This is a genomic window from Snodgrassella sp. W8135, assembly GCF_016101225.1.
In the GTDB taxonomy this organism is placed as follows: domain Bacteria; phylum Pseudomonadota; class Gammaproteobacteria; order Burkholderiales; family Neisseriaceae; genus Snodgrassella; species Snodgrassella alvi.
This window is the reverse complement of the sequence record NZ_JACFQX010000004.1, coordinates 115,051-172,721: the sequence shown is the minus strand read 5'-3', so window position 1 is coordinate 172,721 and position 57,671 is coordinate 115,051. Positions and strand designations below refer to the sequence as shown.

Below are 57,671 nucleotides of genomic sequence, written 5' to 3'. Positions count from 1 at the left end.
GTCTGAGTTTCGGTTATGCATGATGAATGCTTTAGGTAACTGTATTGATGATGAGTAAACATCTATGTAAAATTATTGCATTATTTTATCGATATGCAGGGGAAAATAGTGACAGAATCAAGTCTTCCGTTAGTTGTGGATTTAGATGGAACATTAATTCTGACTGATTCATTACATGAAACCCTGATCAGTATGCTTAAATTATATCCGTTTAAGCTTTTCAAATTAATAAAAATATATTTCCAAGGTAAGGCAGAATTTAAAAAATTTGTCTATGAACATAGTGATTTTAATGCTGATAAAATACCTTATCGTCATGAATTAGTTAACTACATACAAAAGCAACGACAACAAGGAAGAAAAGTCATACTTGCTACTGCTGCCTATAAAGATATTGCATATAAAGTAGCGGATTTTTTGAATTGTTTTGATGATGTTATTGCTACGGATTCACAAAAAAATTTAAAAGGAATAAACAAATTTAATGCGATAGAACAGAAAATCGGACGAAAATTTATATATGCAGGGGATGATAGTGCTGATTTGCCAATTTGGAAAGAGGCTAGCGGAGCTATTGTTACAGGAAATAAAACTGATAAACTTATAAAAATAATAAAGCAAAGCGGAACGCCGGTATTAAAACAGTTCAGCAATAAAGATGAAAAAATGATGTCATGGCTGAAAGCCATACGTTTACATCAATGTTTAAAAAATCTACTTCTCTTTGTTCCACTCCTTACTTCTTTTCAGTTTTATGATTTTCAAAAATTTTTAATAGTATCTACTGCTTTTATTGCTTTTTCTTTAGGTGCATCAGCAACATATATTTTAAATGATTTATGGGATCTGGAAAATGACCGTCAGCATTTGAATAAAAGACATCGACCGTTTGCTTCTGGAAATTTATCGATTGCTCAGGGTTGTAGAGTAAGTTTATTGCTTTTAATGAGTGCAGGATTAATTTCTATTTTGATATCAAGATATTTTTTTGGTATATTTTTATTATATTTATTAATAACAACATTATATAGTTTAAGATTAAAACAGATTATTTTATTAGATATAATAGTTTTATCCGTTTTATATACCGTCAGAATATTAGCAGGCGGAGTAGTTGCTAATATAGAATTAAGTTACTCTTTACTGGCATTTTCTGTCTTAATATTCTTAAGTTTGGCTACTGTGAAACGTTGTGCCGAGTTAGTTTCAAAGTCTGATGAAAATAACTCCATTGCCGGTAGGGGGTATATAAAATCCGATTTAGATATTCTCTGGCCATTAGGTATCAGTACATATATTGGTGCCATTATTGTTTTTGGTCTTTATATTAATGCTCCGGAAACCATTGTTTATTATAGAACTCCTGCTTTATTATGGTTGGCACAATTATTGATGGTCTATCTGATTGGTAATTTATGGATGATGACTAAAAGAGGTTTAATGTACGATGACCCGATTGTATTTTTTATTCAAGATAAAAAAAGTCTGATTTTACTGGCTTTAATAATATATATCATATTGTTAGCCAGATATATTTAGTTTTCTGATTTGGAAGAGTTAGAGTGAATTTATTAACATTTATGCTTGCAGTTATCAGCGTTACACTAAATGCTCTGGCGCAAATTGCATTACGTAAAACTATGCAGACACTTGGGACGTTTCCCCAAAGTGCTTCTGATTATTTTTACTTTGGATATCACCTAATATTGAATGCATGGTTTATTACTGGTATGTGCTTTTATGCAATTAGTATTGGCTTATGGATGGCTGTATTGGGCAAAACTGAAGTGAGTCTGGCTTATCCGCTTTTATCAATTGGTTATATCATTACTGCTTTTATCGGGTATTTCTTCTTACATGAAAATGTTAATCTGCTTCGTATTATAGGTTTGATTACTATTTGTATAGGAATCATAATTATTTCCAGGAGTGCGTAAATTGCGTCATATTATTACCGGAGGTAGTGGGTTCACAGGACAGATTCTCATAAGAAAATTATTACAGAATGGCAATGAAGTAGTTAATTTTGACATAAAAAACTATACTGATTGCACTCTGGAAAAACAGAGTCAGTTTGTTTATGGTGATATACGTTCAGTTCAGGATATAAGAAAATTAAATCTTCAACCGGATGATATTGTTTATCATTTGGCTGCACGACAGTTTGCTGATAATGTACCCAGATCAAATCGTCAGGCTTGGTTTTTTGAGGTGAATGTTGCTGGTACTCAAAATATTTTGCAGGCAATGTCAGCAGCAGGTACAACCAGAATGGTATTTTTTTCTACTGATATGACCTATGGTATGGTGAATTCATGTCCGGTATCAGAGGAGCATCCCCAAAATCCTTTGGGACCTTATGGAAGCAGTAAAGTTGAAGCAGAAAAATTAATTCGAAGTTATGAAAAATTAAATGCTACTATTTTTCGTCCAAGACTGATTACTGGTGCTGGGCGTTTAGGTATATTAGGTAAATTATTCAGGCTGATATCTTTAAATTTACCTGTGCCGATGATAGGAAATGGTACTAATCGTTATCAAATGGTAAGTGTTGATGATTGTGTTACTGCCGCTTTGCAGGCCTGTAAAAATAACTTTCCCAGAGAAAATTTTAATTTGGGTTCATTAAATCCTCCGACAACCAGAGAGCTGTTAGAGGCAATCATCAAACATGCTAATTCAAAATCTTTTTTAATACCGGTTCCTGCAAGATTGATTAAACCGGTACTGTCCGGACTGGATAAAATAGGTATGACACTATTATATCCTGAGCAGTATGCCATTGCTGATCAGAATACTTTGCTTGATATTACAAAAGTTAATCAGTTGCTAGGCTGGTCACCTTCATGTTCAGATATAACTGCTATGTGTGCTGCATATGATAATTATATTAATATAAAGAAAACCCAATAATGAGTAATGAAAACGTAAATGTTAAAGAGGCATTGTTATTTTCAATATTTTATGCAATTTCAATAATTATTATATGTAGTCTGTTTCAGAGTGATTTTTTTTGTATTGATGATGCTTCTTATGAAATGCTTGGTTTTTTCAGACAGATTGGCCATATTTGGTCAGAAGGGAGAATACCTTTTATAGTTGACTCTATGTATATCGGTGGTAATGAGATGATTGATTTAGGTAAAGGTATATTTTTACCTCAGAATATTCTGGTTTCTCTTATTACTTCTCGTTTTCATCATATTCTGTTATCTGGCTGGATACTGGCTTTTATAAATATCGTATTGGTTTCGCTATCTTCTTTGGTTATTGCCAGAGTATTCAGATTACATAAATGTTATGCTTATACACTGGCCGCATTTACAGTTATTCAGCCGGTCTTTCTTTATCAGTATCTGGGTGCCTGGTGGAATGCGGCAAACGGACAGGCTTGGGCAATGGTGTCTATTGCCACATTTTTATTACTTAAAAAAAATTACTCTAAAATCAATATTATTCTAAACTTTATATCAGTTATTTTTTTGCTTTCTTCCGGCTGGCCACATGGAGTAATAGGTTATGCTGTGTTTGTCGGAATAACTCTGGTTTTTGAATTTAAACAATCAGGTAAATTAAATAAAGTTGTTTACTTGAGTATTCCGGCTATTCTGGCACTTATTTTTTCTTTCCCAATTTATTCCGAATATATTTTTTCGCATGATTTAACTAATCGCGTAAGTGGATTTGATAGTTCACTCAGAACTTTTATTCCTTCATGGTCTACTATTATTCTGGGTTTTTTTCCTACTTTTTATGATTATATGACTTATATCAGCTATAGGCTGGTGTTAGTACCTTTGGGTTTTTCTACTTTATTTTTACCTATGGTATTTTTTTACCGAAATATCAAAGAACTTTGGCAACGAGATAATATTCTGAAATGGTTTTCTACATTAATTATAATATTTTTTCTTTTATCACAAATGCCATCCCAGTTTGGCCCTTTGCGCTGGCCATTTCGATTTTTACCCTTTATTTCTTTTTTTATCTGTCTGGCTGTATTCTATATTTTACAGTATGCACATATTATCCAAGGTAAAAAGATAATATTAAATAAAAAAATTTATATTTCTTTATATATTATCTTAGGTGGATTTTTTTTATTTTTACCAGCTTATGCGGGCTTTGATACATTAACATTGATTCTGAGTTTAGTGTTGATGCTGTTTTTACTTGAACATGATTTATTTAATTTTAAAAAAAGTATATTAGTTAATTTTAATAAAAAATATTTTTTAGTTATTCTATTTGTATTTTGTCTGGTGTTTTTTAATTCTTGGAATCTTCATCCGTTTTATATTGTATTGCAAATTTTTTCTGTCTGGCTGCTTATATTGAGCCCGAAAATAATAGAGAGAAAAAGTTCATACGGGATGATAGGCTTAACTTTATTAATTTTATTATTGTTCCTTAACGGATTACCTACATTAGGCGGTTCTTATCAGCGTCAGACTGAATTAGCTGAACGTATTCAGTTACCAGATAATGTTAATTTACAAGGTTATGTTTTGTCTCTTCCATTAAATATTTATTTAAAACAAACCCGGCAATTAAATGATATTGCTTCAGCTCAGTTCGGTTTTTATGATATTAAATCAATAAATGGTTATTCTCCTGTAGGTAGTAAAAGACTCGAGAAAATATTACCGGTTAATCAGTCTGCACATGGTATTTTTACATCTAAACAGGCATTGGAGAATATTTTACAGAGTGCAAAAGGATTCAATGTTTGTCAGGCAGTGTTGATGCGGATTAGCACTATTATCGTTAATAAGGATGATTATGCTGCCTTTAGTCATCAGTTTAAGCAGTGCGGATATAGTGAAGTTCAGTCAGCAGATAGCCGTAGTGATTTGTATGTATCGTTACCATTTACTCTGACAAAAGGGTGGGAAAATAATTCTCCCTTTGTTTATCCTGATATAGCTGGTGTCAGAATTGTGAAACACGAAAATAATACAGATTGGGTTCAGATTCCAGAGCATAAAGATAATATTACTCTGATATTCCCGCGTTTATGGTGGTATGGTTATTCTGCTAAGATTGATGATCATATATTATCTGTTACTGCAGATAGTTCAGGTTCATTGGTACAGGTTTCCGTACCGTCTGATTTTAATGGAGTGTTACGTCTGAGTTATTTTCCGGTAACTTGGCGATATTTATGGTTTTTACCTATATTGGCAATAATGGGGTTGATAACTTTATTGTTTTTTAATGGTAAAGTTAAAGAAAGATTAAAACTTGAGTTAAAAATATTTTAAATCAGGGTTTAATTAAATAACTTTTCTAAATATAAAAATGCACTTTAAATTTCTAAAAGTGCATTTTTTTTGTTCTGTCATCAGACGAGTGTTTAGATTTTTTAATGTAAAAGAGACAAAACAGATTAATATTGAAAACTTTTTTTGGGCTATATAAATAACTGGTTTTTATTATTCCTATTTTGTTTTAAATATACTTAAAAAATTAATCTTATAAGACAATGTATTAAATTATTTTGTTTTGTCAATAATAATTTTGTTTGTTAAGCTATAGTCTTCTTAATTCATTAAAAATGTAAAGGTATGTTTATGAAAGAGATTCATGAGCTGATTGAAGCTGAGTTAAGTACTTTTGTTCAGCTGCGTCATGATATTCATCAACACCCTGAATTGGCTTTTGCAGAAAATCGAACCAGCGATAAAGTTGCCGGTTTGCTGGAGCAGTGGGGATATAAAGTTGAACGGGGTATTGGTGGTACTGGTCTGGTAGCGCAACTTCAAGCTGGAAATGGTGACAGACGGATTGGTATCCGGGCTGATATGGATGCATTGCCGATTACTGAAGAAAGCGGTGTTGCGCATACAAGCCAGCATACAGGCAAAATGCATGCATGTGGCCATGATGGACATACTGTAATGCTATTGGCTGCGGCTAAAGTATTAGCCAGCAGAAAATCGTTTAATGGTACATTGAATCTGATTTTTCAGCCGGCGGAGGAATATGGCAAATCTGGTAGTGGTGCTATGCGGATGATTGCTGATGGTCTGTTTGAAAAATATCCGTGTGATGCCGTATATGGTATGCATAATATGCCGGGTTATCCGCAGGGACAGTTACATTTTTATGATGGCTGGATGATGGCTTCATCTGATGTGGCCACTATTACAGTAAAAGGTGTGGGCGGGCATGGCGCGAAACCGCACAATACGCATGATCCGATTGTGGCTGCATCTTCTATCGTAATGGCTTTACAGACAATTGTGTCACGTAATGTCAGTCCGCTGGATTCGGCTGTGGTTACAGTAGGTATGTTTCATGCCGGTGTGGCGAATAACGTAATTCCTGAACAAGCTGAGCTAAAGTTGACTGTGCGTTGCTTCAAGCCTGAAGTACGTAAGCTGTTACAGCAACGTATTGTGGCAATCGCTCAGGCTCAGGCACAAAGCTTTAATGTTGTGGCTGAAGTGGATTATCAGCATGGATATGCTCCTGTATTTAATACCAGTAAAGAAACTCAGTTTGCACGTCAGGTGGCACGTGAAGTGGTAGTGGAAGAAAATATTGTCGATCAGACTGAACCAATGGCCGGAAGTGAAGATTTTGCATTTATGCTGGAAAAATGTCCGGGAAGTTATTTGTTTATTGGTAATGGTCTGAAAGAAGTGGATGCTGCTTCGGGTTTTGATTTGCATAATCCTTATTATGATTTCAATGATAAAAATATAGCTATTGGTGCGACATACTGGGTAGCACTGGCTGAGCGCTTTTTAAAATAAATCAGATTTGAATATTTTATAAAATAATTGGAGTAATGATATGAATACAGGACAAGTAGCTATAGAGCATAATAAGCCACCGGCGAAAGCGATTGCGGCGGCGGTGGCAGGGAATGCACTGGAATTTTATGATTTTATTATTTATTCATTTTTTGCAGTGTATATTGCGCAATCGTTTTTTCCCTCAACCAATAATGATAAATACACCAGTTTGCTTGCTGCAGTAGCTGTATATGGTGTCGGTTTTTTTACGCGACCGTTGGGTGGTTTACTTATTGGTGCCTATGCAGACAAGAAAGGTCGCCGGGCAGCGATGATGCTGACAGTGGCATTAATCACGCTGGGAACGCTGGGACTGGCTGTTACACCCAGCTATGAGGTGATCGGGATTGCAGCTCCTGTTATTGTGGTTATTGCACGTATGGTTCAGGGGCTGGCTTTAGGTGGAGAAGTAGGTCCGGCTTCAGCAATGCTGATTGAATCTGCTCCGCCAGATAAACGTGCTTTTTATGCCAGCTGGCAAATGGCCAGTCAGGGAATTGCGGTAGTGGTTGGTGGTTTGGTTGGTTTTACTGTTTCCAGTATTCTGACTCTGGAACAGTTGAATGCATGGGGCTGGCGCATCCCTTTTCTGATAAGTCTGGTATTAATTCCGATTGCTCTGTATATTCGCCGAGCCTTACCGGAAACACTGGAAGAACCGACTCATCACAGTGGTACTCAGATGATAAAAATCATATTTTCCCGTTATAGGAACGAGGTGATACTGGGAGTTATGGTGCTGATGTCGACGGCTATTACCGCTCAGGTAGGTAATTATATGACTACTTTTGCTATCGATACGTTTAAACTTAAGCCAAATATTGCGCAAATCTGCACTACTTCGGGTGGGTTGATGATGTTTGTGTTTTCATTACTGGCAGGTATGCTGGCTGATAAATATGGTCGTAAAAGTATTATATTATGGCCACGGGTGGCTTTAATGTTGCTGATTGTGCCGATGTTTTATCTGTTGGTAAAAACTGAAAGTGTGGCGATGCTGTTGCTGGTAACAATGATGGTAACGTTGTTAACAGGGATGAGCGGCGCCAGTAGTTTAGTGGCTATTCCGGAAATGATACCGTTTAAACTACGCGCAACCGCTGTATCACTAATTTATGCTATTAGTATAACTTTGTTTGGTGGTACGGCACAATTTGTGATTACCTGGCTGATCAAGCATTTTGGTGCAGTATCGCCGGCTTATTATGTAGCAGGTACCAGTTTATTATCTGTAATAGCTATTCTGATGATGCCGGAAACACGTCATATAAATGTAAAAGATTAAATCTATCATAATGATATAAAAATGCCGGCAAACAATGCCGGCGTTTTTTTTATATGCTCATTTAAATGATATTTTTCACTACTTCAACAACCTGTTCGATAGTGAAACCAAATTCCTGAAAGAGTTTCTCAGCTGGTGCGGATTCACCAAAACGATTAATACCAATAATGGCACCATTCGTACCCACGTATTTATACCATGAATCACTGACACCGGCTTCAATGGCAATACGAGGCAGATGAGCAGGTAAGACGCTGTCACGGTAGGCTTGATCCTGCTGATCAAAAATATGGGTATTAGGCATAGATACAACTGTTGTGGCAATACCTTGTTCAGCTAATTTGCTCTGAGCATTGATAGCCAGCTCCACTTCAGATCCTGTGGCAATAAGTACCGCCTGTGCAGCCTTTGTATCGGGTGCTTTCAGTACATAACCGCCACGACGGATATTGGCTAGCTGCTGGTTATCCCGTGGCATAAATGGTAACCCCTGACGGCTGAATATCAGGCAACTGGGGTGATTGGTTGCAGCGGCGGCATCTGCCCACGCTATCAGTGATTCGGCACTGTCACACGGTCGCCATACACTCATGTTCGGAATCAGACGCAGGGTGGCAATTTGTTCAACCGGCTGGTGTGTCGGACCATCTTCTCCCAAGCCGATAGAATCATGTGTGAATACAAATATCGGGTTGATTTTCATTAGTGCAGCCATGCGCAAAGCATTACGGGCGTATTCACTGAACATCAGGAAAGTAGCTCCGAATGGTTTGATACCACCGTGCAGGCTCAAACCATTCATAATGGCTGCCATACCAAATTCTCGTACGCCATAATGGATGTAATTGCCGCCACTGGTGGCTGTCACGGCAGTACTGCCAGACCAGTCGGTCAGGTTTGAGGGGGTAAGATCTGCAGATCCGCCTACAAATTCAGGTAGAATTTGTGCCAGAATTTCGATGCTGTTCTGACTGGCTTTGCGGGTGGCCACTTTTTCAGCTTTGCTGCATACTTCATTTAATGCATTTTGAACGTGTTCTTCAAAATTTTCCGGCAGTTTACCGTCCATGCGGCGGATAAATTCAGCTGCTTCAACAGGGTATTGTTGCTGATACCGATTAAACAGATTTTGCCACTGCTGTTCCAGTTGAGTACCGGCTTTAACTGCACTCCAGTCGTCATAGATTTTCTGCGGAATGGTAAATGGTTCATGTGTCCAGTTCAGAGCAGCGCGGGTAGCGGCAATTTCTTCGGCACCTAATGGTGCGCCATGGGTTTTATGGCTACCTTCTTTGTTAGCGGCACCTTTGCCGATTCTAGTTTTACAGCAGATAATCGATGGTTTCTCGGTTTCGGCTTTTGCTGCGGTAATGGCTGCGCGGATAGCGGTTTCATCATGGCCGTCTACATTGGCAACTGTGTGCCAGCCGTAAGAGGTAAAGCGTTCAGGAATGTTTTCGCTGAACCAATTGTCTACTTTGCCATCAATTGAGATGTTGTTGTCATCATACAGAACAATGAGTTTGCCCAATTTAAGCGTGCCGGCCAGTGAACATACTTCATGGGATATTCCTTCCATCAGACAGCCATCGCCGACAAATACGTAAGTATGGTGATCAACAATATTCAAGCCCGGTTTATTAAATCGGGCAGCCAGAATTTTTTCTGCTAGTGCCATACCAACGGCATTACCAATTCCTTGTCCAAGTGGTCCGGTTGTGGTTTCTACACCATCAGTGTAGCCATATTCCGGATGTCCCGGGGTCTTACTGTGCAGCTGGCGAAAGTTTTTCAGATCTTCAATACTGAGATTGTAACCGCTCAGATGCAGCAGACTATACAGCAGCATGGATGCGTGTCCGTTCGAAAGGATGAAACGGTCGCGGTTGTAAAACTTGGGGTTAGCTGGGTTGTGTTGCAGGAATTCGCGCCACACTACAGTAGCCATTTCGGCCATACCCATTGGTGCGCCCGGATGCCCTGAGTTAGCCTGTTCAATTGCGTCCATTGCCAGGAAGCGAATAGCATTAGCGAGATGTGAAGCCATGAAGTTGCCTTTTGATGAGGGGATTGCTGGTTGCAATAGCGATGTGAGTTAATGGACTGTACTCCGCCGCAAGAGACAAAGGTATCCAGTGCGAATTATCCTGAATCTGCACAAACCTTTCAAGGAAAGACTGTTTTTTGTCTGATTCTGATGGTTTGAAACGGTTGATTAATTAAGCTGAGGTATATGCTGGAAATGATTAAAAATATCGTATTTTCAGTAAATAAAATAATGATTGCATAAATTAATCTTATATTTTATGCTATTGTCAATTCATAGGTATGATTTGATCAGGTAACTTTATCAATCAAAGGAGAATACAGAGTGCAAAAGATTTGTATGATTCTGGTACTGTTGTTTGCTATGGCCTCGTTATGGGCCGCTGTTAATATTAATACTGCTTCTTCACAGCAGTTACAATCTTTACCGAATATTGGTGCAGTTAAAGCGCAGGCAATTATTGATTATCGCAATGCCCATGGACCTTTTCATTCCACGGAAGATATTATGCGTGTAAAAGGCATTGGTAAAGCAACTTATGAAAAATTGCAAAATGATATTAGTGTCAGGGGTGTAACGATTAATTCGAACCCAACTTCTAAATATCGTCGTGCTGTACCTGCTACCGCTGCATCCAGATAGTATTAGCTATCTGCATATACTTTTAGTCTCTGAATATGTTGGCTTTAATGTGATGATAAAAATTCTCAGCCTGCGGTGATAGTTTGCGCTCTTTATGTTTAATCAGATAAATGGAACGTTCCAGATTCATGTCTCTGACATCTCTGACTACGAGATTTTTATGTTCAAATTGAAATAATGTTAGTCTCGGTACTATGCCAATGCCATAATTAGCCGCTACCAATCCCATCATGGTGGTGAGCTGGCTAACTTCTACTACATAATTTATTCCAAATAAATCTACAATTTTATCAACGAAATGGCGAATGCTGGTACCTTTAGTAAATCCAATCATGCCATATTCAAGTAAATCTTTTAATTCAATATCTGCTTTGCTGGCCAGTGGATGATTGATATGACATATAAGATGAAATTTGTCAGAAAAAAGGAACTCAGCAGAAATTTCAGTTAAAGAGGGAGATTTTGCGGTTAATGCCAGTTCTGCATGTCCTTGTAACAGGGCTTGCAGGCACAAATCCCATTGTGTATCGAGTAATTCAACTTGGACATTGGCATGCTGATGATGAAAAGTAGCCAGTAGCTGTGAAACCCATTGTACGACGATAGACGGCATAACTGCCAGTACCAGTTTTTCCTTATGATTATTGGCATGTGAGCGGATTTCTTTGGTAGTGCGCTCATAGGCAAACATGAGTTCACGTGCCAGTTTGATGAAGTGGATTCCGTCTTCATTAAGCTGAACTTTACGGGTATCTCTGTCAAACAGGCGATAGCCGATTTCCTGTTCCAAATTGGCAATCAGACTACTAAATGCAGGCTGAGACAAATGGATCTTCTGAGCTGCACGGGTGAAGTTATCTTCTTCTACCAGCGCCAGAAAGGCTTTTATCTGCTTGATTGATATATTCATATAGCATTATTTGCCGTATTTAAATCCATATTGCTATCTACAATAGCATATTTAGCGTTAATACATATTGAGTTTTATCAAATTTTTCATATGCTGCCGGATTTATCGAATTTGTTTATTAATCGATTTTTATTATCGATTAGACAGGGTGTGTCGTTATGGTGAGAATGCAAAGGCTTTCTTAAATATTTATTCATTTATTCTTTTTTAATAATAACCCAAAAAGGGGATTCTTATGCTGGCTTTAGTAGGCATATTAACTATTGCAACTTTGCTATTTTGCATTATGAGCAAGCGGTTATCGCCAATAGTCGCTTTGATTATTATTCCTATTCTAGGGGCTGTAATCGCACTATATATCGTACCGTTGTTTCAGGGTAGTCTGGATGTAGTACCTCATTACACCGTTATACCAAAAATGGTGGTGACAGGAATATCCAAACTGGCACCTATGGCAGCGATGTTTGTGTTTGCCATTATTTTCTTCGGTGTGGTAAGTGATGCCGGGATGTTTGATCCGATTATTGCCAAGATTCTGAAGGTGGTAGGTACTAATCCCAAGAGAATTATTATTGGTACTGGTGTTCTGGCACTGATTGCGCATCTGGATGGTAATGGAGCAGTGACATTTCTGATTACAGTACCGGCCATGCTGCCTTTATATAACAAACTTGGTATTGATAAGCGAATTCTTGCCGGGATTACAGCACTGAGTGCCGGTGTAAATTTCCTGCCATGGACCGGACCGATGATTCGTGCTTCCGCAGCACTGGAGGTATCTACACATGATCTGTTTACGCCACTGATTCCGGCGCAAATTTGCGGGCTGGCATTTATGGTGTTTATGGGCTGGTACTGGGGACGCAAAGAAGAAAAACGCTTAGGTCTGGCCGGAGCCGGTGCTGGTGCAGTAATCGGTGGTGAAAATGAAGAAACAGCAACACATTTTGCGCCAAAAGAATTAACCGAAGAAGAGCAAAAGCTGCGTCGGCCGCATTTATTCTGGGCGAATATTACTCTGGTGATTCTGGTAATTACGGGTATGGTAGCCACAAAAATATCACCAGTGGTTATTTTTATGGTGGCCTGCTGTATTGCGCTGACATTAAATTACCGCAAACCTGCTGAACAATCTGCACGGATTAATGCTCATGCTAAGGGCGCGCTGATGATGGCATCCATTTTGTTTGCTGCCGGTGTGTTCACAGGCATTATGGGTGAATCCGGTATGCTCAAAGCTATGGCAAATTCAGCCGGTCATTTTGTACCTGACAGTTTGTCTTCTCATATTCCGTTTATTGTCAGTCTGGTAGCAATGCCGCTGAGTCTGGTGTTTGACCCTGATTCCTATTATTTCGGCATTATGCCGGTGGTGGCCAATATTGGTGGTTTCCCGCCTATTCAGGTAGCTCAGGCTTCTTTACTTGGGCAAATGACTACTGGTTTCCCGGTTAGTCCGCTGACTCCGGCTACCTTCCTGTTGTGCAGTCTGTCCGGCGTGGATTTGGCTGACCATCAGAAATTCTCTATTCCGATACTTTGGCTGGCTTCTATCGTGATGGCTGTAGGTGCGATGTTATTCGGAGTATTCCCGATATAAACAGGTTGTTTTTAAGTTGTTGAATGTAAAAAGGATATGACATATGAAAAAAATCAGAATTGGTTGTGGTGCCGGATATGGTGGCGACCGGATTGAACCGGCTGTAGAGCTGGCGGAAAAAGGGGATATTCAGTATCTGGTATTTGAATGTCTGGCTGAACGCACGATTGCTATCGGTCAGCGCCAGAAAAAGCATAATCCGGAAACCGGTTTTAATGAATTACTGGCAGCGCGTATGCAGGCAGTATTACCGGCCTGTCTGGAAAAGGGAATCAAGATTGTTACTAATATGGGTTCTGCCAATCCGCGTGCAGCAGCCAAAGTAACTGCCGAAATCGCACGTTCTCTGGGCGCAAAAAATCTGAAAATTGCCATTATTGAAGGCGATGATGTTTACGAACAGGTTATGCAGCAGGATCTGCCACTGGATGAGCTGCAAAAACCGGTTTCACAATGCGGTAAGAAAATTGTTTCAGCCAATGCGTATATCGGTGCTGAACCAATGTTACAGGCGCTGGACAACGGTGCTGATATTGTTATTGCCGGCCGTGTTTCTGACCCGTCTCTGTTCCTGTCAATCATGATGCATGAGTTTAAATGGGGTGCAGAAGATTGGGAGCATCTGGGTAAGGGCACTATTCTGGGACACTTGCTTGAGTGTGCCGGCCAGATCACTGGTGGTTATTTTGCTGATCCGGGTTACCGCGATGTACCTGATCTGGCACGTCTGGGCTTTCCGATTGCCGAAATCAGTGCCGATGGTGATGCAGTAATTACTAAAGTTGAAGGCTCTGGCGGCATGGTTACTCCTGATACCTGTAAGGAACAGATGCTGTATGAAATTCATCGCCCGGATGAATATAAAACACCGGATGTCACCGCAGATTTCACGCAGGTAACCTTTACACAAGTAGGTAAAGACCGTGTTGCTGTTACTGGCGGTACAGGTCGTGCCCGTCCTGAGACGCTGAAGGTATCTGTAGGTTATGAAGATGGTTTTATTGGTGAAGGTGAGATGAGCTATGCCGGTCCGGGAGCGGTAGAGCGCGGTCGTCTGGCACTGGCCATCGTAAAAGAGCGGTTTGAAATTGCACATGCAGAACCACAAGAGGTGCGTTTTGATCTGATTGGTATTGATTCTCTGCACGGTGCAACTTTGTCACAGAGCAGCCAGCCGTATGAAGTTCGTGTGCGTGTAGCCGGACGTTTCGCAACTAAAGCTGCGGCAGCAGTTGTGGGTAATGAAGTTGAAGCTTTATATACCAATGGTCCGGCCGGCGGTGGCGGTGCTATGAAATCTGTAAAAGAAATTGTGGCTATGGATTCAACATTTATTCCCCGTAATCTGGTGACAACCAGTATTGACTATCTGGAGGTTTGATAATGAAGTTACGTGAAATTGCACACTCTCGTACTGGTGATAAAGGTAATACTTCAAATATTTCGGTAATTGCTTATCGGCCTGAAGATTATGAACGTATTAAAACAGCAGTGACTGCGGAAAAGGTTAAAGCGTTTTTTGCAGATATCGTGACTGGTGATGTTGTGCGCTATGAATTACCGAATATTGGTGCACTGAATTTTGTTATGTATGGTGCTTTGGGTGGCGGTGTTACCCGTACGCTGGCACATGATATGCATGGTAAAGGTTTGAGTGCAGCAATTCTGGATATGGACATTGAGTAATTAATCACTTGCCGGCGGTGCTTTTCAGGGTATCGCCGGCAAATCAAATATTGTCATGGATCTATAACAAAATCAGTTGTTATGTATTTGTCCGGTCTTTGGTTTATCTCAGGTTAGAAGAGTATGAAAACAAAACAGCTCAGTTTAGCGGATGTGAAAAATCATCTGTGGGATGGAATGACCATTATGTTTGGCGGTTTTATGGGAATCGGTACGCCCGCCAGACTGGTACAGGCTATTCTGGATTCAGGGGTTAAGGATTTAACTATTATTGGAAATGATACTGCGTTTGTAGAAACCGGTGTCGGCCCGCTGATTACGAATAATCGTGTCAAAAAAGTGATTACTTCGCATATCGGTACTAATCCGGAAACCGGTAAGAAAATGATTGCCGGTGAGATTGAAGTTGAACTGGTACCGCAGGGTACGCTGGCAGAGCGGATTCGTGCTGCCGGCGCAGGTTTGGGTGGTGTGCTGACACCTACCGGATTGGGAACAATTGTCGAAGAAGGCAAACAGAAAATCGCGGTAAACGGACAGGAATACCTGCTTGAATTGCCATTACAGGCTGATCTGGCCATTGTGGAAGCAAAAACGGCAGATAAGCTGGGTAATCTGGTGTATGAACTGTCTGCTCAGAATTTTAATCCGCTGGTTGCTCTGGCTGCGAAAAAGGTAATTGTTGAAGCAGGTAATGTGGTTGAAGTGGGTGAGATTTCACCTGATGCGGCGACTACACCGGCAGCGCTGGTTGATTATATTGTTTATCCGGAATAAAGGAAGAGTCACCATGAATGCAAAAGAATTAATTGCACGCAGAATTGCGTTGGAATTCAATGACGGGGATGTGGTGAATCTGGGTATCGGTCTGCCGACTCAGGTAGCCAATTATGTACCGGAAGATATTCATATTACTTTGCAGTCTGAAAACGGTTTTCTCGGTCTGGCTGCACTGGATCCTGAAAAAGCCAATCCTAATCTGGTGAATGCAGGTGGTCAGCCATGTGGTATCGCTGCCGGCGGTTGTACTTTTGACAGTGCATTTTCATTTGCACTGATTCGCGGCGGCCATGTTGATGCTTGTGTACTGGGTGGTCTGGAAGTCGATCAGCAGGCAAATCTGGCAAACTGGATGGTGCCGGGAAAAATGGTACCGGGCATGGGTGGTGCAATGGATCTGGTAACTGGTTCGCGCCGGGTTATTATTGGTATGGAGCATTGTACTAAAAATGGTGAATCCAAAATTCTGAAAGAATGTACTTTACCGCTAACAGCAAAAAACAAAGTTAATCTGATTGTTACTGAATTAGCTGTGTTTGGTTTTAAAGACGGACAACTGGTTTTACTGGAACATGCCCCAGGCGTTGATCTGGAAACAATTAAGGCTAAAACTCAGGCTGAATTTACTGTGGCTGAAGATTTCCGTGAAATGGCAATCAGCCAGCGTGGTTTATAGGCTGGTAACAGTCAGATTTAGGAGTTAAATATGGAAAATGCAGTTATTGTCAGTGCAGCGCGTACGCCTGTAGGCAGCTTTAATGGTTCGCTGGCCAGTGTAGGTACGGTAGATTTGGGTAAGCTGGTTATTGCTGAAGCTTTAAACCGTGCCGGTGTTGAAAGCGGGCTGGTTGATGAAGTAGTGATGGGTAATGTGCTGCAGGCCGGGCTGGGACAGAATCCGGCACGACAGGCAGCCCTGGCAGCCGGACTGGCTGATAGTGTACCGGCGTATACTGTTAATAAAGTATGCGGTTCGGGATTAAAAACGGTAGCACTGGCCGCTCAGTCTATTGCTGCGCAGAATGCAGAGGTAGTGATAGCTGGCGGCATGGAAAATATGACGCGGGCACCATATCTGCTGGATAGCCGTGCACGCTGGGGCTATCGTATGGGTAATCAGCAGGTAATTGATACTATGGTACACGACGGGCTGACCTGTGCTACCAATCATTATCATATGGGGATTACTGCTGAAAATATTGCACAGAAATATCAGATCAGCCGGCTGGAACAGGATGAGCTGGCTTTACGTTCTCAGCAGCTGGCTGCGCAGGCGGTTGCAGCCGGTGTATTTGATGCAGAAATTGTGCCCGTAACAATTAAGTCACGTAAAGGTGATACTGTATTTGCACGTGATGAATATCCGCGGGCTGAGGCAACTGCTGAAGCACTGGCTAAATTGAAACCGGCATTCAGTGCCGATGGAACGGTGACTGCCGGCAACTCATCAGGAATTAATGATGGTGCTGCTGCTGTGTTGGTGATGGCGGAAAGCAAAGCAAAAGAACTCGGATTACAGCCTCTGGCACGTATTCGCAGTTATGCCAGTGCTGGTGTAAGCCCTGCACTGATGGGGCTGGGACCTGTACCAGCGACACAGAAAGCTTTGCAGAAGGCCGGTCTGGCACTGACTGATATTGATCTGGTTGAGGCAAATGAAGCTTTTGCTGCACAATTCCTCGGAGTAGGCCGCGAATTGCATTTTGATATGGATAAAACCAATATCCATGGTGGTGCGATTGCGATTGGTCATCCGATTGGAGCCAGTGGTACCCGCATTCTGGTAAGTCTGTTATATGGTATGCAGGCAAAAGATGTTCAGTTCGGGCTGGCTACGCTGTGTATCGGCGGCGGTCAGGGTATTGCAATGATTGTTGAGCGTATGTAATACAGTTTAATTTCACTGAATATCCAATTGAAAACAGACTATATATTAAACATATATAGTCTGTTTTTGCTTGAACGAAGAAAGCGCCGTTAAGGCGCTTATAAGTTATCGGATCAATCATTAAAACATCGTATTATTATTTTCTGCCTGTTCTGGTACATTTTGGATCACATCCCAATGCTCAACTATTTTTCCATCTTTAACTCGGAATATATCAACTACTGCTTTACCAAGATCATCTTTATTGATTTTAGAATGGACATGTAACCATACAATATCGCCCTCCACAGATGAACGAATTATGATGGCACTTGATTGCGGATTTTGTTTAAAGAAATCTTCGAAATAAGTAATCGCAGGTGTTCTACCATTAGCGACATAAGGATTATGTTGTTTATAATCTTCAGCCAGTGTTTTAGTTGCCTCAGCAAGTTGATGTTTATTAAAGAAGTTATTATAAAAATTGATAACCAGTGTTCGATTTTCTTCTTCTCGAGCGATATTTCTATGCTTTAAATCTTTTGCAGCGGCAACACTTGTGAAACTCAACAAACAAATACCAATTAAAAAGCTTTTTTTAATTACATTCATACCAACTCCAATTCCTATTTTTATTTTAATTTAGATAAACTCTATCTATAATGCGTTATTAATCTATAATGCAGACCGCTTGAATGGTCGCAATTAAACTAAATAAAACAATATAGTTATTTATTCGGATAAGAACTGTTGGATAGACTAATCCGGCCGTGATTATTTCTGCTGCTCTGCTATCATTTGCTGAATATCAGCCTCTGTCAGGTTATGTGTCTGATTGGCGAAAGAATAGCATTCCGGTTTGTTATCAATATAAACCTGAAGATTGAAATCCAGGGCGTCAGGCTGGTTAAGTGTCCATGCGGCTATATTGGTCGCTATTTTTTAAGTGATAATACAGATGAGTACCGCATTCTGAACAAAATCCGCGTTCCGCCCATTCTGATGAATTGTAATTTTTGATGAATTCTGTATTTTCAAACTGAATCTTACCATTATGCATAATTGTCATCAGCGGACCTGCACTCCATTTGCGGCAGGTACTGCAATGGCAGGCACTCAGTGAGTGGTTATCTGTTTCCAGAGAAAATTTAACTTTGCCGCAAAGACATGAACCTGATTGTTTGCTCATATACTCCCCCTTTATTGCAGATTAAATTATCAAAATTACTTGCCAGTATTGTATTCAGATTGCAGCTATGTAAAGTGCAATGATACAGATAACGCCCACTCCCCAGATACATGAACGGGCAAAAGATTTATCTTTAATGTAACAATAAAAATAACCAAGACGACTGAGAATAAACAATACGCTCCAGAAGTTAATGGTGAACTGGGCAGCGTTATCAGTTGCATGGGCAATAATGACCGCAGCAGCGAAAGGTGCAAATATTTCGTAACCATTTTGCTGTGCAGCATTAGCACGTGCAGCTTTACCCTGAGCTTTAGCCATAAATTCACGGGGCTGATGATTATCATTAGCTTTAAATCCACCACTTTTTTTAGCATAAGATGCTGCAATCCATGGCAGAAGCATGGCTATTAAAACACACCAGTAAGCAAGAGTCATAATGTTATACCTCGGTAGTATGTGTGTACTGCAATTAAATAAATTATGTGATGAGGCTGGTTAAGTACCGGCAGTTTTATCCTGTCTGTGACTTTACCCTATGGGTAAATTATAAGATAATTCAAAGTTTTTCAAGCTTTTTGTGATTTATAACTATTTTATCTGTTTGTGATGCGCTGATGTTGTCATTCTTTGGGAGGTACGGAGTGATATAGCAAATTTATCAGCGTTTTTTATTGTGGGAACTCAACCATGTTGTTTAAAAAGTTAGCTGATCAGGATGTGTCTGGCAAGACCGTTGTGATTCGGGTAGACATGAATGTGCCTATTAAAGATGGTGTTATTGTTGATGATACGCGTATTCGTGCTTCTTTAGCTTCGATTCGTTTTTGTTTGCAGCAGGGTGCAGCAGTTGTGGTGCTGACACATCTGGGACGACCGAAAGCCGGCGCTCCAAAACCGGAAGACAGTGTTGCTCCGGTGGCGCAACGATTAGGAGAATTATTAGGTCAGAATGTCAGTGTGGCAGAAGACTGGCGTGAACACAAACCACAGTTGCAGGCCGGACATGTAATCATGCTGCCTAATGTTCGTCTGAATATCGGCGAGAAGGAAAATGACCAAGCTCTGGCTGCAGCTTATGCTGCGCTTGGTGATATCTATGTTAATGATGCTTTTGGTACTGCACATCGTGCAGAAGCTTCTACAGCCGCAGTGGCAGAATTTGCACCGCTGGCCTGTGCCGGTATGCTGCTGACAGCTGAACTGGAAGCATTAACTCATGCAGTACAGAATCCGCAGGCTCCGGTAGTGGCTATTGTGGGCGGAAGTAAAGTATCAACTAAACTGACGATTCTGGAAAGTCTGGCCGATAAGGTGGATCATTTAATTGTAGGTGGCGGAATTGCCAATACATTTTTACTGGCAAAGGGACTGCCTGTAGGGCAATCGCTGGCTGAAGCTGATCTGGTTGATAGTGCACGGCAGATTATGGCCAAGATAGCTGCTAAGGGCGGTGATATTCCTTTGCCTGTTGATGTGGTGGCAGCCAAGCGTTTTGCTACTGATGCAGCTGCTGAAATTAAAAACGTAGCTGATGTGGCCGAAGACGATATGATTCTGGATATTGGTCCGCAATCAGCACAGAGACTGGCTGAGATGATGAAAGAGGCAAAAACGATTGTCTGGAATGGTCCTGTAGGTGTATTCGAATTTGCTGCATTTGCTCATGGTACTAAGGTGCTGGCAAAGGCAATTGCTGATAGTGATGCTTATTCAATTGCCGGTGGCGGTGATACGCTGGCTGCAATTGCTCAGTTTGGTATTACTGATGATATCAGTTATATCAGTACCGGTGGCGGGGCATTTCTGGAGTTTCTTGAAGGTAAGACTTTACCGGCCGTTGCCGCGCTGACTGCACGAGCCTGATTGCTAATTTTATTTATCGGCATCGTTACGGATGCTTTTTTAGGCGAAATTGCTTAATACGGCAATTTCGCTTTTTTCATGTCTGTTGTTTTTATGATGATTCAATGACATAAGAAGTTAACTTCTTTCCGGCAGAAACATATTTTGTTGTATGTGAATAAAACTCGGATTGTACTGAGATAAGTACATTATTCGAGTATCCCTCCTGTATTAAAAAACTGAGTGTTAATTTTTTGACAATGGCTTATTTAAAGGTTAATAATTTAGTTACTTTGTAAATTTTAATTTATTTATGTTTATTTAAAGTATCTTTTTGTATTTATTAATTTATAAATAACTAATTTTAAATAATTTAAAAATATTGCTGCCTGATAAGTAAAGTTTTATGTACTTTGCATGTTGGTTAGCAATATTTATTCACACATTCAGGTTAGGAGTAGTTGATGTCTGGTTCTTCAGGAAGTTGCTGGCGTAATCTGCCACGCTGGCTGCTTGTATTGATATTGCTGGCTGGCGGTCTGGCGCTAGGCTATGGCGGAATTAAGCTATTGATACTGGGCGGTTCCGGCTATTATTTACTGGCTGGTATTGCTTATCTGGTACTTTCGATAATGGTTGGTTTGCGTAAGTCTTATACTGCCTTGTTTTCGCTGGCAGTGTTTGTGGCAACGCTAATTTGGGCATTAACAGATGCAACGGAGTTAACTTATTGGGCTCTGATGCCGCGTCTGGTTATACCTGCACTGTTTCTTATGATGACTTTGTGGTCGGGCAGTGGCTATCAGGGTGTTTCAGCTTCCGGGTGCCGTTTTTATAATTTTAGCGGTGTTGTTATATTTCTGGCTTTACTGGCTACGCTGATTGCGTCGTTTTATCCGCATGGTCAGATTCGTAATCAGATTAATATCAGTGAGAATGCTGATGCGGCACATGAAAATGCTCAAAATCCGTCTGACTGGGCATTTTTTGGCAGAAATCAGCGCGGTACCCGCTTTGCGCCGTATACCCAGATAAATCCGGATAATGTGCGTAATCTGCAGGTAGCATGGACATTTCATACTGGCCGCCGTACTTCTGGTAAAGCAATCGGTGTAGACGAAAATACACCATTGCAGATTGGTGACAAGCTGTATTCATGCACACCGGAAAATTTGGTATCTGCAATTGATGCGGATACCGGTAAGCTAATCTGGCGCTTTGATCCTAAAGCACGTACTGCCGAGCATGTAACCTGCCGCGGGGTAGGCTATTATGATATGGATAAGGATGATAGCCTGACCAATGCTGAAAAAGCCGCTTATACACAGTCTGCATGCCGGCGCAGAATTGTTGTATCTACAGTGGATGCACGTCTGTTTACTCTGGATGCAGATAAAGGGACGTTATGTCCGGGTTTTGGTGACAATGGTTATGTGAATCTCAAGGCTTATATGGGGCCGACTGAAAACAGTAAGCGCTATCATCCGACTTCTCTGCCGGTAATGATGGGACATTTAACTGTTGTAGGCGGCTGGGTTCGCGATATTGTTCACGGTGAACCATCTGGTGCGGTACGGGCATTTGATGTACGTGACGGTAAGCTGGTGTGGACATGGGATATTGGTAAACCTGAGGGGCTGGCTAAGCCCGGTCAGAATTACACACTTGAAACACCTAATGTCTGGACTATTCCTACTTATGATAAAGAACTGAATCTGGTTTATTTACCAACCGGCAATGGACCGCCGGATTACTGGGGTGGTGACCGCAATCATATTAAGGAAAAATTCGGGGCAGCAGTGGTTGCTCTGGATGCCAGCACCGGTAAATTACGCTGGGTACGTCAGCTGGTTCACCATGATGTATGGGATTATGATTTGCCTTCTCAGCCTGTACTGTATGATGTTACCAATGATAAAGGCCAGAAAATTCCTGCTCTGATTCAAACTACTAAAACCGGGCAGATTTTTGTAATTGACCGGCGAAACGGGGAATTTGTCACTAAAGTTGTGGAAAGCCCTGTACCTACAGTTCCGGCAGCCGAAGGTGAACATTTGTCTGCTACGCAGCCTGATTCTGTGGGTATGCCCAATATTGGTAATGAGCCGCTGACTGAACGCAGTATGTGGGGTATCACACCGTTTGACCAGTTATATTGCCGTATTCTGTTTAAGAATTCTGTATACAAAGGCCGGTTTACGCCACCGGGTGCACAGCCGTATATTGAATGGCCAAGTCTGCTTGGCGGCATGAACTGGGGTGGTATCTCAATTGATGAATCACGGAATCTGATGTTTGTGAACGATATGCGCATGGCACTGCGTATGCAGTTGGTTACCCGTGAGGAGGCAAAACAGTTCAAGGTTTCTACTGATGAAGTACCGGGATTTATGGGTACGATTCGGCCGCAGGTTGCCGGTATTTATGGCGGTGTGAAAATCGACATTCTGCAATCTCCGCTGGGTGTACCATGTCAGCAGCCGCCATTTGGTACGCTGAGTGCCATTGATTTGAACACCAAGCAGCTAGTATGGCAGGTGCCAATGGGCACGGTTCAGGATACCGGACCTCTGAATATTAAGACAAAACAGCCAATGCCGATTGGTATGCCTACACTGGGTGGTCCGACAGCCACTGCCTCAGGTCTGGTATTTTTTGCCGGTACGCAGGATTATTATCTGCGTGCAATAGATGCCAAAACTGGTAAGGAAGTTTGGAAAGCACGCCTGCCAGTGGGTTCGGTTGCTGCTCCGCTGATTTATGTCTCTCCGAAAACCGGTAAGGAGTATGTGGTTATTTCAGCCGGCGGTACCAGCCATTCAAATGATGTTGGTGACTATGTAATTGCTTATGCGTTGCCGGATAAAAAGTAAATCTGACCAGCACTAAAAAACAGCACCTGGGACGGGTGCTGTTTTTTAAAGAATTAATAAAATTGTTTACTAATTAATTTCAATTATATTCATGATTTTACATACTACTATGAAATACTGTTTGTTAAATATGAATGTATTCTTAACTCAAATAACAAGGAGTTGTGTTATGAAAACTTTTATCCGTGTAGTAACGCTTGCTGCTTTGTCTTCAATGAGTATGGGTGCTTTTGCTGCTGCTGGAACAGAACAGCCGCCGACAGCAGTAGTCACTGAAACTGAAACAGTGGTTGTGCATGAGCAGAAACCGGTTTTGGGTCCGGTAAATCCACATTCAATTTTGCCTCAGTTGAATTTAAGTAATCAGCAAAGGGCACTGGTACAGAAAATTGATCATCAGTATGCCAGCCAGCGTCCGCTTATGAGCAATGAAAATCGTCAGATTCTGGCTAATTTGCAACAGGAGCGTAAAAATCTAGTATTAAATAAGCAATTTGATGATGTTAAAGCTAAAAATATGATTGCACAGGAACAGCGTCTTTGGGCTGAACAGCAACAGGCACGTGCTGATTATGATTTTTTACAGTTAAAACGCGAACATGATATCTATCAGATTCTAACTCCGAAACAGCAACAGCAATATTGGCGTTTGCGTCAGCAACAGAAGTTGCTGCACTCCAAAGCGCGATAATTTATTGTTACTGTAGTTCGGTTTTGTGATTTAAAACCCCGCATTGCGGGGTTTTTATTTTTCTTTGGTAAGAAATATTTATCAGAATTTAATCTGTGCTCGTGCCCACAGTGTGCGTCCTGGCTCGTTAACTCGGTATTGTTGTACGGAATAGGTATCAAAATCATAAGCAGATTTATTTACTGCTTCGGCATAGGTTTTGTTAAAAACATTGTCGATACCGATTTGTACCAGCATATTTTTACCGGGTTTCCAGCCGGCATTTAATGCCAGTGTCCCAAAGCCGCTGCTCTGACCTAAGTCCATGCCAACAATGTTGCCCTGATTTCTGGCATAGCGGTGCTGACTGGTAGCAACACGCCACAAGGCACCGGCGCTGAAATGCTCGTTTTCCCAGTTGAGGTAAGTACGCCATTCCAGTGGCGGGGTTTGTGCCAGTGGTCGTTTATCACTGCGGTTACTGGCATAGGTATAGGCGAGGCTGCCGCCAAGATTCCAGTGTGGTGCGAACTGCCAGTTGGTTCTGGCTTCGAAGCCATAGCGGCGCGCATCTATCTGGCGGGCTGAATTTTTGCTGTTAATGCTTTCAATCAGAATAAAATCATTGATTTGTCCTGCAAAAATATCAATTGAGCTGCTGATACTGTTACCTTGATAACTTAAACCGGCATCGATTTCATGGTTGGTTTCCTTACGCAATTTTTCGCCGTTGGCTTTACTGCGTTCCCAGTAATCAGGAGCACGCTCGGCAATACCATAGCCGAGATAGCTGGTTAGTTTATTGTTGCGGTGTTCCAGACGGATAAAACCGGCATTCAGTCCCTGATGCTGGCGCAAATACTTTGAGGCAATGGCATTTTTCTGCGGATTAAATAGGGTACTGGTCCAGTCATGACGAAAACCGCCAAAGAGACTATTATTATCATTTATATTCCATTCACTCTGAATATAGGCACCGTGCCGTTTATAAGTCTGGTTCCAGATAAAGGGCAGTTTGTAATAATTTTCTGCCTGCTGTTTATTGGTACTCATTACCATCGGCCGGGTACTGACTTCATCATTCTGCCAGTCTGCACCGATTTCACTGTGTGTATTTCCCAACTCTATCTGTGCTGACAATTTAGCTGATTTTATTTCACGCGAAGGATTCATTACTGAATACATGCGGCGTACCGGCATGGTGGTATGCATACCATTCATATTTGGCATATCCGATGCCATTTTGCTCATACCGGAAGCCATCTTCATTGGTGCAGGAGTACGCAGACTGAAATTATCCATCACATGGTCGATTTTGCTGCGACCATATTCAAACTGTAGCTGACTCAGCCAGTTGGTGATATTTTGCTGGCGCAATTTCATTGACCAGCCATGGCGGTCGAACTGGGTGCCGTCCATGCTGCGGTCGGCATAGCGGGCATGGCCGGTGCTGTGTTCATATTGTACAGCCAGCAGGGTGTCAGTAAATGGGGTGAGAGCTGCCTGAGCCATCTGATTATTGCGTTTGAATGCAGAATGAATGGTGTCTCCATTACCGTCTTTGTAATCTTTAGACTCATTGTGACTGGCATTGAGCCGCAGCCAGCCATACTGATTACCCAGTGTACCGTCGATATAAGCATCACTGCGCCCGAATGATCCTTTTGTAAAGGCACTGTCTAATTTGGCAGTAGGCTGAGATAGTGGTTTTTCATCACGGATAAAACGTACAGAACCGCTAATCATTCCCGGCCCCTGATTAACTGCTTGTGGTCCCTTGGTAATAATGACTCTGTCGTAGCTGGCCGGAAACAGATAGGAGGTGGGCGGGTCCATGCGTCCGGGACAGCCGCCCAGTACAAACTGGTCGTCAGCACTGATCAGCAGGCGTGAACCGCCCAAACCGCGTAGCAGAGGATCACCTGAGCTACCGCCTTTACGCGTGACACTCATTCCTGCAATTGATTTAAGTAAATCAGCACCGTCCTGTGCGGGTAAAGGCTGAAGGGCTGTTTTGGGGTTGATTACTTCAACTCCCGAGGTACTTTGTTTGGAAGCGACCACCACTACCGGACTTAATTCTGCTGTATGCGGTTCTGTATTTTCTGGTTGTGGCTGGGCACGAACTGTAGAAATAAGACAGGACAGGGCTAAGAAGAAAAGAGATTTGTCACGATAATGCATGGGAGTGCCTGAATGGCTGAAATAATGTAATTTATTATATCTTAAAAAATATAAATGAATCTTTGAATAAATTTAATTTTTTAACTCAATGTAATTTTATGTATGTTCAGGCGGCTATCCATTGAGATGCAATATAAATAAGCAGACCGATGCAACCGCCAACAAGCGTGCCATTGATACGAATGAACTGTAAATCACGCCCGACACTCAATTCGAGTTTATCAACCATTTGTTTACTGTCCCAGCTTTTGACTTTATCGGCAATGAACTGACTGACGCGATTTTTATACTGGCGAGTGATGAGTTTTGCACACAATGTAATTCGGGTATCCAGACGCTGCATAAATCGCGGGTTTTGCATGGCTTGCTGCTGTATATGGGTAGATAACCGGCCAAGCTGCTGCTGCCACCATGAATTACTCTGGCTGGTATCGTGTTCACTCCATGCCACAAAACTATCCCATAAATCCATTATGCTTTGTTGCAATGCTGTAGAGCGCAGCAGTTGCTGCCGTCCGGCCGCAAGCCATCTGTGCCAGCTCCGGCTGCGACGTAATTTGCGTTCGGTAACGAGAAGCTGTTTTCGGCAGGCGCGCCAGAAAGAATGCTTTGGGTTCGCCAATACCGCATCTATATAGGAGTCTGCCCAATCGAGTGCTTTGCCGGCGACCCAGTCATCAATACGTGCAGTCAGTGTCGTTTTCAGCGAAGCCTTAAATTTATCCCAAGTACTGGGATCGCTTTTTTCAATTTTACTTACCCAAGATAACAGACTTTTTTCAAGTTGTGCCCGTGTCTGTTCGTTTTGCAGCCATTGGCGTATTTGTTGCAGTAAAGATCGTATCAGTAGTGTATCAATACCTTGTTTATGGATTAAATGAAGAAAGTTTGCCAGTGTTTTGCCCAGACGGGCACCGCTGTACTGGGTGTTTAGTAGCTGACTGCAAAATCCGGCTACTTCACGGGCACTGGCGGTATTTAACAGCAGCGGAATCTGGCTGGTCAGAACAGGCAGCCATTTTTGCTGATTTTGCGGAGCACATAGCCATTGCAGGGTTCTTCTGGCCGGATGCATACGATAGATGCGTCCGGCAATTGCTTTATCCTGTAAAAAATTATTTTCAATAAAATGTCCGAATTCATTGGCAATTCTTTCCTGTTTCTGAGGCAGAATTGCGGTATGAGGAATAGGCAGACCAAGGGGATGGCGAAACAGGGCAGTAACTGCGAACCAGTCTGCCAGTGCACCTACCATGGCGGCTTCGGTAAATGCTTTAAGATAGACCAGAGCCGGATATTGTTTTTGCAGCAGGCAGCTTAAAACAAATAAAACACAGGCAATAATCAGCAAACTGCTAGCCAGTATTCGCATGCGTCGCAGACGCTGGCGCTGTATCAGACTGGTAATGGTGGCTGTGTTCATAATATCGGTGTGTTTCAGATATCCGGATAAAATTTTTCAGTATATAAGCTTACTGGTTAATTGGTCTTGTTGCCGGTGTGATTTCCTGAATTTACTCAACTGAATAAAAGTATCAATCTTAATAAGGGAGAAATAGCCGGTAGTTAAAGGTTGGTATCGTTAGCTGGATTTGATTTTATAATAAATTTTTTACTCGGACCCTATATTAAATAATACATATTATTTAATATTCCATGAATATTTCATTGATATAACATTATGCTTTTTTAGCTGGTATAAATCATTACTGGAAACTGATTATTCGGGTAATGGTTTTTGGAATGCTTTTACCGACAAAATAATGAGTACGCCAATATAATTTAAAATTATATAGAGCGAATAGTTAATCAGCCATATATTTTCGAATTGCTCTTCGGCTATTGCGCCAGATAATTCGCCTGTTAGTGGATATAAAATAGTGAGTGCCAGTAAATAATAGACCGAGCTGTAAGTTAAATAATTGAATAAATCAGACCATGCAACTTGATTTTTTGGGGTAACACTATCTTTGATAGCGAGAGCAAAGGCCAGTAATATATCAATCCAGTAAAGTATAAAGCACAGAAACATTACTACAGAGAGGATATTAAGTATGTCGCCTTCAAAGTAAGGAATCATTAATCCTCTGCCAATTAAGCTGTTACTGCAAGTCAGCACAAATAAATAAACTGCCGCAAAAATGAGCAATTTTTTAATACTGAATTTACCCATACTGGCTTTTTGGTCAGTGTTAGTTTTTTGGATGGCTAATGAATTATCGGAAGCAGAAACTGTTCTACGACGTTTAAATGATAAAACCTGACAGATAAGTTTAAATATTAAAATAATAAAAGCACCAATGCTGTTAACAAAGGTATAAATAAAAACAAGGAAATTATTGAAATAAATGAAAACTTGATATGTGATTGATTGTAAATAAATAAAGAAAACACAAATCAGAAAATTACTGATTGAATAACACAATAGTGTAACGGTTGATGGTGTCTTATTCGGACTGTGTTTATCATTAAAGTATGCAGAAAAAATCTGTTTTATTGTTAACCCGAATATCCATATTAATAAAAGACCAAAGAGATATAAGCAGCCATAAATTAAGAGAAATTCAATGTCAGTGTTAAAATAGGGATACCAGAAAGGTGGTCGCAAAAGCGTTCCGAAAAGATAAAGGATAGTTAAATAAATTAACGAAAGCTTCAGGGAGTTTTGTGGGTTAAAAAATTCAATAAATCGATTTTTTTTCAATTTATTCAGCCCCTAGCGATAATCTTAATTTGATTACCTATAATCTCATTAATCCGAATTTTTGTATTAATTGTATTTTTAACAATATGTATCAGACTATCTCAGTAAACTGCAACCTCAAGCCGTTACTTGTGGTTTACGGCGTTTATATTGCCACCACTTGAATCCGTAACCGGCAATGACCGGAATCAGCGCATAAATAATCAGAGCTGTCCAGCTGCCGTACCAGTGTACCAGTGTGGAGGTACTGTTATCATTGTTAAGAATAATCTCGGTAGATGAGTAACAAATAGCGCGCCACCAGCACATAACCAGAAGCCCCAGAAAAACCGGCCAGATTTTGCATGTACGCCCGCGCTGCCATAACAGGAAAAATACCAGCGCCCATATCAATGTCAGGGTAGTAACTAATAAACCCGTATCAGTTGGCAGATGCAGATAGCGACAGATAATAAAGGTGATAACGACCCATATGCCGGCAAGTATGGCCATGATAAATTCTTCGGGCTTGTTGAGCATGTTGTTGCTTCCTTAGCGAAAAATACGGCTGGAATGGTTAATATACCGCAGCTGCTATACTTTGTCATGTTCTACCAGCCATGGTCTGAGACTGGCTGTGTCTATATCCCATTTCCATATGCCATTCTGGTTGTGCGGATTAAGTCCGCGCAGGAAGAGATAACGTACGCTGATACTGGGCGGCAGCTGCCGGCGACTGTGCAGAAATCGTGCACAGGCAATGCTGTAAATGAGTGCCTGAAGATAGTAGTGATGTCTGGCAATAGCCTCGTCCATGTTTTCCCGGGTATAGTCTGACAGACGATTTCCCAAATGGTTGGATTTGTAATCAATAACATATACCTGACCATGCCGGTCTTCGCCTAGAAGATCGATAGCCCCGTTGATAAATCCGTTTACCGTAGCAAAATCCAGCTCCTGTGCCGCCTGAACACAGCATTGCGGTAATCCGGATGTGTGGGTAAACCACTGTTGTAAATCTGCGATACTGAAATCGGCAACCCGCAGCATGAAATTCATTTCAGCCACTCGTTGTGCTTTAGGTATGTTTGCAATAATGGTTTGTGGTGACAGCTGGCATTGGCGTACGGTATCAGTAAGCGTCTGCATGGTGGTGCTGTGCCGGCTGTCGAAACCATAACGCGCCAGACAGTCGAGAATATGCTCCTGTTCCGTTGCAGTAGCCGGCAGGCTGAATTCGGTCTGTTCCAGTATGGCATGCAGACAAAGTCCGGCGTTGATACCGCGTTCGAATGCGAGCACAGGTGTTTCCGCTTCTGTATCGGGGTTCAGCGGCTGAATTTGTACTTCAGCCTGATCCAGCGCAGGTGCTATTTTTTCTTCTTCCGGAGCAGATTCGCGGTGACTGTAATCATGCCGGCTCAGACTGGTGAAGCTGGTATAGCGTATGGATTGAAAAGTCCTTACTGTCGGTGTTAGTGCACGATAAGGTTGTTCGGGTTTTTTACTGATATCAATACAGGCAGGGTCTACATTACCTTCACACCATTGAAACAGCTCAGGGTTGCCGGCAGCCAGACATTGATGCCATGCAGCACGTAAAGTACTGGGCAGATTGGGCTTATGGGTTTCCTGCCAGAATTGGCGTGATTCTTTCAGGGTATTGTCCGGCTGTCCGTCCAGTAGCCATGCCATGGGGTTACTGGCGGTATTGTTGCAGGCGGCAGTGTACAGTATCAGTTGTTCGCGTGCCCGGGTAAAGGCTACATAATACAGACGCAAACGTTCGGCCATACTTTCGCATTCCAGCTCATCCCGGTCGCTGTCACTGAGCAAACTATTGGCAATCAATTCCACTTTATCCTGCTGATGCAGACGTTGCCAGTGTTCCTGATTATTAATGGTCTCTTTACCATCCCATGCAAACGGACAGAATACCACCGGATATTCCAGCCCTTTGGAAGCATGCATGGTCACAATTTTAACCAGTGCTTCATCACTTTCCAGTCGCAGCAGACTGCTTTCACCTGCTGACCGTTCGTTGCTGATGGCACTGGTCAGCCAGTTCAGCAGGGCGTTGGCCGTCGGCAGGGTTTGTTCAGCAGCAGCCAGTAATTCGGCCAGTTGCCACAGATTGGTCAGGCTGCGCTCATTGCGCTGTGTAAGCAATCTGATTTCCATGCCGGTCTGGCCGGCAAACCACTGTATGGCAGGATAAATACCATACTGCTGCCATTGTTCGCGGGTTTGCAGTGCCAGCTGTATCCATTCGCTCAGTGTATTTTCATTCCGGTTCAGTTCTGCCAGCTGTGCTGCTGTCCAGCCGAACAATACACCGCCAAGGATAAAGCGTAATGTTTCAGTGCGCTGCGGTTGCAGCCAGAAACGTAACAGAGCCTCGACAGCCTGTGCCTCAGTGCTGGAAAAAACTGAATGGTTTCCAAGAGAGACGCTCATGATGCCGCAGCGTTTCAATGCGCCGGCAATCATGCGGCCTTCATTATGTGAATGCACCAATACGGCAATATCGCCAGCCTGTAACGGACGGTTACTCAGTAGCAGTTCTCCGCGCATACCCTGATTAATCATGCCGGCAATTTCATAGGCACAATATTCGGCCGCACGTGTCCGCAGACTGTCTTTATTCGGGATAATTTCCGCTCCCTTATCGCTGACATCTATTTTTTCATGCAGCCAGCGCACCACTACCGCCGGTATAACAGTATTGTCGTGACTGTAATGCAGACGGTTATTTTCTGCCTGTGCCTGAACCTGAGGATAGCTGATACCCTCAAGAATAAAAGGCAGCTTTTTGCCGCTGAACAGGAGGCCAATGGCCTGTACCAGTGCCTGATGGCTGCGGTAATTAGTAGTTAGGGTATAGCGCTGCTGTGGCGGGGTATCGGCAGCGGCACGCAGATAGGCGTGAATATCAGCACCACGGAAACGGTAAATAGCCTGTTTCGGGTCACCCACCATAATAAGCGGGCGGTTTTGTTCGGCAAACGCGGTTTTGAAAATTCGGTACTGCAACGGATCAGTATCCTGACATTCGTCTACTAGTGCAATCTGCCATGTTTGCGCCAGTGCTGCGGCCAGTGTTTCAGACATGGGATTATCCGCAGACAGTGCCAGACCCAGATCTGCCAGTAAATCGTCAAAGCTGCGCTGGTGGCTGTTGCGCCGGTGCTGATTCAGACACTGGCGCACGTAGTTAAAACAGTCCAGCTGTAATTGCAGTGATATGCTGTCTTCTGCAATCAGCATGGCAGCAACAGCTTCTGCCAGTTCGACCAGTGGGGCAATGTTAGCTATCAGCTCATTATTGAGTGTTTGATTTTTTTTGGTGTTTTCCTGTAGCTGGGATGAAGCCAGTTTGGCACATTTTTCCAGTACAGAAGAAGAAAAAGAATGACAGTTTACTTCGCTTTCCATTACCTGCTGCAGGTCGGTGAAAAGCTGCTGATAACTTTTCTGGCGGTAAATATTACCATTTAGTTGCTGATGTAACTGCCAGAATGAATCCTGAATAAGGCTGAAATGTGTACATACGCTCTGCCAGGACTGTTGCCAGCAGTTATTTATGCCGGCTATATCCGCAACCGGCGGCTGGCGTACCTGTAAATCTACCATGCCGCAGTGCCGTCCCATTTCCTGCATAAGCCGGGCAGGGGTAAGTTTGTAAGCGACAGCCAGCGTGGCCATACTGCTGTTATTGCTTACCTGCTGCCGCCAGAAGTCTTCGGCAAACCGGCACAGCATTTCCGGATCAGTTTCAATAGTTTCCGTATCAAATGGTGTCTGGCATAGAAAGGCATAATCAGTGAGTACGCGCTGGCAGAATCCGTGAATGGTGTAAACGGCTGCACGGTCAAACTGGGTAATGGCCGCCTGCAGACGGAGAATCAGGCTGGCATCATCATCCTGACTGCGGGCACAGTCAATCAGCTGTTGCAGTACCGGGTCATTCTGTTCCGCAGGCAGATTATTTTGTAACAGAGCCAGAGCCTGATTAAGGCGGGTACGCAGACGGGTTTTCAGCTCCGCTGTAGCTGCTTTGGTAAAAGTGACCACCAGAATAGCGTCAACCGGCATACGTTCCAGTAACACCAGCCGTGCAAACAGGGCGGCAATGTTAAAGGTTTTCCCGGTACCGGCAGAAGCTTCAATCAGGCTGCTGCCGTTTAAGGGCATGGTAATCGGATTTAATGCTTGGCTCATTATAATTTATCAGCGGTTTCCAGCACTGCTGTCATGGGCAGCAGTAATTCTTCAATCAGTTGCCAGAACAGTGGGGTGTCAATCGGCAGTTCTTCATCGCGGCCAAATACCTGAGCTACTTCGGGATAGTCGGCCTGCGGTTTTCCATTATGGCTGTCTGCATAGACTTTAAACGCGGTGCTGCGTTCTTCGGCACCATATTCGGGTGCACGGTTTTTCTTTTGCCGGTTACGATACCATTTAAGGGCAGTGGTAAGGCTGGTTTTCGGAAAAAAGGGCAGTGGCCGGCTTTGTCCCAGCCGGTAATACTCAAGCCATAAAGCCAGTTGTGCTTGTGCATCAATCAGGCTCATTGCTGCCAGCATGCGCGGTTTGGCCGGATAAAGCTCATATGTGTCCTGTGCACCTTCGCTTTCAGTAGCGCAGAGGAGTAAATGGCGCAGATATAACTCAATATTATCCGGTGCTGTCGGGGTGTGATTCCGTTCAATCAGTTGCCCGCACTGATGTAAACGGCTGATGTTGCCACTTAGCTGTAACTGTTCGTGTTCAAAAATAAAGGCAATATCGGCGACAGCGGGACTGAACAGTATGCTGCTGTCCAGAGCCAGTGTCTGATTGCGTAAAACCTGGCTGACAATCACACCCAGCTCGCCTTCAGGCACCAGTCCGCTTACTGCCAGTGCTGCATCTACCTCAGCAAAATCCAGATGCTGCCGGCGTGCACGGGTATAGGCAGTATAAATCGATGCACTGTTTTCAATTGCAAACGGTTCTGCTGCACTGACTGGTGTTTCCTGATAGGGTGCCTGCCATTGTAACTGCTGCTGAAGCCAGTGACGTACCGGATTACGCCAGAACCGGATAAAAGATTCAATATCAACTTCCTGATTCTGTTTTTCCGGTTCAGTTATTTTTGCATAAAATGGCTCAGGCTTAACTATATTCTGATTCAGTGCCGTGGCGTAATCACTGCGGCAGCTGACTAAATCGCCGTTAAAATAGCGATAGGAAAAGGGTTGTAACGGGTGTCGGATGATATGCTGCTGATTAAATACCAGCGGATTACAGCCGGTCATGGCGGCCAGAACATCGGTCAGCTCATAAAGCAGAGCAGAGGGGGCCAGTTCTTCGTTTTTGCGAGTATCTTTACCGATATACGACAAATACAGTTTTTCGCGCGCACTTAAAATAGATTCAAGAAACAGATAGCGGTCATCATTACGACGGGCACGATCACCGCGGCGCGGATGCTGTGCAATCAGGTCGAAAGCAGCAGATTTGGTAGTACGGGGAAATTCGCCGTCATTCAGACCGAGCAGACAGATACAGCGAAAGGGCAGGCTGCGCATCGGTACCATACTGCAAAAGGTAATCCCGCCGCGCAGAAATCCGGCCTGACGGGTAGTGGATAAATAATTCTGCAAATGCTCGATTGCAATGGCCGGTTCAATAGTCAGATCAAATTGTGCCAGTGCTGCCTGCGCCTGCCATTCAGCCAGACTGGTTTCCAGTTGCTGCATAGCGTGGCCGGCCAGAGAATCGGTATCGGCTAAATCCCGCAGAAGTTGTCGTGTACGTGCAATCCATTCGGAAATAGTAGCTGCTTTTTGCCAGCAGCTATGATGTTTAATCAGACAGTCTATTAACTGTTGTGCGCATGCCAGAATTTCAGTCTGACCAATATCACCGAACCATGGAAGCTGTTGCTGCCACAGTGCCGTATATTTATTTTCCGGCAGCAACCAGCCGAGTACCGTACGTTCACGCGCCTGCTGCCAGGTAAAGTGCTTACCCTGTCCGCCATATTCATGACGCATATCTGCATCCACGCCCCAGCGTACCCCTTGTTCGCTCCAGACACGGTGAATCAGTTCTGCATCGCTGTCGTTTAAGTCAAAACGTGCGCGCAGAGCAGATTCATCCAGCAAAGGCAGCACAGTTTCAATATCAAACCGGCTCTGCATCAGTTGCAGCAGTTTTTCGAATAATTGCAGTAGGGGTTCATGCAGGCTGATTTTAACGTCGGCGATGTTGTAATGCAGAGCAGGCGTGTCGCCCTGCGTTTGTCCGAATACTGCGTGGATAAAAGGCAGATAAGGCCCAATATGTGGTGTAAGTACCGCAATATCCTGCGGCTGCCAGTGCGGATGTGCGGCCAGGTCCTGAATCAGCTGCTCTTTGAGAATTTGCAGTTCACGCAGGCAGGAATGCGCCGCTACAATCTGAATGGAATTATCATATTCCTGCAGCCGGTAGGGTGGTTCAGACTGTTTCGGATGTTGCAGGCACTGGATATCGTTTTGCAGACGGTGTAACAGAGTATCTGCCACTTCATCACACTGAGCATAGACAGAAGGCATATACACTACTTCGCCCAGATCATTGAGCGCATCAAAAAAATCCCGCCCCTGTTTGCCCAGACTGGCCAGTAAAGGATGGCCAACCACACTCAGGTCAGTTTCCTGACTATTGAGCAGCATATCTGCTGAGAGAACATTGCCCCAGTACTCAGCACACGGGTTTACTGCAAATATATGCACATCAGTATATTGGGCTATTACCTGTAATGCATGCAGATAAACCGGTGCCATTGTGGCAATACCGAATACGAATATCCGCTCGGGTAAATGTTCAGAACCAAGTTTGCTCAGAAATTCCTGCATTAAGCCGGCACGGTGTGGTAAATCTGATTCATTATTCAGCCAGCGCCATAGCTCTGCCTGCCATTGCTCATCTTCACCCAGATTCGCAGATTTGTTTTCCTGCCAATTATTTATCCAATCATTGCGATAGATTAAATATTGGTCAAACATATCAGCAAGTTTTCCGGCCAGATGGTAAGGTGCCTGAGTACTGCTATCAAGATAAGAATGTAGTGCGGTAGCAGTTTGGCATAACTGGGGTTGTCTGAATACCGGGCTATAAAACAATCCCAGTAAGCGCCAGCGCAATACTTCTGACTGAAACGGGTTAAGCGCTGGTGTTTGCGGTAATACCCGATGGGTTAATTGCCAGATGTAGCTGGCCGGCAGACTGAAATGCAGATTGGCGGCAATACCGTGCTCCTGAGCCAGATAGTGATTCAGATAGCGGCGCATACCCTGACTCTGTACCACGATTTCTGTTGCAGCCCATGCTGACTGTGGTGAGGTATGCTGATATACGCTGGCAAATAAAGCAGCTAAATCAGATAATTGATTGGATTGATAAACATACAGCATAACAGCATCCGGCACCAGTTAAGGTTGTTATTATAGCTGTACCGGAGCTGCCTGAGCGATTAGTCAAAATGATTTTGTGCCTTTAGCTGTTTTTATTGCGTTGACATAAAAGTATATTTACAGAATTTAAACTAAAAAATTTTAATAAAAATTAGTTAATACTGGTCAAAAGCTGGAAAAAATTGGAAAATAGGTAATTAAATACTCTGCCATATTAAAATACTGGCAATATAAAGAAGGATATCACAGTGAGATTTGATGGCGTCATTGGTGAGTTAGCGGCAACTAAAGGTGTCATGGCGTGTGCTGTCGTGGATTATGAAAGCGGAATGTTTATAGACGGGGTTAGTCCGTCAGGTATGGATCTTGACATTCTGTCCGCCGGCAATACCGAAATTGTACGTTCAGAAATAAAGGCTATTGAGCGCCTTTATGGTCAGGACAACAATGAAGATGCTATAGACGATATTCTTATCAGCCTGCATAAACAATATTATTTATTACGGCCGATGAAGAATGTTCAAGGTGTGTTTATGTTTATGGTACTCGACCGCAAAACAGCCAATCTGGCACTGGCACGGCGCGCTTTAAAAGTGGCTGATCGTCATTATCAGGATTGAAGCACACTCAAACAGAAAAAGTATGCACTGTTAACTCTCTGTGTAACAGCCTCTTTGCTTGCAAAGAGGCTGTTAATTTATTGTGCTTTCTGTACTTGTTTGTCATACCAGCTTAACAATTCTGATGCCGGTACATAGCCAATCAGTGGCTGGCTGCGATAGCCGTTTCTGTGTACAACAAATAATCCCGGCGGTCCGTACAGACCATAGCGTTGCATCATTCTGCGTTGTGCCGGCGTATTATTGGTTACATCAATCTGTAAAAAACGCTTTTCTTCAATTACCCGTCTGACTGAAGCTTTACTTAAAGTAAATGCAGTCATTTCCTTGCAGGATATACACCAGTCTGCATAAAAATCTACCAGTACCGGCTTATTCGGATCTTCATCAAACAACTCTTGCATAGCCTGACGCAATTGTTCCGGCTTATCGAAATAACGACCGAAATGCTGACCGTTTGGCGGAGTTAAAGTAAGAAAACGATGTAAAGGTGTCACACAGTTCATTATGCTGGCAGAAACAAAACCAATTCCACAAGCCAGAAACAGTATACCGGTAATCGCATTAAACCAGCGCTGGCGTGCTGATGAATGATACCACTGCCAGCCTAAATAGATTGCCGGTATCAGCATCAGCAAAGTATAAATAGTGACTACCAGATAGTAATTCAGAAACGGAGTGGCAATATAGGTAGCGGCACCCAGCAGCATCAAACCGAACAGATATTTGACACCAATCATCCACTTACCGGCACGGGGCAGAATATGCACACCGAATACAGAAATCAGAATCAGCGGGATGCCGGTACCCAGTGCCATAACATACAGAGCCATGCCGCCCAGAGCAGCATCCCCGCTCTGAGCAATATAACCCAGTGCAAAAGCCAGAGGTGGTGCGACACAGGGGCCGACAATCAGCGCTGACAATGCCCCCATTATCAGCACAGAGAGCAAATGTCCGCCATGAAAGCGGCCGCTGACCCGCTGAAAAAACGTCTGCCAGCGAGCCGGCAACTGGATACTGTATAAATCAAACATTGATAAAGCCAGTATCACCAGTATGGCTGCGGCAGCCAGCACTACCGCAGGCTGTTGCAGCCATCCGGTCAGAAACGCACCGGTACGGGCAGTAACAATACCAACAATAGTGTATGTAAAAGCAAGCCCCTGTACATAAACAAATGACAGGATAAATGCCCGCAATTTAGTGGTTTTCCGGCGGGTGCCCATTACGATGGCTGATACTATCGGCAGCAGCGGATACATGCATGCTGTCAGACTCAATCCCATCCCGGCAATAAAAAAAGTCATTAAATTGGTAATCAGTGTTGCTCGGGAAAGCTGAAACAGACTGTCTCCGCCTGAGCTGCCTGACCACTCCGGTGGCGGAGCTTTAACCGGAGGATCAGTAAAAGTATCCGGCGAAACTGGCTGAATATGTGTTGATTGTGGCGTAATACGATATTTGCCGGTACGGCTGATGGTAAATGTATTTTCTACCGGCGGATAACAGATTCCTGCATCTGCACAGCCCTGATAAGATAAAGTTAACTGATACGGAACAGTCTGTGCATCTGTCCTATAGTGCCAGACTGCATCTGCATGATTGTAGTAAACCTGCTGGGTACCAAAAAACTCATCGTGCTTTTGCTGTCCCTGCCGGATAAATTGTCCTTCACCAAAGATATCCGCCGGTTCAGTAGTAATCTGAATTTTATTCCGGTACAGGTAATAGCCGTCGGCAATAACAAAATGTACACGAATATCCTGATTATGAACAATCAGTTCCGGTACAAAAGCCTGTTCCGGCGGTAATAAATTTTTATTGTCCGCAGCCAGTACCGCACTATTCAGCCCCGGCAGCAATACCAGCAGCATAAACAGCAGTTTTAACAGGGAAGCCATACAGACACGAGAACGGGTAGGATTGTAATACATAAAAAATGGTCACTGTAACCAGTGTAATTTCAACCTGAACAATCAACAAAGAAAATGACTACCGGCAGAACCGAAGGGTAGTCATTATCTCCCCTTAAGTGCTTTCTGATTTCGTTTACCAGATAAAGCTAAGTCTGCAAACAATCAGTTTACGGGTATTGTATCAGTGCATAGGCAGAATGGTTATGAATAGATTCAAAATTTTCACTTTCTACAGTAAAAGACTGAATACGTGTATCAGTTTTTAGCGCAGTAGCAACGTCACGAACCATATCTTCAACAAATTTGGGGTTATCATAAGCATATTCAGTGACATACTTTTCATCCGGCCGTTTCAGCAAACCGTATAACTGACATGAACCCTGTTGTTCTACCAGATCAATAATTTCTTCAATAGCAATTGATTCAGTGCATACCAGCGTAACAGTGACATGTGAACGCTGATTATGCGCCCCGTAAGCAGAAATTTCCTTACTGCACGGACACAGGCTGGTAACCGGAATAATGATCTGTAATGTTTGCTGATAAATACCAGCCTGAATTTCGCCACTGAGTACCACTTCATAATCCAGTAGGCTGGAAATGCCGCTTACCGGAGCCTGCTTTTGCCGGAAAAAAGGAAAGCGCATACTGATTTTACCAGCCGTTGCCTGAAGTTTTTCTAACATGGCGGCAGTCAGCTGCCGCAGTACAGCAAAATCAATACTGTCATGCTGTGTCTGCATTAACTCAATAAAGCGTGACATATGTGTGCCTTTCTGTTCGGCCGGCAGTGACACAGTCATGGTTAAATCAGCAACAGTATGTTGTTTACCTGCAGCACAAATAATACTCAGCGGCAGGCGTAAGCCTTTCACACCAACCTGATTGATTGGCATATTGCGTTTATCAACACTGCTTTGCACGTCGGCAATAGTGTCCATTCTGATACTTTTCCTTGCAAAACAAATCTGAATCCAGCCGGCGCAGTATAGTGAAACCACAGAAACCGCCGGCATATAAGGCATAAAATTATACTGTATGCCTTAATTCCGAGCAAATCAGTCGGGATTAGTGTAAAAGAAACAGCATGCTGCCTGATAACCAGAGTGCGTGCTAAACTAGCAGCCTCAGTATTAATGCCGTTACCCGTATAAACAGCTGTCTGAACAGCAAAACCAGTAATCAAACGGAGAAAATATGAAATTTGCCACACAGACCATCCATTCCAGTTATCAGCCGGAAGAGCATAACCGTGCCCTAATGCCGCCTATTTATCAGAACAGCATGTTCGCCATGAATGAAATCGGCGAAAATATTCCGTTCCGTTATGCGCGTATTTCCAATCCGACACGGCAAGTACTTGAAGACACAGTCGCCGAGCTGGAAAATGGCTGTGCCGGTTTTGCCTATGGCAGTGGTATGGCCGGAATCGATGCTGTGTGGCGTACTTTTCTGCGGCCGGGTGATACCATTGTTGCGGTAGCCGATATTTATGGCGGAGCTTATGATTTATTAACCGAAGTATATGCCCAGTGGGGTGTTAACGTTATTTTTGCCGATCTTACCAATCCGGATAATCTGGACCGGATACTGGCACAGACCAAAGTAAAAATGGTATGGCTGGAAACCCCGAGTAATCCGCTGCTGCGTCTGGTAGACATCGCCGAACTGTCTGCTAAAGCCAAAGCTGCCGGTGCCATTGTCGGTATGGATAATACTTTTGCGACACCCTACGTACAGAATCCGCTGAATCTGGGTGTGGATATCGTCTTTCATTCCGCAACCAAATACCTGTGCGGACATTCAGATGTGCTGATGGGTATTGTTGTGGTAAAAGATCCTGCACATGCAAAATTATTACGTGCCTTAAGTATTAATACCGGCGGCGTGGCCGGTCCGATGGACTGTGCACTGGTATTACGCGGTATCAAAACACTGGTTGTACGTATGGACCGGCATTTATCCAATGCGGCTGAGCTGGCCAGACGCTTGCAGCAGCACCCTGCGGTAGAAAAAGTATTTTATCCGGGTCTGGCGGAACATGAACACCATGATATCGCCTGTAAACAGATGCAGCATGGTTTTGGCGGAGTGGTCTCCATTTATTTACGTCAGAACAGTCGCGAAGCAGCCAATAGTGTGATAAAAAATCTGCGCATGATTCGGATGGCGGCCAGCCTTGGCGGCGTCGAAAGCCTGATTAATCACAGTGCCAGCCAGTCGCATAGCGGCATGAGTAAAGAAGTTAAAGAATCACTGGGCATCCGTGAAGGCCTGCTGCGTATTTCAGCCGGTATCGAAGATATTGAAGATATCTGGGATGATATCAATCATGCACTCAATACCTTGATTTAACCTGTGTAAGTGAAAAATCCGTGCACAATTATTATGAAGTATTAAATGTTGCTCAAGGGGCATCCGACGAAGTCATTCGTGCGGCCTATCGGGCTTTGTCACAAAAATACCATCCTGACCGCAATCCGCATAATCCGCAGGCACATCAGCGTATGGCTGAGATTAATAAAGCATATGCAGTATTGTCTGATCCGGAGCAGCGCCATCATCATGATGTGTGGATTGCGCGGCAAAGCCTGCAGGCAAGGTTGTCACCGGCATTGCTGGCGCGCCGGCAGACACCATTTGCGCCTCCGGTTTTATTGCCTAACCATCAGGATAAAGTTGTCGACCTGCACGAACGCGGTCACGGCTGGTTATGGATTGTGGGGATTGCCGTACTGATTGCTATGGGCGGAGTATGGTGGAGGCTGGCATATCCGCCGGCTAATAACGTTAATGAGCAGAGTAGCATGCCAGTTACCACGGCACCCAATGGGCAGCTTTTCCCGCTTAAAGCTGCTTATGTATCCGGCTATCCGGTTTTGCGTGAGCGCGGCAATAACAATATTGTCGTACATGCCACCTCCTTGCAATCGCCGGTATTTGCCCAATTATACGAATTGCACGCCGGTAAATTTACTGCTATACGCACCTTTTATATTCCGGCGGGCGAAACCTTTACCCTGCATAAAATCGGTGATGGCAGTTTCAGCCTGCAATACCAGCGTATTAATGATGGAAAATGGGCAGTAAGTGATGGTATTGAAATCAGTCATACCGAAGCCAGCCGAAAATATCAGGATATTGATATCAGACTGTAATCATACTGTCACCGCTCAGGCGGTGGTACATACACAGGAATAACTGCATGCAGGCTGCCGTAGAAGCCAAATTTACTGAAGAAACCGTACTCTGGGTTAAACAGCATACCCCTAAACTGCTGACTTTTGCCATCACTCGGCCTGAAGCCTATCGCTTCAGTGCCGGTCAGTTTTCGCGTCTGGGCTTTCGTGACGGCGCAGGTTTTATCTGGCGCGCCTATTCTGTTGTATCTGCCGAATATGCAGATACACTCGAATACTTTGTAGTATTGATTGAAGGCGGACCGATGAGTGCCCGGCTGGCACAATTGCAGGCGGGCGATTCTATACTGCTGGATAAAACCGCTTTTGGCTTTTTTCTGCCGGGGCGGTTTACTGACGGCGAGCAGCTGATTATGCTCAGTACCGGCAGCGGCATTGCGCCGTTTCTGTCTATGCTGCAACAGCCTGCTGTCTGGGAACGTTTCCGGCATATCGGGCTGGTACATTCTGTTTCACATGCCAATGAACTGATTTTCAGTCAGCATATCAACGAGTTAATCCATCACCCTCTGATTGGCGAATATACAGACCAACTGACTTACCAACCGGTGGTTACCCGTGAACCTACTGCCGGAGCACTCGGTCAGCGTCTGCCGCAATTATTGCAGAATGGTACGCTGGCAGAGGGACTGGGTTTGAATTTCAACCATGAACAAACCCGTTTTATGCTGTGTGGTAATCCGGCCATGGTTACCGATACTTTTCAGACCTTACTGGATATGGGCTATAGCATGCACCGTAACAGAGTACCGGGACAGATTATTATGGAAAACGGCTTTTAATCACCGGATAAAATCAGCTTTTGATATAACAAGTGTAAATTTGGCTATAACTTTCAAATTAAACCAAATATTCTAATGTCACCGGCAAATTAAGTTAGTATGGCAGTATGAACCTGAATCAATTCGGCAAAAAAAACGCCCAGCTTAATCAATTATTGCAGCAATCTGCACACTGGCAACGCCTGAGTAACTGTCTGAAACAGGAGTTGCCGGCAAGTATGCGAACTCAGTTTAATGTCGCCTGTGTACGCACCGGTTGTCTGGTGGTGATTGCGCAAAATAGTATGGCTGCTTCACGTTTACGTATGGTGTTGCCGGCATTATTGCCGCAACTGCGACAGATTGATGCTTCAATTGAAACTGTAAAGGTTAAAGTTCAGCCGGCAGAATCAAAACCGGAAGCAGTAAAGCATGCCAGCTTAAGCCCTGTGGCGCGTGATACGCTGGCACGTTCGGCAGAGGCTTTAACACATCATCCAGAGCTAGCGGCAGCACTGCGCCGTTTAAGTGAAAAGAGCAATTGAGCTATTTCAGTCTGTATATTTGTCAGATGCTTTAAGCAATGAGAAATCAATTCAATCAGTATGACAAAATTAAATAAATATAAATAATATTTATTCAGTCCTGATTGTGAATCATTATTCTTCTACTGGTGTGCAATCAACTATTTTTTAAACAAAATTCAGTTGCCGGAACAGTAATAATCGGTATTACATATAAATTTTTTCCTCTTCACATAGCAGCGTTAAAGACATGAACAGCTTCTGTTGTGTCAGATAGTGCTTGGAAAAAAGGGTTTTACCATTATATTAAGCACCATAAACAGCAATCAGTAACTTCTGAACAGCTTCAGATTGCACATAATTGACACAGGCATGCAAACAGCCGCACAGCAGCGTAGGCGCTTGTGTTAAAATCTCCTATTTCCAGCTTACTATTTATTGCGCCAGCAGGTGCCGGACTGTTGATTTATGTTGAAAAACTTAGCAAAAAAAATTCTCGGAAGCCGCAACGACCGGCTTTTGAAACAATATCGTAAAGAAGTATCCAGAATCAATGCGCTCGAACCACAACTTCAAGCTTTAAGCGATACTGAACTACAGGCTAAAACTGCTGAATTCAAACAACGTCTGGCTGATGGGGAAAAACTCGATAGCCTGCTGGTAGAAGCTTTTGCCGTATGCCGTGAAGCCAGTAAGCGTGTACTCGGTATGCGGCATTTTGATGTGCAGCTTATCGGCGGTATGGTACTGCATTATGGCAAAATTGCCGAAATGCGTACCGGTGAAGGGAAAACACTGGTTGCCACGACAGCCGTCTATCTGAATGCTCTGACCGGTAAAGGCGTACATGTAGTTACCGTGAATGATTATCTGGCTGCACGTGATGCCGGAATCATGCGTCCGCTGTATGAATTTCTGGGCATGTCTGTCGGCATCATTATCAGCAACATGGATCATGCCGATAAAAAAGCTGCTTATCTGGCTGATATTACCTACGGTACCAACAATGAATACGGCTTCGATTATTTACGCGACAACATGGTAAGTGATCAAAGCGAAAAAGTGCAGCGTGAGCTCTCATTTGCGGTAGTTGATGAAGTAGACTCCATTCTGATTGACGAAGCCCGTACACCGTTGATTATTTCCGGTCAGGCTGACGATAACGTCACCCTTTATCAGGTAATGAATCAGATTCCGCCACAGCTGATTGCCCAGAAAAGCGAAGACGGTGAGGGCGATTACTGGGTAGACGAGAAAGCACGGCAGGTAGTGCTCAGTGATCAGGGGCATGAGCATGCCGAGCAGATTCTCACCAAAATGGGTTTGCTGCAGGAAGGTGATTCCCTGTATTCCACCACCAATATCATGCTGATGCATCATCTGATGGCTGCGCTGCGTGCTTATACACTCTACCAGCGCGACCAGCATTATGTGGTACAGGATGGTGAAGTAATTATTGTTGACGAATTTACCGGCCGCCTGATGGCCGGCCGGCGCTGGTCTGATGGTCTGCATCAGGCTGTTGAAGCCAAAGAAGGCGTGGAAATCAACAAAGAAAACCAGACACTGGCTTCCATTACTTTCCAGAATTTCTTCCGTCTGTATGACAAACTGGCCGGCATGACCGGTACTGCCGACACGGAAGCCTTTGAATTCCAGAATATTTACGGTCTGGAAACCGTTATCATCCCGCCAAACCGCCCGATGATACGTAAAGATCTGAACGACCAGATATATCGTTCTATCGAAGAAAAATACGAAGCTGTGGTTGCCGATATCAAAGAGCGCCATGCCAAAGGTCAGCCAATCCTTGTTGGTACCACCAGTATTGAAAATTCCGAACTGGTATCCGCCTTGCTGGATAAAGAGCACCTCAGGCACAATGTTCTCAACGCCAAAGAACATGCGCGTGAAGCGGATATTATTGCTCAGGCAGGCCGCCCCGGCATGATTACCGTAGCCACCAACATGGCCGGTCGTGGTACGGATATTGTGCTTGGTGGCAATATCAAGCCGCAAATAGATGCCATTAATGCCGACGACAGCCTCACCGAAGAAGCGAAAAAGAACGAAATCGACAAGTTACAGCAGCAATGGCAGATTGACCACGATGCCGTGATTGCAGCTGGCGGTTTACACATTATCGGTACCGAACGCCATGAAAGCCGCCGTATTGATAATCAGCTGCGCGGCCGTGCCGGTCGTCAGGGTGATGCCGGTTCCAGCCGCTTTTACCTGTCGTTTGAAGATCCGCTGTTGCGCCTGTTTGCACTTGACCGTGCAACAGCCATTCTTAACCGTCTGGCTCCTGAACGCGGCGTAGCCATAGAAGCCGGAATGCTCAACCGTCAGATTGAAGGAGCACAGCGCAAAGTCGAAAACCGTAACTTCGACATGCGCAAACAAGTACTTGAATACGATGATGTAGCCAACGACCAGCGTAAGGTTATTTATCATCAGCGTGCCGATATTCTGGCCAGCAACGATATTGACGGTATGATGCAGGAAATACGCCATGATGCAATTGTTGATACTGTAGACAGCTTTATTCCGCCGGATAGTATGGAGGAGCAGTGGGATATTTCCGGTCTGGAAAACAAACTGGCTGCTGATTACAATATTGAAGTTTCCATCAATGACTGGCTTAAAGAAGACAACAGCCTCGACAACGAAAGCATTTCTGAACGTCTGCTGGATATAGTAGAAAAAGATTATGCTTATAAAGTCGAACTGGTTGGCATCGACACCATGCGCAAATTTGAACGCGACATTATGCTGCAAATCATTGACAGCCGCTGGCGTGAACATCTGGCCGATATGGATTACCTGCGTCAGGGTATTCATCTGCGCGGTTATGCCCAGAAAAATCCGAAACAGGAATACAAACGCGAAGCATTTGAAATGTTTCAGGCCATGTGGAGCAATATTCGCCATACCGTTGCTTCATTGCTGATTTCAGTGCGTTTTCAACCGGCCTCTGAAGAAGAGCAGCAAGAAGTATTCGCTGCTGATAATGTAGCAGAAGATGAAGATTTCAGCCCCGAAGCTCTGGAAGCACGCGGTATTGTTATTCGTCGTAACGATCCGTGCCCGTGTGGCAGCGGTTTGAAATACAAACTGTGCCATGGCCGTCTGTAACTGCGGATAAACCAGCTTAACATCAACAGGTTGCTATATTTATGGCAACCTGTTGATATATTTACTGCTGTTTAGATAAAACTGCCTGAAACAGAGTACTTTTATTAAAGTGAATACTCTAAAACCCATTGAACAGCACATCAAATTGTCTTAAAATTCACACCTTACGTCAGCAACCAGAGCATAAAATGTCCCTGAATGGCAACAGAAAGCTGGCGTGTTTTCGGTTTACGCTAATAATACCGCTTTCCTTAACCATGGATAATTAATGGCAGCCTATAACACACAAAAAGTATTGTCTGTACACCACTGGACAGACGCATATTTCACATTTACCTGCACACGGGACGAATCATTACGTTTTCAGAATGGTCAGTTTGTGATGATTGGTCTGATGGTAGACGGTAAACCCCTGATGAGAGCCTACAGTATTGCCAGTGCCAATTGGGAAGAAGAGCTGGCTTTTTTCAGTATTAAAGTACAGGATGGTCCGTTAACCAGCCGCTTACAGCATCTGAAACCGGGTGACGAAGTACTGGTGAGTAAAAAGCCCACCGGTACCCTGATTGTCGGTGACCTTAACCCCGGCAAACATCTGTATCTGCTGTCTACCGGTACCGGTCTGGCACCATTTCTCAGCGTAACCAAAGATCCGGACATCTATGAACAGTTTGAAAAAATTATTCTGATTCACGGCGTGCGCTATAAAAAAGATCTGGCCTATTTTGATCATTTCACCACAGAGTTACCCAATCATGAATATCTGGGTGAATTAGTACGTGAAAAACTGATTTACTATCCGGTGGTTTCCCGGGAAGATTTCATCCATCACGGACGCCTGACTGATTTAATGAAATCGGGTAAACTGTTTACCGACATTGGCTTGCCGCCGATTAATCCTGCTGACGACCGGGCGATGATTTGCGGCAGCCCCGAAATGCTCAGAGACAGCTGTGAAACACTTAATAGTTTTGGTTTGACTATTTCCCCGAAAATGGGGCAGCGTGGTGACTACGTTATCGAACGCGCTTTCGTTGACCAGTAAAACCTGAACGTGTATTTCACAGGCAGCCATTGTCACACAATGTGCTGCCTGTTTTGTACCTGCCTGTAGCTAAACCGTTTATTATCCCTAATTCTGCCGTACACAATTATCCATGCAACATTTAATCTCCCTGCTAATCATCCTGATTCCCTTGTTTATCGGATTTTGCATACCCACGCCGGCACGGGTTGTAAACTGGCTGAATTACGGGCTGGCATGGCTGGTGTATCTGATTTTATTTCTAATAGGATTATCTCTGGCGCAAGAGCCCGATCTGGGCGCACAACTGGCTAATATCAGCTTAACTGTAGCGGTATTATTCGTCTGCCTTATCGCAGCCAACCTCCTGATATTTATCTGGTTTGACCGTCGTTATCCGTGGCGGCTGAACCGGCAGCAGCAAACAGGCCAGTCCGGCAATACCAGTATTATGGGCAGTCTCAAGCAGGTTGGCTGTCTGCTTGCCGGGCTGATCGCCGGCAATTACCTCTCTTTTGACTGGCTGGGCAGCCCGCTGGCTGCTGTTAATAAAGCACTGATAATTTTACTTTTACTGGTGGGCATGCAGTTGCGCAGCAGCGGCATTACCCTGCATCAGGTATTTCTCAATCGCCGCGGCGTTATCTGTGCCGGATTGTTCACACTGGCCAGCCTGCTTGGCGGTTTGCTATTTGCTCTGATTATGCCTGATGTGTCTGTAAGTAAAGGGCTGGCACTCAGCAGCGGTTATGGCTGGTATTCACTTTCCAGCATTATCATGAGTCAGGCTTACGGGGCAGTCTGGGGCAGTATTGCCATGTTTAATGATCTGGCACGCGAATTCTTTGCGCTTATTTTTATTCCCGTACTGATGCGTCGTTATCCCACTACAGCCGTCAGCGTAGGCGGTGCAACCAGTCTGGATTTTACTTTGCCGGTAATACAGTCTTCCGGCGGCATTACTGCCGTACCGGTGGCAATCAGCTTTGGTTTTATTGTTAATATTACTTCGCCAGTATTGATGGTGTTTTTTTCATCACTACAGTTTTAACAGATAATATTAATTATGGCAATTATTCCCTAAATATCCTTCACAAAATCGGCATCCAAAAACATAACTATCTTCTTCATCTAATGTATCTTTACCCGTAAATGAGTGATTACAGTATTGGCATTTAGAAATACCTGATGCAAAAGCAAAGCAGTTTAAACAAAAATAATAATCTTTTTCTAATTCGACACAAGAACCTTCTTTTTCACAGTACCCACAACTTACCCATTCTTGGTATAAATTATCAGAATCAGTAGCATATATAGCTTTTTTATTATTAGCTAAATAGGTATGAATATCATCAGCCACAATTTCATCATCACATTTCGTGCAAACTAGTGTGTTTAATTCTTGGGGTTGTAATTTTATTGAGGATGGAATTTTTAAGAGTATATCTGTTTTACAATTATGACAATTATATTTAATTTGTAATTCAATTGTTTCACATACTTTACAGGTAAATTCTGTAATCAATTTGTGGTATGTATTTGTTTTAACTGATGAATTAAAGCTGCAAACATTACATGTTTCTTTAATCTCATAACTTTTTAATTCATCCTGTAAGTTGTCATATTTAATTTGCAGATATGATTTATGCTTTAATAGCATTATTGCAATAATCTTAAGTTCACTATAGAAATCCTTAAAGAATTCTTTCCATTGATTTTGTAATAATTTATCTAAATAATAAAGAGCCTTATATCGGTTTATGATAATCCTATCTTTGTCTTCATTTTGAGTTTCTTCTGAAAAAAAATGAATAATTTTATTTCTAAGTTTTCTTAATTCTTTAAAAACTTCATGATTAATTAAACAAAGACTATCTTCATCATGTTCTCCGAGAATTTTTTGAGCTTGGGAAGTGGTAATAGAACTAAACTCTTTGTTAATAAAATTTTCTATCGTTGCATTTTTTTGCTTTTTAAAAATTAGTTTCCAGTCAATTTTAATTATTCGAGCTTTGAGAAAAAGTTCAAAAGCAGAGCAAAAGCAAATAATAGAAACCTTCAAATCATTGTTAAAATAATTTAATGATTTTTCTAAATAATCCACTGCATTATGCACTAGTAATTTAAAATGCTCATTTACTACTTGTTGTTCCTCAGCGTTAATTGATTCAGTTGTTTTGTCTGAATCAGTTTTAATTTGTTTAATATCCATTTAAATATGATTTCTTTTTTAAAATACCAACAATTTTATTAATATAACTTATATTGTAAAGAAAAATATTACATAACTTAATAAAAAATTCTCAAAATATTAGTTTTAATTAGTACCTGTATTTTTTTGAGGTTGAAATAATCAATTTTAAAAAGATAAGCAGTGGTTATTAAAAATTTATGTGAGAGAAATCGAATGAAGTAAGAGAAATTTAATGTTAAAATTAAATTTTTTATGTAAAAATTAATTTGATTAGATATATTGTTTAAAAATATAATCTGATATATGGGTTTGTTTTAATTTAATCAAAGTTTAAACTCAGGGAGAGTAAGATGGATGATAAATAAACATCAAGACAGAGATATATAATTTTTTTTTATAAAAATAAAATAAAAATATATATTGTCTGACCATAAAATGGTTCATTCACCATAATAATCATTTAATATTATTTGCATAAATTGTATGCCAAATAAAATGAATGTTTTAACGCTTGTCAGGGACAACTACGGATAGATATTGGATATTTATTGGTATTTATTTTTAAAAAAATATTATTATTAAAATAATATTCTTTATTAAGAATAAATTTTCATAATTTGTTGCTAAAACAAATGTAATAGAAAAAAAGGTGCACAAAATGTACCAATTTTATTAGAATTAAAATAATTTATTAATTAATAACCTTTGTGTGCAATAAAGACTTAAAGATTTGCTTAAAATCAAAACTTTATTGTATATAATTGTAGTTAAATGGAAAAAGATTAATATACTAGTGTATATATCTGGAAAGATAAATTTTGTATATCTTAATGTTTAATAGATTGATTATCAAAAAAAGGGTTATTAATGAAAAATTTCATCTGTTTTATTTTGTTTTGAATAACATTATGTTTTTTTATTGGCTTTAAATGCTATTAAGCGTAAATTAAAGACATAAAGTTTTAAAAATTAAGTTCTATCTCTGCTGCAAGCACAACAAATTGATCTTCTCTAAATTAGATAAAGAAAGAGAAACTTTATGTTTACGTGGTACCGAGCAGTATCAGGAAATGAAAGAAAAACCTTTTGGGCATGCTTTAGTGGCTGGGCACTCGATGCTCTGGAAACACAGATGTTTGGTTTGGTGATTCCGTCACTACTTGTATATTTTGCTATCAGTAAAGGGGAGGCCGGCTTATTCAGTAGTGCCACACTTGTCACTTCAGCACTGGGTGGCTGGTTTGCAGGAGCTCTTTCAGACCGGTACGGACGCGTTAAAACATTGCAAATTATGATTATATGGTTTGCAATTTTTACATTTCTGGCGGCATTTGTTACCGAATATCACTGGTTGCTGGCGCTGAAAGCTTTACAGGGATTTGGTATTGGCGGTGAATGGGCAGCCGGAGCTGTACTGATGGCAGAAACCATTTCCAGCCAGTATCGCGGCAAAGTGATGGCAACAGTACAAAGTGCATGGGCAGTGGGATGGGGACTGGCCGTTATACTGTTTTCCGTTGTATTCAGTCTGGCTCCGGAAACTTTCGCCTGGCGCATCATGTTTGCGGTTGGTTTATTGCCGGCATTACTGATTTTCTATGTACGCCGGCATGTACAGGAGCCGGTAAAACAAACTAGCGTAGTTTCGAAAAACGAAAACAGCATGCCTATTACCGAAGCACTGTTCGGCATCTTTTCTCCTTCACTGATTCGTACTACTTTACTAGGTGGTTTACTGGGTTTGGGCGCCCATGGCGGTTATCATGCGATCATGTCGTGGCTGCCTACATATCTGAAAGCAGAACGCCACCTTTCTGTGCTCAATTCCAGTGCTTATCTGGCAGTAATCATCATTGCCTTCTGGTGTGGCTGTATGGCCAGTTCAGTTTTAATCGACAAAATTGGCAGGCGTTTTAATGTTGCCTGCTTTGCTATATGTTGTGTGATTACTGTACGTATTTATCTGTTTGTCCCCTTAACCAATACCCAGATGCTGTTTCTGGGTTTTCCGCTGGGATTTTTTGCTGCCGGTATTCCTTCCAGTCTGGGCGCATTATTTAATGAATTGTATCCGCAGAAGTACAGAGGTGCCGGAGTAGGCTTCTGTTATAACTTCGGCCGTATTCTTTCCTCAGTATTTCCATTTCTAGTCGGGCATATGAGTGCTTCAATGTCGCTGGGTTCCGCCATCGGTATAGATGCCAGCTGGGCTTATTCAATCGTGGTCATTAGCGTATTGCTGTTACCGGAAACCAAAGGGCGCAACTTAAGCGAAATTAATCAGGACGGTCAGATATCAGACAAATAGCAGATTGAGAAAGAGGAATAACATGAATCAGGAGTCGGTGGGTATTATAGACAGCCACGCCCATGTTTTTATGCTGGATTTACCGATGGTGTCCGGCCGCCGCTACACACCGGCACAAAATGCGCCGCTCGCTGATTATCTGGCACATCTGGATGCTCATGGCTGCACACATGGCGTATTGATTCAGCCCAGTTTTCTGGGTTATGACAATAGCTTTATGCTTCAGGCTATTGCACAGACTAAACCCCGTCTCAGAGGCGTTGCCTGTGTTGAGCCCTCTATCACAATGCCTGAACTTGCAGCACTGGATAAAGGCGGTATTGTCGGTATACGCCTGAATATTATTGATGGTGTCCAGCCGGATTTACAAACCGGTTCATGGCAAAATCTGCTTGATAAAGTAAAAAAGCTTAACTGGCATGTAGAAGTACATTGCCGCAGTAACAAACTCAGTGACATGATTGCAACACTGCTCAAACAGGATGTGAAAGTGGTGATTGATCATTTCGGCCGTCCTTCGGATTGTCTGCCTGCCCGAGATTATGGTTTTCAGCAGTTACTCGAGTGGGGGCGTAGCGGAATGATATGGTGCAAACTGTCCGGAGCATACCGGATTAGTGCTGCCGCAGCAGAAGGTCACAAATTCTTTGCTTCTGCCATCCCTTTATTAGTAGAAAATCTGGGCAGCCACCGGCTGATGTGGGGCAGTGACTGGCCGCATACCCAATTTGAACAGCAGATTACCCCTGATTATCTGTCTGCACAGCTGAATATGCTGTTGCAGGATAAACAGCTGACACACAATATACTCTGGGATACACCGGCAAAGCTATTCAGATTTATCTAAAAAATGCTGATTTGACTAACTGAAATCACTTAGGTAAGTAATCAGCTCAGTATGCGGAGAAAATGACTTCGGCAGACAAAAAAATATAAAACTTATTTACCATACACACTATATGTTTAAATATTAATCATTCATTGATATCTTTATTGTAAAGTTATCATGGATTAAGAGAAACAGAATTTAAGCTTTATTGTCCGCTGTTGGCATGGAAGCTTTGGCTTTATCTGACTTGATATATAAAGTTAAAGCAATATCTGATTAACCAGGAAAACCGTATGAACAAACTGCTGCTTACCTCTGTCTTATTGTTTTGTATATCGGCAGGCGCTGCTGCCAAAGAATACAATTATGAAACCAGCGATGTGAATGATCTGCCGCCGCAGTGCATTACATTAAAAGCTTTTGTATCCACAGCCAACAATCAGTATGACATGGCCTACAAAGGGCAGAAATCTTTATCTGCTGCCGATAATGTTGTTTCCACCGAAATCAGAGCAGCGTTTCTGAAAGGCACGCCGGAAGAATATCTGAATAATGGCATGCTGCAATATTATAATCTGATAAAAAGAAACGGTCTTGAAAAGGAAATTGCAGAGAACCGGATTTATAATCTGACCGGTTTTATGTCACGTGAGGATTTAATCAATATCGCTAAAAAAATCAAAAATCAGGCCTTAAGCGGTAAACTGGACAGTAAACAGTTCAGACTGAATGATGAAACAGTGATTAATGCCTGTCTTAAAAAGGCAGCCAAACCGCCGGCAGGCAGTGGTGCAGATTATTACAAAGCCATTGATTATTCTAAACGTACACCGAAAAAATAAATATTTAAACCGCCTGTATGGCGGTTTTTTTATTCAAATTTTATTTTTGCCAGCAGGTTTCAATATTTCAGATATTAATTCTTTATTCGTAAAAAAGATAAAAAATGTAGATAAGTACCTATCCGGAAAATTAATTAAATTTGAATGAATTAGAAATTTCAATGGCTTTTTTTATGTTTAACACCATTTGTAAATTTATGCTAGGTTTTTCGTATTCATATTCAATTTCAATGTCAATTAGTCTTTCTATTTTATTTTCATCAAAATTAAATTTTCTTACATTTTGCTCAATTTCATCTTCTGATGAATATAAATCATAAATATATGGTGATGTTCTTAACAATAAAAATTCTAATAATTCCAAATAATAATTAGAATTTTTATCATCTGAAGCACAATGTGAATCAATATTTTTTATTGTTTCATCAAGAAAATCACTAAAATTTTTATTACCCAAATTTTTATAAATATCCGGAAATTTTAATTTTAATATAATTAAAAAGATAAATATAATAAGTGTCCAATTTTTTAAACGAATATTAATTTTCGTTCTAATAACGACATTAAAAATATTACAAAGAGCTTCTTGTTCTCTTAAGCTTAATGTGTATTTGTGAACAATATCTACTAAAAATTCACTAGCCGGAACGTTTGTATCTTTTGTTTGAAAATACTTTCCAAGTGAAAATTTATTTATTAAATGAGTAATATATTTTCGATTTGATAGCGGAAGCTGATAATCAAAATCAATAAACCGGCGCAGATAGCCGTTAACATCCAGCCCTTGACCGTACACAGCCCTGATAGAATGACCGAGCTGAGTTTTATCCGTCGCCAGTACAAAAATAATATTATCGACATTAAACAAATGTTTGGCTTTTTCCAGCACCTCAATCGCAAAATCAGGGCGACAGCGATCCAGTTCATCAATAAAAATTACCAACGGCTTTTGTTTATCGCCGCCCGTATAACATTGTGCTAGCTTACTTAATTCTTCTTTAAATTTGCTTAAAGTTCTCCGAGATTCTTCGTATTTTTTAATCTGTTCTTTCACTAGGGATTCACCTAATGCACCTAAGGTTTTGGCTAGTTCATCAGCATTGGTTAAACCACCTGAAATAGCTTTAATACTTAGATTGGCAGCAGAAGGTGCAACAGCTTTAGCAAATTTGGCTGCATATTTATAGATAGGCGCAATGATTTTTTCGGCCTTAGTTTTATCCTGAACTTTTAATTTTTCTATAGATAAACTAATTTCCCCAATCAGCGCAATTAAGGCATCCTCAGTATAATCACTTTCCCATGCGTTAAAATAAATAGTAGTTATATTCCGTTTCTTCAGATACTGCTGCCACATTTTGATAAAGGTGGTTTTACCTTGTCCCCAGCCACCATCAATACACAGTACAATAGACTGCTCAAAGCTGGTAATAAATTGGGTTAGATTCTCGATATTCTCTTCTCTGCCCAGTGCATCGTTTTTAAACGGATTATCGGCATCAATTTCGATTGGCTGGCATTTGCTCAGGCTGAGTTTATCCATGATTTTTTTTCCCCTGTATAACAATATTCTGCCGGTACTCACCGGTTATTCTGGTTGGTGTAATCAATGACTTGATTATAATGTTTCTAAATGGCTGTAATACAGAAATCAATCCGGAAAGGCGCATAAAAATATACCCGTTAGCGGGTTTTACAACATAGCCAGACATGGCGCAGTATGATTTCACCAACTACCTCTTGCCTGCTGTTGGTCAACGCAAAACCACCGGCCGGGAGGGCAGGCTCGGCATAATATGCCTGATTGGTTGCTGTGGAATATTAACTTTCTGATTAAATAACTGATTTGTTAGAAAACCACCATAAAAAGTAAAGTCTGGCAGCAGCCGGTATTTCAGCAGGCAGAAGTGATATAAAGCATTATGTTCAAACTTGCTTTTTACCTGTAATGGCCTTATTTGTAAGCCAAAACCGCTGCCGGCGGTTTTGGCTGTTTCAGCCGTGATTTTTTGCTGAGTTGAATTTTATTTAGGTTACAAACTTATGGATGTTATTCAGTATCCGGGTAGTGTGTTTAAACTGCACCAGCCATTTCCCCCTGCCGGTGATCAGCCGGCTGCAATCAAAGGATTGCTGGAGGGGCTGGAAGACGGTTTGTCCGGCCAGACTCTGCTCGGCGTTACCGGTTCCGGTAAAACATTCACCATGGCCAATGTGATTGCCCGAAGCGGCCGGCCGGCAATTATCATGGCGCATAACAAAACGCTTGCCGCCCAGTTATATGCGGAAATGCGTGAGTTTTTTCCGGAAAACGCTGTCGAGTATTTTGTTTCCTATTATGATTACTATCAGCCGGAAGCCTATGTCCCCAGCCGAGACCTGTTTATTGAAAAAGATTCGGCCATTAACGAGCATATTGAGCAGATGCGTCTGAGTGCCACCAAAAGCCTGATGCAGCGTCAGGATGTGGTGATTGTGGCAACTGTATCGGCCATTTATGGTATTGGTGACCCTAATGAGTATCACCAGATGATTCTGCACCTGAAAGAAGGGCAGAAAATCGACCAGCGCGATATCATCGCACGTCTGGTAGCCATGCAGTATGAGCGGGGCGATATCGACTTTGCCCGTGGTTCTTTCCGCGTGCGCGGTGATGTGATTGATATTTTTCCCGCGGAAAGCTCTGAGCTGGCTTTGCGTGTCAGCCTGTTTGACGACGAAGTAGACCGCATGCAGCTGTTCGACCCGATATCCGGCAGCCTGCAACAGCGGGTCGGGCGCTATACCGTATTCCCGTCCAGCCACTATGTTACCCCGCGCGAAACCGTATTGCGGGCATGCGAAAACATCAAACAGGAGCTGGGCGACCGGATTAAATGGTTTACCCATGAAGGACGACTGGTCGAAGCGCAGCGCATTGAACAGCGCACCCGCTTTGATCTGGAAATGCTCTATGAAATGGGTTTTTGCAAAGGTATTGAAAACTACTCACGCCACTTTTCCGGCAAACCGGAAGGAGAGCCGCCGCCTACATTAATGGATTATCTGCCCAAAAATGCACTGATGTTTATCGATGAGAGCCATGTGACCGTCAGCCAGATTGGCGGTATGTACAAGGGCGATGCTTCACGTAAGCAGAATCTGGTGGATTATGGCTTTCGCCTGCCGTCTGCGCGGGATAACCGGCCGTTAAAATTCAATGAATTTGAGCGGGTGATGCCGCAAACCATATTTGTGTCGGCTACACCGGCGAAATATGAAGAAGAACATGCCGGTCAGGTAGTCGAGCAGGTGGTGCGACCCACCGGTCTGGCGGATCCGGAAATCATTATCCGTCCTGTGGCCACACAGGTAGACGACTTACTCTCGGAAATCAATATCCGCCGCGAGCTGGGCGAGCGCGTGTTGGTCACCACGCTAACCAAACGCATGGCCGAACAGCTTACCGATTACTACGCCGAGCTGGGTGTAAAAGTGCGCTATCTGCACAGTGACATTGATACCGTCGAACGGGTAGAAATCATTCGTGACCTGCGTCTGGGATTGTTTGATGTACTGGTAGGCATTAACCTGCTGCGTGAAGGGCTGGATATTCCCGAAGTTTCACTGGTGGCAATTCTGGATGCGGATAAAGAAGGTTTTCTGCGCAGTCACCGCAGCCTGATTCAGACCATAGGCCGCGCTGCACGCAATGTTAACGGTAAAGCTATACTGTATGCCGATAAAATTACCGATTCCATGAAAGCCGCCATAGACGAAACCGAGCGCCGCCGTGCCCGTCAGATATCCTTTAATGCAGAACA

The 57,671-nt window shown here is 42.7% G+C and carries 44 protein-coding genes (2 of these 44 only partly in view); 28 read left to right on the top strand and 16 right to left on the bottom strand.

The features are described 5' to 3' along the window. A protein-coding gene (locus H3T75_RS09325) for a tRNA (cytidine(34)-2'-O)-methyltransferase (protein ID WP_198211579.1) crosses the window boundary here: on the bottom strand, positions 1-62 show its 5' portion. The gene continues 253 nt to the left of window position 1, outside the view; 62 of the gene's 315 nt are visible here — the first part of the coding sequence; the start codon lies at positions 60-62; its stop codon lies off the left edge, out of view. A 46-nt stretch (positions 63-108) separates the two neighbouring features. Here H3T75_RS09325 and H3T75_RS09320 point away from each other — a divergent pair, with 46 nt between their 5' ends. The 6 genes from H3T75_RS09320 to H3T75_RS09295 all read left to right on the top strand — a co-directional run bounded on the left by H3T75_RS09320 (position 109) and on the right by H3T75_RS09295 (position 8,088). After that, positions 109-1,539, top strand: a complete 1,431-nt coding sequence (locus H3T75_RS09320) for a UbiA family prenyltransferase (protein WP_198211578.1) — start codon at positions 109-111, stop codon at positions 1,537-1,539. Positions 1,540-1,562: 23 nt separating this feature from the next. Continuing rightward, entirely contained in the window at positions 1,563-1,937 is a 375-nt protein-coding gene (locus tag H3T75_RS10980) for an EamA family transporter (protein ID WP_198211577.1), read from the top strand. A gap of 1 nt (position 1,938) precedes the next feature. Beyond that, the gene (locus H3T75_RS09310) at positions 1,939-2,913 is read left to right on the top strand and encodes an NAD(P)-dependent oxidoreductase (protein ID WP_096765460.1); all 975 of its coding nucleotides are present in this window, start codon (positions 1,939-1,941) and stop codon (positions 2,911-2,913) included. 485 nt (positions 2,914-3,398) lie between these two features. Next, positions 3,399-5,264, top strand: a complete 1,866-nt coding sequence (locus H3T75_RS09305; RefSeq protein WP_198211576.1) for a hypothetical protein — start codon at positions 3,399-3,401, stop codon at positions 5,262-5,264. A 309-nt stretch (positions 5,265-5,573) separates the two neighbouring features. Beyond that, positions 5,574-6,761, top strand: coding sequence for a M20 aminoacylase family protein (locus H3T75_RS09300; RefSeq protein WP_198211575.1), 1,188 nt, complete (start codon positions 5,574-5,576; stop codon positions 6,759-6,761). A 40-nt stretch (positions 6,762-6,801) separates the two neighbouring features. Beyond that, positions 6,802-8,088 (top strand): MFS transporter, encoded by a 1,287-nt coding sequence (locus H3T75_RS09295; RefSeq protein ID WP_078474608.1) that lies wholly within the window; start codon positions 6,802-6,804, stop codon positions 8,086-8,088. 61 nt (positions 8,089-8,149) lie between these two features. On the opposite strand, the gene tkt is transcribed toward H3T75_RS09295, so the two are convergent. Further along, a complete protein-coding gene (gene tkt / locus H3T75_RS09290; protein ID WP_198211574.1) occupies positions 8,150-10,135 on the bottom strand; it encodes a transketolase in 1,986 nt (661 codons plus the stop codon). Between the two features lie 324 nt (positions 10,136-10,459). Here tkt and H3T75_RS09285 point away from each other — a divergent pair, with 324 nt between their 5' ends. Further along, positions 10,460-10,777: a ComEA family DNA-binding protein gene (locus H3T75_RS09285; protein WP_244895543.1), complete on the top strand. Its 318-nt coding sequence runs from the start codon at positions 10,460-10,462 to the stop codon at positions 10,775-10,777. Between the two features lie 22 nt (positions 10,778-10,799). Here the strand turns inward: H3T75_RS09285 and H3T75_RS09280 are convergent, their stop codons facing one another. Then, entirely contained in the window at positions 10,800-11,687 is an 888-nt protein-coding gene (locus H3T75_RS09280; RefSeq protein ID WP_025329971.1) for a LysR family transcriptional regulator, read from the bottom strand. Between the two features lie 235 nt (positions 11,688-11,922). Between H3T75_RS09280 and H3T75_RS09275 the strand changes: the two genes are divergently transcribed. From H3T75_RS09275 to H3T75_RS09250, 6 genes are all read left to right on the top strand, one after another. Next, complete coding sequence (locus H3T75_RS09275) at positions 11,923-13,287, top strand: CitMHS family transporter (RefSeq protein WP_025329972.1); 1,365 nt, start codon at positions 11,923-11,925, stop codon at positions 13,285-13,287. A 43-nt stretch (positions 13,288-13,330) separates the two neighbouring features. Continuing rightward, the gene (locus H3T75_RS09270; RefSeq protein WP_198211573.1) at positions 13,331-14,668 is read left to right on the top strand and encodes an acyclic terpene utilization AtuA family protein; all 1,338 of its coding nucleotides are present in this window, start codon (positions 13,331-13,333) and stop codon (positions 14,666-14,668) included. Positions 14,669-14,670: 2 nt separating this feature from the next. Continuing rightward, positions 14,671-14,973, top strand: coding sequence for a hypothetical protein (locus H3T75_RS09265; RefSeq protein ID WP_084585961.1), 303 nt, complete (start codon positions 14,671-14,673; stop codon positions 14,971-14,973). A gap of 123 nt (positions 14,974-15,096) precedes the next feature. Continuing rightward, the gene (atoD, locus tag H3T75_RS09260; RefSeq protein ID WP_025329975.1) at positions 15,097-15,750 is read left to right on the top strand and encodes an acetate CoA-transferase subunit alpha; all 654 of its coding nucleotides are present in this window, start codon (positions 15,097-15,099) and stop codon (positions 15,748-15,750) included. A gap of 13 nt (positions 15,751-15,763) precedes the next feature. Continuing rightward, positions 15,764-16,429 carry a 3-oxoacid CoA-transferase subunit B gene (locus H3T75_RS09255; RefSeq protein ID WP_037392084.1) on the top strand — a complete coding sequence of 222 codons (666 nt, stop codon included), beginning with the start codon at positions 15,764-15,766 and terminating at the stop codon, positions 16,427-16,429. A 30-nt stretch (positions 16,430-16,459) separates the two neighbouring features. Further along, on the top strand, positions 16,460-17,641 hold the full coding sequence (locus tag H3T75_RS09250) for an acetyl-CoA C-acetyltransferase (RefSeq protein ID WP_084585962.1): 1,182 nt from the start codon (positions 16,460-16,462) through the stop codon (positions 17,639-17,641). Positions 17,642-17,761: 120 nt separating this feature from the next. Here the strand turns inward: H3T75_RS09250 and H3T75_RS09245 are convergent, their stop codons facing one another. The 3 genes from H3T75_RS09245 to H3T75_RS09235 all read right to left on the bottom strand — a co-directional run bounded on the left by H3T75_RS09245 (position 17,762) and on the right by H3T75_RS09235 (position 19,247). Further along, entirely contained in the window at positions 17,762-18,232 is a 471-nt protein-coding gene (locus H3T75_RS09245; protein ID WP_198211572.1) for an ester cyclase, read from the bottom strand. 295 nt (positions 18,233-18,527) lie between these two features. Next, positions 18,528-18,809: a GFA family protein gene (locus H3T75_RS09240; protein ID WP_198211571.1), complete on the bottom strand. Its 282-nt coding sequence runs from the start codon at positions 18,807-18,809 to the stop codon at positions 18,528-18,530. A 54-nt stretch (positions 18,810-18,863) separates the two neighbouring features. After that, positions 18,864-19,247, bottom strand: coding sequence for an MAPEG family protein (locus H3T75_RS09235; RefSeq protein ID WP_198211570.1), 384 nt, complete (start codon positions 19,245-19,247; stop codon positions 18,864-18,866). A gap of 252 nt (positions 19,248-19,499) precedes the next feature. Between H3T75_RS09235 and H3T75_RS09230 the strand changes: the two genes are divergently transcribed. The 3 genes from H3T75_RS09230 to H3T75_RS09220 all read left to right on the top strand — a co-directional run bounded on the left by H3T75_RS09230 (position 19,500) and on the right by H3T75_RS09220 (position 24,218). Next, on the top strand, positions 19,500-20,675 hold the full coding sequence (locus H3T75_RS09230; protein ID WP_198211569.1) for a phosphoglycerate kinase: 1,176 nt from the start codon (positions 19,500-19,502) through the stop codon (positions 20,673-20,675). 443 nt (positions 20,676-21,118) lie between these two features. Beyond that, positions 21,119-23,527, top strand: coding sequence for a membrane-bound PQQ-dependent dehydrogenase, glucose/quinate/shikimate family (locus H3T75_RS09225; RefSeq protein ID WP_198211568.1), 2,409 nt, complete (start codon positions 21,119-21,121; stop codon positions 23,525-23,527). 169 nt (positions 23,528-23,696) lie between these two features. Next, positions 23,697-24,218 carry a Spy/CpxP family protein refolding chaperone gene (locus tag H3T75_RS09220; protein ID WP_025329983.1) on the top strand — a complete coding sequence of 174 codons (522 nt, stop codon included), beginning with the start codon at positions 23,697-23,699 and terminating at the stop codon, positions 24,216-24,218. A gap of 81 nt (positions 24,219-24,299) precedes the next feature. Here the strand turns inward: H3T75_RS09220 and H3T75_RS09215 are convergent, their stop codons facing one another. The 6 genes from H3T75_RS09215 to recC form a co-directional block, all read right to left on the bottom strand. Further along, positions 24,300-26,381 (bottom strand): TonB-dependent receptor domain-containing protein, encoded by a 2,082-nt coding sequence (locus tag H3T75_RS09215; protein ID WP_198211567.1) that lies wholly within the window; start codon positions 26,379-26,381, stop codon positions 24,300-24,302. Between the two features lie 106 nt (positions 26,382-26,487). Then, a complete protein-coding gene (locus tag H3T75_RS09210) occupies positions 26,488-27,804 on the bottom strand; it encodes a DUF445 domain-containing protein (RefSeq protein ID WP_198211566.1) in 1,317 nt (438 codons plus the stop codon). 297 nt (positions 27,805-28,101) lie between these two features. Then, positions 28,102-29,085, bottom strand: a complete 984-nt coding sequence (locus H3T75_RS09205; protein ID WP_198211565.1) for a hypothetical protein — start codon at positions 29,083-29,085, stop codon at positions 28,102-28,104. Positions 29,086-29,202: 117 nt separating this feature from the next. Then, complete coding sequence (locus tag H3T75_RS09200) at positions 29,203-29,604, bottom strand: hypothetical protein (RefSeq protein WP_037393914.1); 402 nt, start codon at positions 29,602-29,604, stop codon at positions 29,203-29,205. A gap of 54 nt (positions 29,605-29,658) precedes the next feature. Beyond that, entirely contained in the window at positions 29,659-33,285 is a 3,627-nt protein-coding gene (gene recB / locus H3T75_RS09195) for an exodeoxyribonuclease V subunit beta (protein ID WP_198211564.1), read from the bottom strand. Continuing rightward, positions 33,285-36,509 carry an exodeoxyribonuclease V subunit gamma gene (gene recC, locus H3T75_RS09190; protein ID WP_198211563.1) on the bottom strand — a complete coding sequence of 1,075 codons (3,225 nt, stop codon included), beginning with the start codon at positions 36,507-36,509 and terminating at the stop codon, positions 33,285-33,287. The genes recB and recC overlap by 1 nt, the downstream gene beginning before the upstream one ends. A gap of 248 nt (positions 36,510-36,757) precedes the next feature. Here recC and H3T75_RS09185 point away from each other — a divergent pair, with 248 nt between their 5' ends. Continuing rightward, positions 36,758-37,129 carry a hypothetical protein gene (locus H3T75_RS09185; protein WP_078474622.1) on the top strand — a complete coding sequence of 124 codons (372 nt, stop codon included), beginning with the start codon at positions 36,758-36,760 and terminating at the stop codon, positions 37,127-37,129. 77 nt (positions 37,130-37,206) lie between these two features. On the opposite strand, the gene dsbD is transcribed toward H3T75_RS09185, so the two are convergent. Together dsbD and folE2 are read right to left on the bottom strand one after the other, a co-directional pair. Further along, positions 37,207-39,066: a protein-disulfide reductase DsbD gene (gene dsbD / locus H3T75_RS09180; protein ID WP_232339974.1), complete on the bottom strand. Its 1,860-nt coding sequence runs from the start codon at positions 39,064-39,066 to the stop codon at positions 37,207-37,209. Between the two features lie 149 nt (positions 39,067-39,215). Continuing rightward, positions 39,216-39,989: a GTP cyclohydrolase FolE2 gene (gene folE2 / locus H3T75_RS09175; protein WP_198211562.1), complete on the bottom strand. Its 774-nt coding sequence runs from the start codon at positions 39,987-39,989 to the stop codon at positions 39,216-39,218. Positions 39,990-40,245: 256 nt separating this feature from the next. Here folE2 and H3T75_RS09170 point away from each other — a divergent pair, with 256 nt between their 5' ends. From H3T75_RS09170 to H3T75_RS09140, 7 genes are all read left to right on the top strand, one after another. Then, positions 40,246-41,403: a PLP-dependent aspartate aminotransferase family protein gene (locus H3T75_RS09170; protein WP_025329993.1), complete on the top strand. Its 1,158-nt coding sequence runs from the start codon at positions 40,246-40,248 to the stop codon at positions 41,401-41,403. A gap of 20 nt (positions 41,404-41,423) precedes the next feature. Next, entirely contained in the window at positions 41,424-42,206 is a 783-nt protein-coding gene (locus H3T75_RS09165) for a J domain-containing protein (RefSeq protein WP_084585973.1), read from the top strand. A 47-nt stretch (positions 42,207-42,253) separates the two neighbouring features. Continuing rightward, complete coding sequence (locus H3T75_RS09160; protein ID WP_198211561.1) at positions 42,254-43,030, top strand: ferredoxin--NADP reductase; 777 nt, start codon at positions 42,254-42,256, stop codon at positions 43,028-43,030. Between the two features lie 107 nt (positions 43,031-43,137). Continuing rightward, positions 43,138-43,554, top strand: a complete 417-nt coding sequence (locus tag H3T75_RS09155) for a DciA family protein (RefSeq protein WP_084547741.1) — start codon at positions 43,138-43,140, stop codon at positions 43,552-43,554. 447 nt (positions 43,555-44,001) lie between these two features. Further along, positions 44,002-46,671 carry a preprotein translocase subunit SecA gene (gene secA, locus H3T75_RS09150; RefSeq protein WP_198211560.1) on the top strand — a complete coding sequence of 890 codons (2,670 nt, stop codon included), beginning with the start codon at positions 44,002-44,004 and terminating at the stop codon, positions 46,669-46,671. Between the two features lie 268 nt (positions 46,672-46,939). Then, positions 46,940-47,716 carry a ferredoxin--NADP reductase gene (locus H3T75_RS09145; protein ID WP_084562489.1) on the top strand — a complete coding sequence of 259 codons (777 nt, stop codon included), beginning with the start codon at positions 46,940-46,942 and terminating at the stop codon, positions 47,714-47,716. Positions 47,717-47,828: 112 nt separating this feature from the next. Next, complete coding sequence (locus H3T75_RS09140) at positions 47,829-48,746, top strand: lysine exporter LysO family protein (RefSeq protein ID WP_198211559.1); 918 nt, start codon at positions 47,829-47,831, stop codon at positions 48,744-48,746. Positions 48,747-48,755: 9 nt separating this feature from the next. Here the strand turns inward: H3T75_RS09140 and H3T75_RS09135 are convergent, their stop codons facing one another. Further along, positions 48,756-49,907, bottom strand: a complete 1,152-nt coding sequence (locus H3T75_RS09135) for a hypothetical protein (protein ID WP_198211558.1) — start codon at positions 49,905-49,907, stop codon at positions 48,756-48,758. A gap of 1,021 nt (positions 49,908-50,928) precedes the next feature. Here H3T75_RS09135 and H3T75_RS09130 point away from each other — a divergent pair. From H3T75_RS09130 to H3T75_RS09120, 3 genes are all read left to right on the top strand, one after another. Next, on the top strand, positions 50,929-52,197 hold the full coding sequence (locus H3T75_RS09130; protein WP_084549702.1) for an MFS transporter: 1,269 nt from the start codon (positions 50,929-50,931) through the stop codon (positions 52,195-52,197). Between the two features lie 22 nt (positions 52,198-52,219). Beyond that, positions 52,220-53,044: an amidohydrolase gene (locus H3T75_RS09125; protein ID WP_198211557.1), complete on the top strand. Its 825-nt coding sequence runs from the start codon at positions 52,220-52,222 to the stop codon at positions 53,042-53,044. Positions 53,045-53,319: 275 nt separating this feature from the next. Further along, positions 53,320-53,868, top strand: a complete 549-nt coding sequence (locus H3T75_RS09120; protein ID WP_084563732.1) for a hypothetical protein — start codon at positions 53,320-53,322, stop codon at positions 53,866-53,868. Between the two features lie 130 nt (positions 53,869-53,998). Here the strand turns inward: H3T75_RS09120 and H3T75_RS09115 are convergent, their stop codons facing one another. Beyond that, a complete protein-coding gene (locus H3T75_RS09115) occupies positions 53,999-55,411 on the bottom strand; it encodes a P-loop NTPase fold protein (protein WP_198211556.1) in 1,413 nt (470 codons plus the stop codon). Between the two features lie 500 nt (positions 55,412-55,911). Here H3T75_RS09115 and uvrB point away from each other — a divergent pair, with 500 nt between their 5' ends. Next, positions 55,912-57,671, top strand: partial view of an excinuclease ABC subunit UvrB gene (uvrB, locus tag H3T75_RS09110; protein WP_198211555.1) — the 5' portion only. The gene runs 268 nt beyond the window's last position; the window shows 1,760 of its 2,028 coding nt (coding positions 1-1,760); it begins with the start codon at positions 55,912-55,914; its stop codon lies off the right edge, out of view.

What these genes read in the sequence shown, in the direction of transcription:
- atoD (WP_025329975.1), top strand. Translation starts at nt 15,097, where the DNA reads ATGAAAACAAAACAGCTCAGTTTAGCGGATGTGAAAAATCATCTGTGG.
- H3T75_RS09295 (WP_078474608.1), top strand. Translation starts at nt 6,802, where the DNA reads ATGAATACAGGACAAGTAGCTATAGAGCATAATAAGCCACCGGCGAAA.
- H3T75_RS09145 (WP_084562489.1), top strand. Translation starts at nt 46,940, where the DNA reads ATGGCAGCCTATAACACACAAAAAGTATTGTCTGTACACCACTGGACA.
- H3T75_RS09240 (WP_198211571.1), bottom strand. Translation starts at nt 18,809, where the DNA reads ATGAGCAAACAATCAGGTTCATGTCTTTGCGGCAAAGTTAAATTTTCT.
- H3T75_RS09210 (WP_198211566.1), bottom strand. Translation starts at nt 27,804, where the DNA reads ATGAACACAGCCACCATTACCAGTCTGATACAGCGCCAGCGTCTGCGA.
- H3T75_RS09270 (WP_198211573.1), top strand. Translation starts at nt 13,331, where the DNA reads ATGAAAAAAATCAGAATTGGTTGTGGTGCCGGATATGGTGGCGACCGG.
- tkt (WP_198211574.1), bottom strand. Translation starts at nt 10,135, where the DNA reads ATGGCTTCACATCTCGCTAATGCTATTCGCTTCCTGGCAATGGACGCA.
- H3T75_RS09130 (WP_084549702.1), top strand. Translation starts at nt 50,929, where the DNA reads ATGTTTACGTGGTACCGAGCAGTATCAGGAAATGAAAGAAAAACCTTT.
- secA (WP_198211560.1), top strand. Translation starts at nt 44,002, where the DNA reads ATGTTGAAAAACTTAGCAAAAAAAATTCTCGGAAGCCGCAACGACCGG.
- recC (WP_198211563.1), bottom strand. Translation starts at nt 36,509, where the DNA reads ATGCTGTATGTTTATCAATCCAATCAATTATCTGATTTAGCTGCTTTA.
- H3T75_RS09215 (WP_198211567.1), bottom strand. Translation starts at nt 26,381, where the DNA reads ATGCATTATCGTGACAAATCTCTTTTCTTCTTAGCCCTGTCCTGTCTT.
- H3T75_RS09115 (WP_198211556.1), bottom strand. Translation starts at nt 55,411, where the DNA reads ATGGATAAACTCAGCCTGAGCAAATGCCAGCCAATCGAAATTGATGCC.
- H3T75_RS09275 (WP_025329972.1), top strand. Translation starts at nt 11,923, where the DNA reads ATGCTGGCTTTAGTAGGCATATTAACTATTGCAACTTTGCTATTTTGC.
- H3T75_RS09250 (WP_084585962.1), top strand. Translation starts at nt 16,460, where the DNA reads ATGGAAAATGCAGTTATTGTCAGTGCAGCGCGTACGCCTGTAGGCAGC.
- H3T75_RS09140 (WP_198211559.1), top strand. Translation starts at nt 47,829, where the DNA reads ATGCAACATTTAATCTCCCTGCTAATCATCCTGATTCCCTTGTTTATC.
- H3T75_RS09120 (WP_084563732.1), top strand. Translation starts at nt 53,320, where the DNA reads ATGAACAAACTGCTGCTTACCTCTGTCTTATTGTTTTGTATATCGGCA.
- H3T75_RS09160 (WP_198211561.1), top strand. Translation starts at nt 42,254, where the DNA reads ATGCAGGCTGCCGTAGAAGCCAAATTTACTGAAGAAACCGTACTCTGG.
- H3T75_RS09280 (WP_025329971.1), bottom strand. Translation starts at nt 11,687, where the DNA reads ATGAATATATCAATCAAGCAGATAAAAGCCTTTCTGGCGCTGGTAGAA.
- H3T75_RS09200 (WP_037393914.1), bottom strand. Translation starts at nt 29,604, where the DNA reads ATGCTCAACAAGCCCGAAGAATTTATCATGGCCATACTTGCCGGCATA.
- H3T75_RS09230 (WP_198211569.1), top strand. Translation starts at nt 19,500, where the DNA reads ATGTTGTTTAAAAAGTTAGCTGATCAGGATGTGTCTGGCAAGACCGTT.
- H3T75_RS09170 (WP_025329993.1), top strand. Translation starts at nt 40,246, where the DNA reads ATGAAATTTGCCACACAGACCATCCATTCCAGTTATCAGCCGGAAGAG.
- folE2 (WP_198211562.1), bottom strand. Translation starts at nt 39,989, where the DNA reads ATGGACACTATTGCCGACGTGCAAAGCAGTGTTGATAAACGCAATATG.
- H3T75_RS09125 (WP_198211557.1), top strand. Translation starts at nt 52,220, where the DNA reads ATGAATCAGGAGTCGGTGGGTATTATAGACAGCCACGCCCATGTTTTT.
- H3T75_RS09155 (WP_084547741.1), top strand. Translation starts at nt 43,138, where the DNA reads ATGAACCTGAATCAATTCGGCAAAAAAAACGCCCAGCTTAATCAATTA.
- dsbD (WP_232339974.1), bottom strand. Translation starts at nt 39,066, where the DNA reads ATGTATTACAATCCTACCCGTTCTCGTGTCTGTATGGCTTCCCTGTTA.
- H3T75_RS09220 (WP_025329983.1), top strand. Translation starts at nt 23,697, where the DNA reads ATGAAAACTTTTATCCGTGTAGTAACGCTTGCTGCTTTGTCTTCAATG.
- recB (WP_198211564.1), bottom strand. Translation starts at nt 33,285, where the DNA reads ATGAGCCAAGCATTAAATCCGATTACCATGCCCTTAAACGGCAGCAGC.
- H3T75_RS09255 (WP_037392084.1), top strand. Translation starts at nt 15,764, where the DNA reads ATGAATGCAAAAGAATTAATTGCACGCAGAATTGCGTTGGAATTCAAT.
- H3T75_RS09300 (WP_198211575.1), top strand. Translation starts at nt 5,574, where the DNA reads ATGAAAGAGATTCATGAGCTGATTGAAGCTGAGTTAAGTACTTTTGTT.
- H3T75_RS09265 (WP_084585961.1), top strand. Translation starts at nt 14,671, where the DNA reads ATGAAGTTACGTGAAATTGCACACTCTCGTACTGGTGATAAAGGTAAT.
- H3T75_RS09245 (WP_198211572.1), bottom strand. Translation starts at nt 18,232, where the DNA reads ATGAATGTAATTAAAAAAAGCTTTTTAATTGGTATTTGTTTGTTGAGT.
- H3T75_RS09235 (WP_198211570.1), bottom strand. Translation starts at nt 19,247, where the DNA reads ATGACTCTTGCTTACTGGTGTGTTTTAATAGCCATGCTTCTGCCATGG.
- H3T75_RS09305 (WP_198211576.1), top strand. Translation starts at nt 3,399, where the DNA reads ATGGTGTCTATTGCCACATTTTTATTACTTAAAAAAAATTACTCTAAA.
- H3T75_RS09135 (WP_198211558.1), bottom strand. Translation starts at nt 49,907, where the DNA reads ATGGATATTAAACAAATTAAAACTGATTCAGACAAAACAACTGAATCA.
- H3T75_RS09225 (WP_198211568.1), top strand. Translation starts at nt 21,119, where the DNA reads ATGTCTGGTTCTTCAGGAAGTTGCTGGCGTAATCTGCCACGCTGGCTG.